Origin of the sequence: Streptomyces sp. HSW2009 (genome assembly GCF_040240285.1) — a bacterium.
Classification (GTDB): Bacteria; Actinomycetota; Actinomycetes; order Streptomycetales; family Streptomycetaceae; genus Streptomyces.
In genome coordinates this window covers 1-40,809 of record NZ_JBEHZD010000010.1, presented here as the reverse complement: position 1 = coordinate 40,809, position 40,809 = coordinate 1, and the positions used below count along the sequence as shown (strand labels likewise).

General features: G+C 70.0%; 33 protein-coding genes and 1 pseudogene. 13 read left to right on the top strand and 21 right to left on the bottom strand.

Annotation, left to right across the window (positions count from 1 at the left end; all coding sequences use genetic code 11):
- Positions 1–392: 392 nt before the first annotated feature.
- The gene (locus AAHZ94_RS01690; RefSeq protein ID WP_349990016.1) at positions 393–680 is read left to right on the top strand and encodes a hypothetical protein; all 288 of its coding nucleotides are present in this window, start codon (positions 393–395) and stop codon (positions 678–680) included.
- Positions 681–1,156: 476 nt separating this feature from the next.
- Here the strand turns inward: AAHZ94_RS01690 and AAHZ94_RS01685 are convergent, their stop codons facing one another.
- Both AAHZ94_RS01685 and AAHZ94_RS01680 read right to left on the bottom strand, forming a co-directional pair.
- Positions 1,157–1,750 carry an isochorismatase family protein gene (locus AAHZ94_RS01685; RefSeq protein ID WP_349990015.1) on the bottom strand — a complete coding sequence of 198 codons (594 nt, stop codon included), beginning with the start codon at positions 1,748–1,750 and terminating at the stop codon, positions 1,157–1,159.
- A gap of 521 nt (positions 1,751–2,271) precedes the next feature.
- Complete coding sequence (locus AAHZ94_RS01680) at positions 2,272–3,645, bottom strand: nicotinate phosphoribosyltransferase (RefSeq protein WP_349990020.1); 1,374 nt, start codon at positions 3,643–3,645, stop codon at positions 2,272–2,274.
- A 226-nt stretch (positions 3,646–3,871) separates the two neighbouring features.
- Between AAHZ94_RS01680 and clpS the strand changes: the two genes are divergently transcribed.
- The 5 genes from clpS to AAHZ94_RS01655 all read left to right on the top strand — a co-directional run bounded on the left by clpS (position 3,872) and on the right by AAHZ94_RS01655 (position 10,511).
- Positions 3,872–4,177, top strand: a complete 306-nt coding sequence (gene clpS, locus AAHZ94_RS01675) for an ATP-dependent Clp protease adapter ClpS (RefSeq protein WP_502964560.1) — start codon at positions 3,872–3,874, stop codon at positions 4,175–4,177.
- Entirely contained in the window at positions 4,177–4,767 is a 591-nt protein-coding gene (locus tag AAHZ94_RS01670) for a DUF2017 domain-containing protein (RefSeq protein ID WP_349990014.1), read from the top strand. The genes clpS and AAHZ94_RS01670 overlap by 1 nt, the downstream gene beginning before the upstream one ends.
- A gap of 929 nt (positions 4,768–5,696) precedes the next feature.
- Positions 5,697–7,355 (top strand): amino acid permease, encoded by a 1,659-nt coding sequence (locus AAHZ94_RS01665; RefSeq protein WP_349990013.1) that lies wholly within the window; start codon positions 5,697–5,699, stop codon positions 7,353–7,355.
- A gap of 652 nt (positions 7,356–8,007) precedes the next feature.
- Positions 8,008–8,799 carry an ABC transporter ATP-binding protein gene (locus tag AAHZ94_RS01660; RefSeq protein ID WP_349990018.1) on the top strand — a complete coding sequence of 264 codons (792 nt, stop codon included), beginning with the start codon at positions 8,008–8,010 and terminating at the stop codon, positions 8,797–8,799.
- Positions 8,796–10,511 carry a transporter gene (locus tag AAHZ94_RS01655; RefSeq protein WP_349990012.1) on the top strand — a complete coding sequence of 572 codons (1,716 nt, stop codon included), beginning with the start codon at positions 8,796–8,798 and terminating at the stop codon, positions 10,509–10,511. The genes AAHZ94_RS01660 and AAHZ94_RS01655 overlap by 4 nt, the downstream gene beginning before the upstream one ends.
- A 301-nt stretch (positions 10,512–10,812) precedes the next feature.
- Here AAHZ94_RS01655 and AAHZ94_RS01650 read toward each other — a convergent pair whose 3' ends face one another.
- From AAHZ94_RS01650 to AAHZ94_RS01580, 15 genes and pseudogenes are all read right to left on the bottom strand, one after another.
- Complete coding sequence (locus AAHZ94_RS01650) at positions 10,813–11,073, bottom strand: WXG100 family type VII secretion target (RefSeq protein WP_349990011.1); 261 nt, start codon at positions 11,071–11,073, stop codon at positions 10,813–10,815.
- A gap of 30 nt (positions 11,074–11,103) precedes the next feature.
- Positions 11,104–12,003 carry a hypothetical protein gene (locus AAHZ94_RS01645; protein WP_349990010.1) on the bottom strand — a complete coding sequence of 300 codons (900 nt, stop codon included), beginning with the start codon at positions 12,001–12,003 and terminating at the stop codon, positions 11,104–11,106.
- Between the two features lie 20 nt (positions 12,004–12,023).
- Positions 12,024–12,740 (bottom strand): hypothetical protein, encoded by a 717-nt coding sequence (locus AAHZ94_RS01640; RefSeq protein ID WP_349990009.1) that lies wholly within the window; start codon positions 12,738–12,740, stop codon positions 12,024–12,026.
- Between the two features lie 74 nt (positions 12,741–12,814).
- Entirely contained in the window at positions 12,815–13,810 is a 996-nt protein-coding gene (locus AAHZ94_RS01635) for a hypothetical protein (protein WP_349990008.1), read from the bottom strand.
- Positions 13,811–14,272: 462 nt separating this feature from the next.
- Positions 14,273–14,779, bottom strand: coding sequence for a DinB family protein (locus AAHZ94_RS01630; RefSeq protein WP_349990007.1), 507 nt, complete (start codon positions 14,777–14,779; stop codon positions 14,273–14,275).
- A gap of 356 nt (positions 14,780–15,135) precedes the next feature.
- Positions 15,136–18,195: a bacterial transcriptional activator domain-containing protein gene (locus AAHZ94_RS01625; RefSeq protein WP_349990006.1), complete on the bottom strand. Its 3,060-nt coding sequence runs from the start codon at positions 18,193–18,195 to the stop codon at positions 15,136–15,138.
- Positions 18,196–18,424: 229 nt separating this feature from the next.
- The gene (locus AAHZ94_RS01620; RefSeq protein WP_349990005.1) at positions 18,425–18,871 is read right to left on the bottom strand and encodes a pilus assembly protein TadG-related protein; all 447 of its coding nucleotides are present in this window, start codon (positions 18,869–18,871) and stop codon (positions 18,425–18,427) included.
- Between the two features lie 212 nt (positions 18,872–19,083).
- A complete protein-coding gene (locus AAHZ94_RS01615) occupies positions 19,084–19,452 on the bottom strand; it encodes a TadE/TadG family type IV pilus assembly protein (protein ID WP_349990017.1) in 369 nt (122 codons plus the stop codon).
- 146 nt (positions 19,453–19,598) lie between these two features.
- A complete protein-coding gene (locus tag AAHZ94_RS01610; protein WP_349990004.1) occupies positions 19,599–19,976 on the bottom strand; it encodes a TadE family protein in 378 nt (125 codons plus the stop codon).
- Positions 19,977–20,659: 683 nt separating this feature from the next.
- Positions 20,660–20,908, bottom strand: coding sequence for a hypothetical protein (locus AAHZ94_RS01605; RefSeq protein ID WP_349990003.1), 249 nt, complete (start codon positions 20,906–20,908; stop codon positions 20,660–20,662).
- 91 nt (positions 20,909–20,999) lie between these two features.
- Positions 21,000–21,947, bottom strand: a complete 948-nt coding sequence (locus AAHZ94_RS01600) for a type II secretion system F family protein (RefSeq protein ID WP_349990002.1) — start codon at positions 21,945–21,947, stop codon at positions 21,000–21,002.
- On the bottom strand, positions 21,944–22,936 hold the full coding sequence (locus AAHZ94_RS01595) for a type II secretion system F family protein (RefSeq protein ID WP_349990001.1): 993 nt from the start codon (positions 22,934–22,936) through the stop codon (positions 21,944–21,946). Before AAHZ94_RS01595 ends, AAHZ94_RS01600 begins: the two co-directional genes overlap by 4 nt.
- Before the next feature lie 6 nt (positions 22,937–22,942).
- Positions 22,943–24,250, bottom strand: a complete 1,308-nt coding sequence (locus AAHZ94_RS01590; protein ID WP_349990000.1) for a TadA family conjugal transfer-associated ATPase — start codon at positions 24,248–24,250, stop codon at positions 22,943–22,945.
- Positions 24,251–24,906: 656 nt separating this feature from the next.
- A pseudogene (locus AAHZ94_RS01585) lies at positions 24,907–25,785 on the bottom strand (hypothetical protein); the annotation flags it as partial.
- Between the two features lie 34 nt (positions 25,786–25,819).
- The gene (locus AAHZ94_RS01580; RefSeq protein ID WP_349989999.1) at positions 25,820–26,542 is read right to left on the bottom strand and encodes a hypothetical protein; all 723 of its coding nucleotides are present in this window, start codon (positions 26,540–26,542) and stop codon (positions 25,820–25,822) included.
- Between the two features lie 221 nt (positions 26,543–26,763).
- On the opposite strand from AAHZ94_RS01580, the gene AAHZ94_RS01575 reads away from it, so the two are divergent.
- Complete coding sequence (locus AAHZ94_RS01575) at positions 26,764–27,471, top strand: hypothetical protein (protein ID WP_349989998.1); 708 nt, start codon at positions 26,764–26,766, stop codon at positions 27,469–27,471.
- Between the two features lie 173 nt (positions 27,472–27,644).
- On the top strand, positions 27,645–28,511 hold the full coding sequence (locus AAHZ94_RS01570) for a hypothetical protein (protein WP_349989997.1): 867 nt from the start codon (positions 27,645–27,647) through the stop codon (positions 28,509–28,511).
- 91 nt (positions 28,512–28,602) lie between these two features.
- Here AAHZ94_RS01570 and AAHZ94_RS01565 read toward each other — a convergent pair whose 3' ends face one another.
- Entirely contained in the window at positions 28,603–29,427 is an 825-nt protein-coding gene (locus tag AAHZ94_RS01565) for a hypothetical protein (RefSeq protein ID WP_349989996.1), read from the bottom strand.
- 305 nt (positions 29,428–29,732) lie between these two features.
- Between AAHZ94_RS01565 and AAHZ94_RS01560 the strand changes: the two genes are divergently transcribed.
- The 4 genes from AAHZ94_RS01560 to AAHZ94_RS01545 all read left to right on the top strand — a co-directional run bounded on the left by AAHZ94_RS01560 (position 29,733) and on the right by AAHZ94_RS01545 (position 34,368).
- Complete coding sequence (locus AAHZ94_RS01560) at positions 29,733–31,193, top strand: PE-PGRS family protein (RefSeq protein WP_349989995.1); 1,461 nt, start codon at positions 29,733–29,735, stop codon at positions 31,191–31,193.
- Between the two features lie 48 nt (positions 31,194–31,241).
- Entirely contained in the window at positions 31,242–31,820 is a 579-nt protein-coding gene (locus tag AAHZ94_RS01555) for a hypothetical protein (RefSeq protein ID WP_349989994.1), read from the top strand.
- Between the two features lie 328 nt (positions 31,821–32,148).
- Positions 32,149–32,847, top strand: a complete 699-nt coding sequence (locus AAHZ94_RS01550; RefSeq protein WP_349989993.1) for a hypothetical protein — start codon at positions 32,149–32,151, stop codon at positions 32,845–32,847.
- Between the two features lie 102 nt (positions 32,848–32,949).
- Positions 32,950–34,368, top strand: a complete 1,419-nt coding sequence (locus AAHZ94_RS01545; RefSeq protein ID WP_349989992.1) for a PE-PGRS family protein — start codon at positions 32,950–32,952, stop codon at positions 34,366–34,368.
- Positions 34,369–34,702: 334 nt separating this feature from the next.
- Here AAHZ94_RS01545 and AAHZ94_RS01540 read toward each other — a convergent pair whose 3' ends face one another.
- Together AAHZ94_RS01540 and AAHZ94_RS01535 are read right to left on the bottom strand one after the other, a co-directional pair.
- Complete coding sequence (locus AAHZ94_RS01540) at positions 34,703–35,539, bottom strand: hypothetical protein (RefSeq protein WP_349989991.1); 837 nt, start codon at positions 35,537–35,539, stop codon at positions 34,703–34,705.
- Positions 35,540–35,579: 40 nt separating this feature from the next.
- Entirely contained in the window at positions 35,580–35,843 is a 264-nt protein-coding gene (locus AAHZ94_RS01535) for a WXG100 family type VII secretion target (protein ID WP_349989990.1), read from the bottom strand.
- A 200-nt stretch (positions 35,844–36,043) separates the two neighbouring features.
- On the opposite strand from AAHZ94_RS01535, the gene AAHZ94_RS01530 reads away from it, so the two are divergent.
- The gene (locus AAHZ94_RS01530) at positions 36,044–36,313 is read left to right on the top strand and encodes a WXG100 family type VII secretion target (protein ID WP_349989989.1); all 270 of its coding nucleotides are present in this window, start codon (positions 36,044–36,046) and stop codon (positions 36,311–36,313) included.
- Positions 36,314–36,503: 190 nt separating this feature from the next.
- Here the strand turns inward: AAHZ94_RS01530 and AAHZ94_RS01525 are convergent, their stop codons facing one another.
- The gene (locus tag AAHZ94_RS01525) at positions 36,504–40,808 is read right to left on the bottom strand and encodes a type VII secretion EssC family protein (RefSeq protein WP_502964559.1); all 4,305 of its coding nucleotides are present in this window, start codon (positions 40,806–40,808) and stop codon (positions 36,504–36,506) included.
- Position 40,809: the final 1 nt, after the last annotated feature.

The window sequence follows — 40,809 nt, the reverse complement described above, 5'->3', positions numbered from 1 at the left end:
CCCGCCGGCGGCGGGGGCGGGCGCTAGGTTCAGCCCCCCCGGCCCCCCCCCCGCAAACACGTCAAATCGGGGGGGGCCCGCGGGGCCCCGCCCCCCCCCCCTCGGGGGGGGCCCCCGATTCGCGTTTAGATGCCCCTACGAGATTTCTTGCTGACACGACGTCTCAGGGGGCGATCGAGAGCATGGCAGGCGGTGGATTCACCAAGCTTCCGGGCGGCGATGTGGTCGTGGCGGTCTCGCTGCCCAGCCCGTTCGGCCAGGCGCCGGGCGCGGGGCCGGGCGGCACGCTGCGTCACGGAGCCGGCACGCCGGGCGGTGGGGGAGGCGGCCGTCCCATCGGGGCCGGTGTGGCCTCTGGGGTACCTGTGGCGGCTGGGACAGAAAGCGCATTCATGCGCACCGGAGCGCTGAGCGGGGCCGCGGCGATGGGCCCGCGGGTGCGCATCCTGGTGCACGCGGCCAACCGGCAGCGCGCCCTGACCCGGCTCAGGAACCTGGGGCTGCGCGCCGTCTACCTGCGCGGCAACGCCGAACCGCCGACGCCGGACGAGGTCACGGCCGTCCTGCACCACCCCGACGGGCTGGTCTGGCGCGCCGCCCCGGACGACGACACCGAGTCCTGGCACCCCATCCGGGCCCTGCTCCGCACGGCCCTGCGCTCCCCGGCGGCGCCGGCCTGACCCGTAGGAAATCGGCGCCGCAGCGGGGCCGGTGTGGGAGCGATCCCATGACGCGCTGGCCCGGGTCGGGTACGGGCCGTGGTCGCCGGGGCTGCTGGGACACCTGTGGGTGCCGGGCGGGGAGCCGGCAGGGCCCGGCGGGCGAGTGGCCCCGGGGCCGGCCGTACGGCCCGTGTCCGTGGTGTGACGGCCGCGCGGCTCCCGGGGCACCCTCCGGCCCGGACGGCGGGGCTGGCGGGGCGTGGGAGCGGCGGGGCCGCGGGCCGGGGCTGACCGTCGGACCGTGCGGGCCGTCCCGGCGGCAGGCGGCGTGCATCACCGGGCCGTCAGGTGGCGCGGGCCGTCCCGGCGGTAGGCCGGGTGGATCGTCCGGGTGTCAGTCCCTGCGGGTCGCCTCGGGTGCCAAGCCGCCCGGGTCATCCGGGCGTCAGGCCGGGCCGAGCGCCGGGCCGTCAGGTCGAGCGGGCGACCCGGCCTCAGGCCGAGCGGAGGATCGGCGTGCCGGTCAGCCGGATCGAGGCCGCCCGCATCTCCTTCAGTGCCCGCTCGGTGGTGTGCTCGGCGACGCCGGCGGTCAGATCGAGCAGGACGTGCGTCTCCAGGCCGGCGCGCCGGGCGTCGATGGCCGTGGCCCGGACGCAGTGGTCGGTGGCGATGCCCACCAGGTCCACCTCGGTGACCTGGCGCTCGGCCAGCCAGCGGGCCAGCGGCGTGCCGTTCTCGTCGGCGCCCTCGAAGCCGCTGTACGCCGCCGAGTGCGCGCCCTTGTCGAAGACCGTGTCCAGCGAACCGGCCGCGACCGCCGGCGCGAAGTTCGGATGGAAGCCGCTGCCCTCGGTGCCGGCCAGGCAGTGCACCGGCCAGGAGTGCTCGAAGTCGGGCTGGTCGGAGAAGTGGTCGCCGGGGTCTATGTGGTAGTCGCGGGTGGCGATGATGTGTCGGTAGCCGGGACCCGCCTCGCCGATCAGGTCCGTGACGGCCGCGGCGACGTCGGCGCCGCCCTGGACGGCGAGGCTGCCGCCTTCGCAGAAGTCGTTCTGTACGTCGATGACGATCAGTGCCCGGTACATGGCGCGTGCCTTCCGGAGGGGGACGGGGAGGGAACAGTGTGCACGTCGGTCCGGTGTCGGCGAGGGAGGACGCCGGGCGCGTCGCACGGGAGTACGGATGCCGTGAGGCGGTCGGTGGGCGCGCCCCTGGTCTTCCCGGGTGCACCGCTCGTCACACGTGGGCGCGGCGCCCGTCCTCCGCACGAGCGGTTGTCCGCATAGCGGATACGGGGCCCGGCCAATGGTGCGGCACCTCCGGAGCCACCCGGCGCACAAGCCGGCGCTCGCGCCCCGTCCCGCCCCCTGGCCGCCCCGTACGCGTACCGCCCCACGCACACCCTGGGCCGCACCGCGCCAACGCCCCACGCGCGCGTCGCGCGCGCCTCGTGCGGGCGATGACGAGGGCCCCACGGGGCCTGGTGCGGGCCGTACGCGGGCTTCACGCGGGCCTCACGCGGGGTCCCATACGGCGGCCCCCGCACGCGGTCCCGTGCAGCCCCCCCGCGGCCACACCCGGACCTCGCACGCCTCGCGCGGCCTCCCTACACGTGCTCGGTCGGCAGCACCGGCTCGCCGCGCGAGAGCTGCGTCGCGGACAGCGGCAGCCCGGCCCGGGCCTCGATGTGCCGGTCGCGCACCGCGTCCAGCGGCTCGCGGGCGACGACCTCGCCGCCGCGGACCAGTTCCACCTGGAGCTGCCGGTCGGCGAGCTCGGGCGGCACCGGGCCCGAGCCGACCACCTCGGCCTCGGCCACACCGTCGGCGTCCAGCCGGCGCGCGGCCCACTTGCGCCCGCCGATGGACGTCTTGCCGCCCATGGACTTCTTCGCGACCGGCACCAGCGGCGCCGCCGGGTCGTCCGAGCCGGCCCGGGCGCCCAGCTTGTACACCATCGAACACGTCGGGTGGCCGCTGCCGGTGACCAACTGGGTGCCCACCCCGTACGCGTCCACGGGCGCCGCGGCCAGCGACGCGATCGCGTACTCGTCCAGGTCGCTGGTCACCACGATCTTGGTCGCCGTCGCGCCCAGGTCGTCGAGCTGCTGGCGCACCCGGTGCGCGAGCAGCAGCAGGTCCCCGGAGTCGATCCGGACGGCGCCGAGCTCCGGGCCGGCGATCTCCACCGCGGTCCGCACCGCCTCGGCCACGTCGAAGGTGTCCACCAGCAGCGTGGTGCCGCTGCCCAGCGCGGCGACCTGCGCCGTGAACGCGTCCCGCTCGGTGTCGTGCAGCAGCGTGAAGGCGTGCGCGCTGGTGCCCACCGTCGGGATGTTGTAGCGGAAGCCGGCGGCCAGGTCGGAGGTGGTCGCGAAGCCGCCGACGTACGCGGCGCGGGCCGCGGCGACCGCCGAGAGCTCGTGGGTGCGCCGGGCACCCATCTCGATCAGCGGCCGGCCGCCGGCGGCGACGGCCATCCGGGCGGCCGCGGCGGCCACCGCCGAGTCGTGGTTGAGGATCGACAGGATCACCGTCTCCAACAGCACCGCCTCGCCGAAGCTGCCCTCGACGCGCATCACCGGCGAGCCGGGGAAGTACACCTCGCCCTCGGGGTAGCCGTGGATGTCGCCGGAGAAGCGGTAGTCGGCCAGCCAGTCCAACGTGGTGTCGTCCACGATCCGCTGGTCGGCGAGGAAGCCGAGGACATCGCTGTCGAAGCGGAAGTTCTCCACGGCGTCCAGCACCCGCCCGGTGCCCGCGAGCACCCCGTACCTGCGGCCCTCGGGCAGCCGCCGGGTGAAGACCTCGAAGACCGAGCGGCGGCCCGCGGTACCGCCGCGCAGCGCCGCCTGCAACATGGTGAACTCGTACCGGTCGGTGAAGAGCGCGGTCGACGGCACGGCGACCGGCAGCCCGAGGTCCGCGGCGTTCGGGGCGGTCGTGGCACGCCCTGCCGCGGGGGCGTCGTCGGTGTTCACGTCTTGGCCGGTGTTCCCGGTGTTTCCGGCGGTCACGGCATTCCCAGCGTTCACGGGGGCGTACCTCGCATCTCGGTGGAGCGGTTGGCAGGGATGCTACCCCCGTTATTCGTCAGAGTGACGATTTCTAGGGCCGTTTGTGCGCCAGGCCACGCCGGGTGGCAGCATGGGGCAGGTGAGCGCCCAACCCCGTCCACCCGTCGCCGTACGCACCGTGCCGCATCCGGTGCTCAGCGTGGCCCCCACCGAGATCGAACGCCCCGAGCTGAGCGACGCGCCGGTCGAGGTGCCCGAGCCGGACGTGCCGTGGGTGACCGTGGTCCACAACGACCCGGTGAACCTCATGAGTTACGTGACGTACGTCTTCCAGAGCTACTTCGGCTATCCCAAGGACAAGGCGAACCGGTTGATGTTGGACGTGCACCACAAGGGGCGGGCGATCGTCTCCAGCGGCAGTCGCGAGGAGATGGAGCGCGACGTGCAGGCCATGCACGGGTACGGCCTGTGGGCGACCCTTCAGCAGGACCGCTGATGGCCGGGCACTTCGAGGCGCTGCCCGGCGGCGGCGCGGCCGTGGCGCTGGACGAGGTCGAGGTCTCCATCCTGCGCAGCCTCGCCGTCCAGTTGCTCGAACTGATCGGGCCCGGCGAGGCCGCGGCCGACGAGGACCCGTTGGCCGCGCTCTTCGCCGACGGCCCCAGCACCCCGCCCACCGATCCGGCGCTCGCCCGGCTCTTCCCCGACGCCTACGGCGGCCCCGGCACGGTCGCCGACGAGCCGACGCGGGCCGCCGCCGCCGAGTTCCGCCGCTTCACGGAGAACGACCTGCGGGCCCGCAAGCGCGAGGACGCGCTGGCGATGGTGCGGAGCCTGGACGCGCTCGGCGCCGACGGCGTGGAAGGCGCCGTCCTTGAGCTGAATCCGGCCACCTCCCGGCAGTGGCTCGGCGCCCTGAACGACCTGCGGCTCGCGATCGGGGCCCGGCTTGAGGTCTCCGACGACGATGACGGTACGGGCGAGCTCTACCATCTGCCGGACTCCGACCCGCGCAAGCCGATGGTGATGGCGTACCTGTGGCTGGGCGGCATGCAGGAGTCGCTCATCGACACGCTGATGGCCTAGCGCGGCACCGGGCGGCCCGCCGGGGCCGGGCCTGCCCCCCGCCCCCCCCCCCCCCCCCCCCCCCCCCCCCCCCCCCGCCCCCCCCCCCCCCTGCCGGGGGCCGCCGCCCCCCCCCGGGCGGCCCCCGCGCGCCCCGGGGGGCGGGGGGGGCCGGGCCCTCCCCCGCCCCCCCCCGCCGCGCACCGCGACCCCGCTCCCGTACGGCCCCCGGCCCGGCCCGGGGTCGCCCCGCCGCCGTGCCCACCCGCGGCCCCGTCCCGTACGCGCCCCGCACGTGCTCCGCATGGGGCCATTGCCGGGCTGCGGGGACGAATCCGCCCGCTCCCGCGTTGTGCGGTCGAGTGCGCCATTCGCCCGGTCGTCCCCGGGCACCCCGTGAATGAGGTCCACGGCTCCCGTGGAGCCGCTCCATTTGGCGGAATTATTGCCTCCAGCGCCGGATATGGAGTGGCCGAAAGCGGGGGCTGGACCAAAGGGGCCAGCACTCCGGCCGATTCCCGGCTTGACCTTCACTGTCGGAAGGGAAGATTCCGGCGGTACGGCGCCCCCGCCGTGACCGCTGTTCGAATCGGGGAGTTCGGCGAACGGAAGTCAACTCGGCGGGCTGGGCAGTGGGTATGTCGGGATACGGCGGGATTTGCTGTTCGCTCAACGAAGGCTCAAATCCGCATAACGATCCCATTACCGCGCCGGTGGGTATCGAACGCTGTCCCGCTTTTTGTCCTACTTTTTTCGTGACGCGAGTCGCACACGTATCTACTGATCAGGTCGTGGCTCATGGTAAATCTTCACGACCTGCCGTCCGCGACGCCACCCCTGTCGCGGCGGGAGCGCTGTGCCGGCCGACCGTCGGCGTGCAGGACTCCATCCGGGGGGATCGGGACCCGATCCGGACGATCCGGGTCGGTATGGAGAAAGGCGCACCACCTATGACCTCAGCGCAGGTCGACACGCGGAACGATGACGGTAGCGAGACCGCTGGGGTCACGACCGACGAGGGTTACCAACGCGGTCTAGGGACCCGACAGATCCAAATGATCGCCATTGGTGGCGCCATCGGCACGGGGCTCTTCCTCGGTGCCGGAAAGGCCATCACCAAGGCGGGCCCCAGCCTGATACTGGCCTATGCCATCGCCGGCATGGTCATCTTCTTCATCATGCGCGCACTGGGCGAACTCCTCATGTACCGCCCGGTGTCAGGAAGTTTCTCCGAGTACGCCCGAGAATTCCTCGGCCCGTATTTCGGATTCGTCACCGGCTGGACCTACTGGATCTTCTGGGTCGTCACCGGCATGACGGAAGTCACCGCCGCAGCCAAGTACATGCAGTACTGGTGGGAAGACATCCCACAATGGGTGTCCGCCCTGGTCTTCACCGTAGTGCTGTTCGGCGCCAACCTGATCTCCGTCAAGCTCTTCGGTGAGCTGGAGTTCTGGTTCTCCATGATCAAGGTCACCGCCATTCTCGGCATGATCCTGATCGGCTTCGGCGTCATCACCATAGGATTCTCCGACGCTGGTGACACCGCCTCGTTCAGCCATCTCTGGTCGGACGGCGGCTTCTTCCCCAAGGGCGTCGACGGCACGTTGATGACCCTTCAGATCGTGATGTTCGCCTTCATGGCCGTCGAACTCGTCGGCGTCACGGCGGGCGAATCGGTCAACCCGCGGAAGACCCTGCCGCGTGCGATCAACACGGTGCCGTGGCGCATCGCCGTCTTCTACCTCGGCGCCCTCATCATCATTCTCTCGGTGGTGAGCTGGACCGAATTCGTCCCGGACACCAGCCCGTTCGTGGCGGCCTTCGCCAAGATCGGACTGCCGGCCGGCGCGGGCATCGTGAACTTCGTGGTGCTCACCGCCGCGCTCTCCTCCTGCAACTCCGGCATGTACTCCACCGGCCGGATGCTGCGCGACCTGTCCCTGCACGGTCAGGGCCCGAAGTACTTCACCAAGCTCACCAAGAACGGCCTGCCGCTCTACGGCACCAGCGTCTCGGCCGCGCTGATGATGGTCGGCGTCTGGATCAACTACGAATGGCCGTCCAAGGCATTCGACTACGTGGTCTCCTTCGCCACCATCTCCGGCATCTGGGCCTGGATCATGATCTTGATGTCCCAGCTCAAGTACCGGGCCAAGGCCGACCGGGGCGAACTGCCGCAGTCCGAGTTCCGGGCCCCCGGCGCCCCGTACACCAGCGTCTTCGCGCTCTGCTTCCTCTTCATGGTCATCGTGCTGATGGGCTTCGACGAGGACTCCCGGGTCTCGCTGTACGCGGCGCCGATCTGGGTCGTCATCCTCACCGTCGGCTACTACGCGATCAAGCTGCGCAACCCGGAGGCGGTCGCGCGCAAGGACTACTCGATGGCCGCGGCCATGGCCGACTGGGGCGAGGACGAGCCGCCCGCGCAGGTCACCGCCGTGTCCACGACCAAGTCGACCGGGAAGGACGCGGGCAGGCCGGCCGACGGCGGGTCCGACGCCGCCGCAGACCCGGCAGCCACCGCGCCGACCGGCTCCACCGGCGACGGCCCCACGGCCGACGGCGGCTCCTCGGCCGACGGCTCCGCGTCGAGCAGCAGCGACTGACCGCACGCAGGAACACGCAGGCACCTTTGACCGGGCCCGGCCCGTACCCCACAGCGGGTACGGGCCGGGCCCGGCGGCGCGTCCGCCCCCCCCCCCCCCCCCCCCCCCCCCCCCCCCCCCCCCCCCCCCCCCCCCCCCCCCCCCCCCCCCCCCCCCCCCCCCCCCCCCCCCCCCCCCCCCCCCCCCCCCCCCCCCCCCCCCGCGGTCGTAGGGTGGGCGCTGGACGGGGACGGTACGGGCACTCCCCGCGGGAGACGGAGGGCGAGAGCCGGTGGCAGCGGAGGCAGCGCACGACAACGCGGGGGCGACACGACAGCCCGGCCCCGACCTTGCGGAGGGGGCTGGCGCCGACGCCGTGGCGGGGGCTGGCGCCGACGCCGTGGCGGGGGCGGGTGCCGCGGGCGGTTTCGGGGCGGATGCCGGGGCCGGTGGCGACGCCGGGACCGGGGCTGCTGTCGGGGCTGCCGGCGAGGCCGGGGCCGGTGGCGCGGCCAGTGCGGGTGTCGAAGCTGGTACCGGGGCTGGGGTCGAAACCGGCACCAATGCCGAAGCTGATGCCGAGGCCGGTGGCGGGGCCGCGCAGGGGCCCGACCCTGAACCCGTACACACACCCGTACACACACCCGCGCACGAACCCGTCGACGAACCCGCGATAGCCGGCGCCCCCGGCGGCGACGGGCCGGTCGCGGTGCGGATCTCCGGGCTGTGGAAACGGTTCGGCGAACAGATCGCCGTCGCCGGCATCGATCTGACCCTGCCGGCCGGCCAGTTCATCGGGCTCGTCGGCCCCAACGGCGCCGGCAAGACCACCACGCTGTCGATGATTACCGGCCTGCTCAGGCCCGACGTGGGCCGGGTGGAGATCGGCGGGCACGACGTCTGGCAGGACCCGGTGGCGGTCAAGGCCCGGATCGGGGTGCTTCCGGAGGGGCTGCGGATGTTCGAGCGGCTGTCGGGGCGCGAACTCCTCTCGTACACCGGGCGGCTGCGCGGTTTGGACGGCGACGAGGTGGACAAGCGCGCCACCCAACTCCTCGACGTACTCGACCTGGCCGGCGCGCAGCACAAGCTGGTGGTCGACTACTCGACCGGCATGCGGAAGAAGATCGGGCTCGCGGCGGCGCTGCTGCACAACCCCGAGGTGCTCTTCCTCGACGAGCCCTTCGAGGGCGTCGACCCGGTCTCCGCCCAGTCCATCCGCGGCGTCCTGGAGCGGTACACCGCGTCCGGCGCCACCGTGGTCATCTCCAGCCATGTGATGGCGCTGGTGGAGTCGCTGTGCGACTGGGTCGCGGTGCTGGCCGGCGGCACCATCCGGGCGCACGGCCCGGTGGCCGAGGTCCGGGGCGCCTCCCCCACCCTGCACGACGCGTTCCTGGAACTGGTCGGCGCCCAGGACCGCGACCGCGCGCACCACCTCGACTGGTTGGGCGGCACGCGATGAGCACCACGTCCCCGCCGCAGCGGCCGTCGCCGGGCGCCGCGGCCCCGGCGACCGGTGCGCCGACCCCGACCCCGACCACGGCCCCCGCCACTGCTCCGACCGCCGCCCCGCCCGCGGCCTCCGTCGCCACCCTGGTCGCGGGCTTCGCCGCCCTCAAGCTGTCGCTGCTGCGCAACGGGCTGCGGCAGTCCAGCGGCCGGCGCGCCGCGTACCTCGCCTCGGTGGTCGTCGTCGGGCTGGTCGCCGCGCTGCAACTGCTCGGCCTGGTCGCGCTGCGCGGGCACGAGCACGCGGCGGCCCTGGTCACCACGCTCACCGCGCTGCTCGCGCTCGGCTGGGCCGTGATGCCGCTGTTCTTCCCCGGCGGCGACGAGACCCTGGACGCCACCCGGCTGGTGATGCTGCCGCTGCGCCCGCAGTCACTGGTGGTGGCGCTGCTGGTGACCTCGCTGATCGGCATCGGCCCGCTGTTCACGCTGGCGCTCGCGGTCGGCTCGGTGGTGGCCGTCGCGCACGGCGCCGCGGCGGCGGTCGTCGCGGTGCTCGCCGTACTGCTGACGATGCTGGTGTGCGTGGCGCTGGCCCGTATGGTCGCGACCGCCAACATCCGGCTGCTGACCAGCCGCAAGGGCCGTGACCTGGCGCTGCTCAGCGGCCTGTTCATCGCGGTGGGCGCGCAGGCGGTCAACCTCGGTACGCAGAAGCTCTCCGACGCGGGCGGGCTCGGCGCGCTGGAGCCGGTGGCGGACGTGCTGCGCTGGGTGCCGCCGGCAGCCGCGGTCGATGCGGTGTGGTCGGCGGGCGAGGGCTCGTACGGGGTCGCCGCGGCGCAACTCGCGCTGACCCTGGCGTTCCTGGTGGCCGTCGGCTGGTCCTGGCAGCGCGGCCTGACCGCGCTGATGACCTCGCCCGACGCGTCCACGATCCAGGCCCCCGGCGAGCGCAGGGTACGCGCCGGGGCCGGCGGCATCGCCGGGCTGCTGCCCGCCGGCCGGTCGGGCACCGCGTTCCACCGGACGTTGCAGTACGCGTGGCGCGACCCGAAGACGAAGGCGAGCTGGGCCACGGCGCTCGGCATCGGCCTGCTGCTGCCGGTGGTCATGATGGTGCAGGGCAACGGCAGCGTGTACTCGGCGTGCTGGGCCTCCGGACTGCTCGGCATGCAGATGTACAACCAGTTCGGGCAGGACTCCTCCGCGTTCTGGATGGTCGCCCAGACCATCAGCACCCCCCGCGACGCCTATCTGGAACTCCGCGGCCGGGCCCAGGCGCTGGCCCTGGTGGCGATCCCGTACCTGACGCTGGTCGTCGTCGGCTCCGCCGCCCTGCTGGACGGTTGGGACGCGCTGGCCGAAACCCTCGGCCTGGCCCTGGCCCTCCTCGGCGCCCTGCTGGCGACCGGCTCCATCGCCTCCGCCCGCTACCCGTACTCCATCCCCCAGGACAGCGGCTACAAGAACGTCGTACCCGGGCAAGGCGCACTGGCCTGGATCTCCATCCTGGGCGGCAGCCTGGTCGGTGCCCTGCTGTGCGCCCCCCTGGTGGCCCTCACGATCTGGCTCCACCTGGCCGGCCACCACGGCTTCCTCTGGCTCGTCCTCCCCCTGGGCGCGGCGTACGGCTACGGCACCGCCCAGGCGGGCCTGCGACTGGCGGCGCCGCAGACGGCGGGGCGGTTGCCGGAGATCTTGGCGGCGGTCAGTCGGGGGTGAGGCCCGCCTCGGGGGCGAGGCCCGGCTCGGGGGGTGAAGCCCGCCTCGGGGATGAGGCCCGGCTCGGGGCGTGTTGCTGGCTTTCTTCCGGCGTTGGGGAGGGGTGAGGGGTGGGGCGGGTGGCAAACGCCCGGCCCGCTGGCTCTTCGGCTCCGCCGGTTTCGGGTGGCGCGTTGGCCCGGCTGGCGCGTTGGCTCGGGTAGCGGCCTGACCTGCGCGGCTGTCACCGGGCGTGAGCGGGCCCTGGGGCCGACGGCCGGGCCGGGTGGCCCGGCCAGAGGTGGCTCAGCGGGGAACGCGGTCAGTTGTCGCCCTTCTTCTTCTCCGCCTCCTCCGCTTCCAACTTCTTTTTGATGCGCTCCATCTCTTCCTTGGCGTACTGAAGGGCGTCTCGGACCTCCTTGGCCCGCTTGCCCCAGTCCGCCCGGAAACGGTCTCCAGCGGGGCCGCTCCACACGGTGACACCGGAATACCTCTGCACGGCGTCCAGCGCGCGCTCCAACTCATCCGCGTATCGCTTGAGGTCGCGAATGTCCTTCTCGCAGTCGGAAACCTTACTCATGACTCCCACCCCGTGAGTTCAGCAAGTGACTTACTGTTTGGGCAATTTCAGCAGCTTGGTGATCTTCCGGTGCAATGCCTTCGTGCTGAGGTTCTGGGCCACGATCCCCTTCGGCGAGTGCGGCTCGTCCACCGTGACCGTCATGACCTCTTTGCCCGTGGCATAGGTCGTCACCAAGGCACCCTCAGAGTCCGAGAGGACCATGAGTTGCCCCACCACCAATGCGGTGTCAATCACGCGGCGCACTGATCGGGGAACGCTGTCCCTGTCCAGTGCGTCGGGAGAAAGCTGCTGCGCCGGGCCTTCCGTGTCGGCAACACCAAAAGGATCTACGAGCGCCTGCACCAAATCCGCGGCCGACTGCGGGGTGTTGGTGAGCGTAAACAGGTGCATGCCCCCGCCGGTCACGCGTTCCACCAAGAACAGGTCGGCCGCATGAATGTAGACGAAGGCGTGGGAGGTGTCGTCGCTGGTCGTCAGGTCCGCTGCGAGCACCCGCTCCGCGCTGCCGCGCAGGCTGAGCACCAGGGCGGCTTCCTCCGCCACCCTGATATCGATGGGGGCCCGTTCGTTCAGCGTTTCACCGCGCGCCTCGGCGGCTTCCTGCTGCCGAATGAGCTCGTCGATCTGCTCGATGTTCGCGACCTCGATGAGTTCTCGCGAGACGAGTGAGCGCAGGGCGGTGGCGATCGCCGTGTCCCGCTGATCCTCGGGGAGCTTCGCCAGGTGCGGCGATGGAACCAGGCGCTCGTCCATCGGCTCGGAGTCGATCACCGCCAACTCTTCGTCCGTCAGCCGCAGGATGGCCCGATTGCCGCCCCCCGCCTCGGCGATGCCATCGGCCAATGTTGCGCGCGCTTGGTGGAGGAGCTCGACAGCTTTGCGCGCTTCCTCCTCCTGCTCCCGCGTCTGCTTCTGTGAGTCAGCCATGAAAACTCGTTGTTCCCTTCTTATGGCGTCGGCCTGGGTCCCACGACGACCGGCAAGCCGTCAGGGTTGGCCCCGACCTTCTCTGCCATCGTCTCAAGCCGTGCGTGAATACCGCTCGGCTTGTCCGTCACTTCCAACACGATCCACGAGCCGTCGGAAAATCGAATACGGAACTTGTCGGTTTCCAGTCGGCCGTTCAACGGGTCCTCGATGACGGCCTGGTCACCCGGAATCGTGTACAAGATGTCCGACTCATCGAGCGCCCCAAGCGTCACCCGCTTGGGCGGGCCCGCCAGCACGATGCGTCCCGGCGCAATCAGCACCAGGCGCTTCGGGTGTGAGGACTGGCCGTACCAGCGCAGCAGCAACTGGCCCGCCGCGGCGTTCCAGTCGCCGTCGAACACCTCGTTCAGCCCGTGCGCCGCGATCTCGGCCTTGCGCTGCTCGGCCTCCCTGTTCGTCCTTCTGTTCTTTTTGATGGTGAAGACCCCGAAGACCATCTCAAACAGCGCCTCTACAAGACCGGCGACTGCGCCGAGGAGCAAGACCGGGGCTGCCAGCACATATCCCGCAAGACCGAGGGGTCGCACAAAGGCCGGCCGCAGTGGCCCGTTTCCGGCCGCTGCGTGGACATCTGGCGGCGGCTTCGGGAGCGAGCCGAGCTTGCACCACTCGGCAGCCGCCAGCCCACCGCCGATGAGCCCGGACAGATGCTGTTCGTCCTCGAACTTCAACATGCGATACCCCTTGCTCCGTCCATGGCGACGCGCTGCTCAAGTGGCGCCCGAGGCGGCGGGGCGCGCATGGCGCGCTACCAGAATTTAAGTTTCTTCAGCTTCTTCACCGGGCCGGGGGCTACTACTCGCTCGGCGAAATCCGCCACACCCTTGACGGTCTCGTTAAGTTTCTTCTTGGCGTACGCCTTGACGTCGCCGCCCCACTTGTCCCAGGCCCAACTGCCCAGGAAGTAGGCACCCGCCACACCAAGCCCCACCCAACCGACGACGGGAATGGCCGAACCCGCGATCGCGGCACTGGTCCAGCCGGCCATGACAGCACCGGCACTGAGCACCTGCACACCGCCCATCACGCGGTCGGTCGTGCCGTAGGCACCCTCATGGCTCGGGAAGAAGACCTCCTTGGCCCCCGTCACGAAGGAGACCGGCACCAGCGCCCTGTCGAGGAAAGTCGTTCCCGGTGCCTTGTTGAGCCAGCCCAGGCCCTTTAGCTTCGAAAGGATCTCCATCGGCTTCCATGCAGCCGTATAGCCCTTCTTGGCCTTGTCGAAGATCTTGAGCGCGTCGTCGTAGTTCCCGCGGAACCCCTCGCTGATCTCCAGCAGCGCCTTGGCGTTCTTGACGCGGTCCTTGGCGTCCCACACGCTCTTCAAGCGACGGTAGGCCGCCACGCCCTTGACGACCGCGAGCCCCTTGGCACCTGCGCCGGTGTCCGCCGCGTACTGGTCGGCCAGCTTCTTGCCCTCGTCGCCGAGCTTTCGGGCGCTCTCGATGACCTCCTTTTCGAACTTCTCCCTGTTCTCCTCGGCCCACTCCCACGTCTTGATGAGGCCCAGGTGGGCGGCCATCATCAACTGGTACTCCGGGTCGCCGTTGAGAAGTCCGAGGCGGTGGCGCACGTCCTTCGCCTGGTCCTGGCCCCAAGTGGCCTGAAGGGGGAATTTCGCCACAGCCCCGGCCTGTCCTCCCCATTTGGTGAGGATTCCCCGGACGAGGCCGCCTTGGATGGCTAGCGCTCCGCCACCGATGTCGAGCGCGGAGGCGAGACTCCGCGCCATATCGTCTTTCATGCCCCGAAAACTCATATTGCTCCCCCTGAAATCTGCGGCCGTGAGCGGGCGCGGAAAACCGCATCGTCCTGCCCGTCGACCACATTCCCCGTACCGTGGCGTCGCTTTGACATGACATCAAACCGGCTACCGACGGCCTACGCCTACCATAATCTCCGCCCCACGCCGCACAGCTCCCGCAGGAGATGTGCGCCTGGACACGTTCCTGGTCCGCCGTAGCCCGCGCGTCACCCGCCGTGTCGACAAAAGCTCGGCCAACAGAGCCCTGGTACGGGGCGAGAGACCGGGGCACCGATACTGGGGGCGTTGCGGTCCAGGAGGGCGGTCGCCGTCGTGACGAGGAGGGCCGCATCGGTACCGAAAGCGGTGGTTGGGCCGCAGTGGCCTCGGGGGATGGCCAGCCCTAGCGGCCCCGCGGGCCTGCCGTCAGGAGCGACCCATGCCTCGCGCTTCTCAATCCCGCTACTCCCCCACTTCCCCGTCGATCGCCTCGCGCAGCAGATCCGCGTGGCCATTGTGGCGGGCGTATTCCTCGATCATGTGGGTGAGGACATACCGCACCGAGTACGTCTCGCCACGGAATTCCGCACTGTCCTGGAGCGAGGAAAAGGAAGCCGCGACTTCGCGCGCCTTTTCGCACTCTTCGTGCCAGATCCGGAACGCCTCGTCGACATCCGCGTCCGCCACATGGAACTCCGCAAACGTGCCGTTCACCTTGCCCGGCCAAGGCTTCGTCACGTCCTCGCCCTTCAGCACGGCCCGGAACCACCCCCGCTCCACCGCAGCAGCATGCCGCACCAGCCCAAGCAACGTGAGCCCCGAGGTCGGCACGGCCTGCCGCTTGAGCTGCTCCGCGGTGAGGCCCGCGCACTTCATGGCCAGGGTGGCGCGCTGGTAGTCAAGGAAGGAGGTGAGCGAGGTGCGGTCGTCGGCCACGGTGGAGGGGTGCGGGCGCTGGTCTTCGGTCATGTGGTGATCATGGCAAGGGGGGATGGTGGGGGCCAGGGCCCTGATTCAGAAGTGACCTTCTGGGGCTTTAGTGAGCATTGCGTTCTGCGGTGGCGTGCCGCGAGCCTGGTGGAGAACCGTCCGTTCCTGTGCTTGTCGGGGCCGATGCCACATGCCGGGCCCCCACTGGACTCAGCGGGATTGAAGGGCATGCGGTCGATGCTGCGGTCGCGCAGTCAAGCGCGGGCGGCTGTTCTGTTGTCATCGCCATTCGTCTTGACGCATCCACCACTAACCGGCGTCAACGGGATGCCCCATTCGGTTTCCGTGGTTACGCACTATCTCCGTCCGAGCCGTGCCCTGTCCTGCCGAAGACCTCAGTTCGCCGCCGCCCCCGTATCATCCCGCCACGTCGGCAGGAGTTCGTCCAACAGGGCCTCCGTGCGGGGTGGGAGGCCGCGGGTGCCGTTGCTGAGGGTGGCGTTGCGGTCCAGGAGGGCGGTGGCCGTCGTGGTGAGGAGGGTCGTGTCGGTGGTGGCGTGGGCGGCGCGGAGGAGTTCGTTCCATAGGCGCTCGTCCGCGGGAGCCGAGTTCAGGGCCGTCTCCAGCGCCTCCATGGCCTTGCGCGGCTGGTCCGCCTCCCGGTGGTGGGCGGCGAGAGCGAGCGCCACATCGGCGACCAGCAGCGGGAGTTGGGCGTCGATGATCTCGTGGGAAAGCCAGCCGTAGCGGCCCTGTGGGCGGCCGGCCAGCAGGGGGCCGCGGGCCAGCGCCAGCGCGTCCGTCAGCAGCCGCTCGCGGACCCGGGCGCTGTTCGCGCCGCGGCCCTGGATCGCCTCGTGGTGCAGGGTGCGCAGCACATCGAGGTCGGAGACGACGGAGGTGGCGAGGGTGAGGCGGCCCGTTGCGTCGGTGCGCAGCCGGGGCGCGGAGGCCGCTGCGCTCCCGGGTTGCGCGCCCGGCTGCCCAGCCGGTTGCACGCCCTGCTGCGCGCCCGGTTGACCGTCGCTTCCCAGCCAGGTGCCGAGGCGCTCGATCAGGGCGTCGCGTACGTCCTCGGTGGCGCCGCGGGGCCACAGGGCCGAGGCCAGTACGCGCGGGTGCACGCCCTCCCGGTGCAGCAGGAGCAGGGCGAGCGCCTCGTGCAGGAGGGCACCGCGCTGGTCGTCCGGGGATTCCAGGCCGATGATCTCGTAGTTGCCGAGCAGCCGCGCGTACACCGCGGGCCGGCCCGTCTCGGAGATGTCCACCAGGAACGGGGCGCGGTGCGCGGCGGCCGGGCCCGCGCCGCCCCCGTCGTCGCCGCCGTCGGGGTCGGCCGCGGCGAACAGGTCGACCACCGCACGGTGCTGCTCCTCGGGCAGTTGCTGGGCTGTGAGTTCGAGGCCGAGCAGCGGGGCGCGGAGGCGGCCCTCGCCGGTGATCTCCAACTCCCAACTCGCGCCGGGGAACTGCTGCTGGCTGGTGCCGATGAGGTAGCCGATGCCGAGCCGGCCGGAGTCGGCGGCGAGTTCGGCCAGCCGCGCCGCCTGCGCCTCGGTGGGTTCGGTCGCGAGGAGCACCAGGTGGGGGGCGCGCTGGGTGTGCTGGGCCTGACCGGTGCGGCCGGTGAGGACCGAGTCGTGGCCGGCGGCACTGAGCGCGGCCCTGCGCTGCTCGGTCTCCGCCGTCATCGTCTCCACCAGCGCGGCCACCCCGTCCAGGTGCCGGATGCGGGTGGGGGCGAGCGCGCCGAGTTCGGCGCCGAAGCCGACCAGGGTGAGGGTGAGCCGGTCGGACCAGCCGCTGGTGGCCAGTTCGGCGGCGACCGAGGCGAAGACGGCGGTGCGGTCGGCCGCCGCGCCGGTCAGCGACACGATCCCGGGCACGGCCTCCAGGTTGAGCAGCAGCCGCGCGTCGTCGTCCAGCGTGCCGAGGCTGACCAGACCCGGGTACGGGGCGGCGGTGCCGTCGTCCGCGTGGGCCACGATCGCCGAGCGGCGCAGCCGCCAGAACGTGGCGTCCTGCCCGAGCTGCCAGGGCTGGGGCGGTTCGCCAGCCGTAGCGGCAAGTTGCAGGTGCAGTTCGGTGCCGGTCAGCCAGGCCGCGTACACGACGGGCAGGCTACGGCCCTCGGCGGCGAGGGCTGCCGAGAGTCCGCGCAGCGCGCTGTCCAGGTCGCGTACGGCCGCCGGGTCGGCGCCGACCAGCAGCGCCTCCTCGATCCGGGCGGCCGGGCCGGTCGCGGTCAGGTCGATGCCGCTGCCGAGGCCGAGCGCCGACATGGCCGACTGCCACAGCGCGGCCCGCCGGCGTCGGCCGAGGGCCGCGAGCAGCCCGGCGGCCAGCAGCGGGGCCCCGATCAGCGCCTCGGACAGGCCGAACCCGGAGTCGTCGGCGGGCGCGGCGGCCGTGGCCGGCGTCTGGTCGGCCGGCAGCGGCGGCAGCGGCCGGTCGACGGTGACGTCGTGCGCCGGATCAGCGTGGCCGGGCCCGGTGTGCGCCGGGTCGGTGTCGGGGGCCGGGGTGCGGCGCGACTTGTCGTACTCGTGGATCTGTTCCCGCAGGTCCTTGGTGATCTCCGGCGAGTCCTCGGGCATTTCGACCAGTTCGCCGCCGTGCGCATCGGCCGGCATCTCCATGATCCAGCCGGGCCGGATCAGGCTGGCCTGCGAGAGCTTGGAGCCGTCGGGCTGCACCCGGTCCGTGTTGAGCTGGTAGATCTCCTTGTAGCGGCGGCCGTCGTCGAGGTGCCGTTCGGCTATCTCCCACAGCGAGTCGTGGTGCCGGCCCTCGGGTGGCTGGATTCGGTAGAACTTCGTCTGCCGGTGTTCGTCGCCCGCCCGCGCGGTGCCCGCGCCGGGGTGCGCCGGGTCCACCATGCGCCGCTCGTGCGCCTCCAACTGCCGCTGCCCGCCGGGCGCGTCCGCCTGGTCGCCCGTTTGGCCTGGCGTCTGGTGGGCGGAGGCCACGGTGGAGCGCGCGTTGTCGTCGTACGCGTTGCCGATCTGCGCCAGGCCCGGGGTCAGGCTCGCCGCGGACGCGCCGACCAGCAGCAGCGCCGCCACCAGTTGCCGGGCCAACAACTGGCTCGGCCCGGCGCCCGGCACCCGGGACGGCATGCCGACGCCCGAGATCTCGGCCTTGCCCTCGACGAGCACACAGGCGGCGAACTGCGCCCAGGCCAGCCACACCACCACGGTCAGCACGTCGATGAAGACGCTCGCGGTGATCGGCTGCCGCACCGTCTCCAGCGTGGGCGCCTCGTCGGGGAGCGGCCAGCCGACGAAGTACGCGAGCGCCCCTGGCACGCCGATGAGCAGCGCGGACAGTGCGATGAACGCGAAGAACGCCTTGACGAAGTCGCCGACCGTACGGGTCCGCACGGGCAGCGGCTGCGGCTGCCGTCGCGGCTGCGAGCCGGACGGGCCTGGGGTGGGGCGGGCGGTGCGCGCCATGGGCGGGTTTCCTCAGCCTCGGGTGGATCGTCGGATGGGCGACGGGCGGGGTACGGGTCGGATGGGCCCGGCCGTTAAGGCCCCGTACGGGTCGGGCCTGGCCCGCGGGTGGGGCGCGAGCCGGAGCGGGACGGCCCCCGGCCGGCCCGCACGCCCGCGCCGCACCGTGGCTCCGTACCGTGCCGTGACTCCGTACCACGGCGTCGCCCCGTACCGCGCGCCCGTGTCCTCAGCCCACATGGGACTCCGCCTTCGACGAGCCCCGCACGGTGAAGGAGCCGTTGTAGAACAGCCCGGTCAGTACGGGTTCGTAGGTGAGCTGGATCTCGACCTCGACCTGTTCGGCGTTGGCCGACACACAGCGGGAGGCGGCGATGTCCCGGGTCGAGAGTCCGGCCTCGCGGGCGAACTTCCGCACCCGCGAGGCGCAGTTCTCGTAGTTGATGGGCGCCCGCTCGCCGCCGCTCTCGCGCAGCGCCGTCTCGTCGATGTCCTGCGCGGCGTACCGCGCGGCCTGCTCGGCGATGTCCGCGGCCCGCTCGCGCTGCGAGATCGACATGCCGCCGTCGACCACGAACGCGGCGAGCGCGAGGAAGAGGAAGGCGAAGAGGATGACGGCCGCCGCCCCCGCCCCCCGGTCCGCCGTCCGCCCGGCGTACCGGCGCCGGGCCAGCACGCCGAACGCGTCGATGCGCCGGGCGACCGCGCGTACGGCGGTGGTCCGCTGTGGGGCGGGGCGCTGTGGGACAGGGCGCTGCGGGGCGGATGGTGGTGTGGCGGACCGCTGTGGTCCTGATCGCCGTGGGACAGGGCGCTGCGGGGAGGTTTGCCGTGGCCAGTGGGCGCGTACGCGCGCGGGCCTGGGCGTGGTGGTCGGCGGGTGCGGGCTCATGAGGCCCGCCGGTACGGGTCGATGGGGGAGCTCGCGGTGGCCTTGACCGTGGAGCCGATGTCCAGGCCGATCATGCGCAGGCCGCGCACCTCGCAGCTCACCTCGACCTTGAAGAAGCCGCCGGGCTCGAAGCGGGAACCGGTCATCCGGACGTTCACCGAGCCCGTGCACACGTCCTCCAGGTCGGCGGCGGCGGCCTTGCGGGCCTCGCGCATGGCGATGTCGTAGTCGTGCTGGATGGAACCGGCCCGGGCGGCGTCACGCGCCGCGCCGTCCACCGCGCCGCGGCCGTCCACGAGTTGCCCGAAACCGACCAGTACCAGGATGAAGAGGATCATCACAGGCGCGAGGATGACCACTTCGATGGTCGAGAGTCCGGCGTCGGACGCGCGCCCGGCGGCGCCAGCGCGCGAGCCGCTGCCGGCCGCGCCGGCGGCGCTCCCGCTCGGGTCGGGCGTACGCGGGGCGCAGGGCCGGGCCACCGTTCGTCGCTCAGCACGCCACACCGCGCTCAGCCCCTGTCCACGACGAAGCGCTCGATCGGCCCCTGCGACCGGGCGTGCACGGTGAACTTCATGCCGGGGAAGACCGTCGGCACCTCGGCCTCGACCTGGACGCCGACCGTGTCCGCCCGCGGCGTCAGCACCGTCACCTCGGGGCTGATCAGCAGTTTCGGGCCCAGTTGCTGGATGTAGCTGTCGGCCGTGCTGCGCGCCTTGCCGCCCCAGCCGCCGGGGTTCTCGTCCGCCTCGGCACGCGCCTTGCGCGCGCCCGCCTGCGCCGCCGCCTGTGCGACGTGGTCGGCGAAGAAGTAGAGCGCGAACTGCACGGTCGCGAAGATCAGGAAGAACAGGACCGGTGTGAGCAGGACGAATTCGATGGCGGTCATGCCGCTGTCGCTCGTACGGCTACCACTGCCCTGGCCATTGGCCCGGCCACTACACCGGCACCGGCCCTCGCCGCTTCCGCCGCGCCCGCTCCGGCTGCCGTCGTGCTCGCTCTTGCCGCGTCCGGCTCGGCTGCACCCGTTCCCGCCGTGCCCGTTCCCGCCGTGCCCGGCTCTCCCGCTCCCGCTGCCGAGGCGTCCGCTGCCGCCGCGGTCGCTCGTACCCTCGGCGTTGCCGCCGCGCCCGCGCGTACGACCGCCGCTGCCGCCGCAAGAGCCCGCACCATCGCCGCTGCCGCAGCAACCGCCCGTGCCGCCGCTCTCACCGCAACAGCCCGCCCCACCGCGGCCATCGCCGCGCATGGCGTCCAGCCTGCGGCGCACCGCGCGGTGCAGGGTGCCGCCCCCGGTTCGTCTCATGCCGTCATCCCCGTTGTGTTCTCGATACCGCCCCGTCGCGGCCCGCGGGGGCCGGCCGGCGGGCCGGTGGTGCGGCGCGGCGCGCTGGCCGCTCCCGCATGGTGCGCTGCCGTGCCGTGCGCTGCCGTGCACTGTCCCAACGCCAAGTGCTGCCAAGCCCTGCCGAGTACCGCCGGGCGGCGCCCCGTACGCACACTGCGCGCCGTGGGCCCCGGCGTGGGCGCGCGGTCCGCGCCCGGTCGTGCGCCGGCAGGTGTCGTGCCGGGTCAGCAGGTCTTGCTGGCGTCCGCGCCCTTGATGCAGTCGCCGACCTTGTCCGCGCCGTCGCTGAGCGCCGCGTTGATGATCGCGGCGACCACGCCGACGATCGCGACGACGACGGCGGAGATGATGACCCACTCCACGGCGGACGCGCCGCGGTCGAGCTCACCGGAGCGGGCGCGCTCGACCCTGCCGCGTACGAAGGCGAGGAGGAAGTCCAGTGCCGGGTGGCTGAAACGAGGTCCTGTGTTCATGGTGGAAAGTGTCCTCTCAGAGGGTGGAGGGAACGGCGAAGGAACGGTGACCGTTGGAGGAAGGCAGGGCCGGCGTCAGCATCGGGGCCACTCAGACCTCGAAGACCCGCATGGCGGCCGGGAAGATGAGGAAGACCAGGAACCCCGCGCACAGCAGGAGCTGTGCCACCAGCATCGACTGCGACTTCTCCCCTGCGCTCCCTTCGATCTCCGCGAGCTCCCGGTGCCGCATCGTTTCCGCCCGCGACCCGAGGGATTCACGTACCTTCGCCCCGTCGTCGGCGACCAGCGCGAGTGACGACGAGAGGTCTTTGAGTTCATCGACGCCGAGTTCCTCGCCGAGGTTCCCGAGCGCCTGCCACTGACTGGTCCCGGTGATCCGGGCGTCCGCGAGCGCGTTCCTGATCCGCCGCAGCGCCCAGCCGTCGCTGACCTCGGCGGCGGCCATCAGCGCCTCGGGCAGACCGCGGCCACCGGCCAGGTTCATCGCCACCAGGTCCAGGTACGCGCCGATCACCCGCCGCAGGTCGCGCCGCTTGTCCGCGGCGTCCCTGCGCACCTCCAGGTCCGGCAGCAGGAAGAAGACCACGGCGAACAGCAGCGCCATCCACACCGGGATGATCGGGCTGCTGCCGAAGCCCAGTTGCCAGACGATGACGAAGACGAACGGGCCGAAGACCAGGCCGGCCGCGCCCAGCAGCACCTTCGTCGCCAGGAACGACTCCCAGCTCCGGCCGAGCACGGCGAGGTCGGCCCGCAGCGAGCGCTGTTCCCAGCCCTGTTGCAGATAGAGGTCGGCCACGCGCTGCCCGACCCGGCTCCGTACGGCGTCCAGCCGGCCCTCGCCGGCCTCCGCCCCGCCGGCGCCGAAGCCACGGTCCGCGCCGGCGTGCGCCGAGCCGCGCGCTCGCAGCGCGTCGATCTGCGCGACCCGCGCCACCGCCCCGCGCTTGCCCGGCATCAGGGCCCTGACCAGGACGTAGACGCCCAGCCCGAAGACGGCGCCGACCAGCACCGGCATGGTGATGCTGCTGTTCATCGGGGGCTCACCTCATCGCCGTAGACGGGGGTCTGTACGGTGCCGGCGCCGGGCTGTTGCGCCCCTGGCGCGCCGGCGCGCGTTGCCGCGAAACGCTCCGGCGCCGCATCGCGGGTCAGGAACCGGTCCGGCGTGTCGATGCTGGAGAGCTTGCGCAGCCACCAGAAGCCCATCGCGAACAGGGCGCACACACAGGCCAGCACGAGCTGCCCGACCGCCGTGCCGTACGGCTCGACGAAGTCCCGGTTGAAGATCGACAGGCCGAGGACGAACGCGATGGAGACACCCACCACGATCTGCACGCTGCGCCGGGTGCTGGCGCGCTGGGCCATCACCCGCTGCCGCATGTCCACTTCCTCGCGCGCCGACTTGGCGAGCGCGCCCAGCACCTCGCGCAGGCCGGGGCCGCGCAGCCGGGAGTTGAGGATGAGGGCGGCGATGATGATGTCGGCCGACGCATCGTCAATCTCGTCGGCAAGTTGCTGAAGTGCGTCCGGCAGCGGCGTACGGGCCCGCAGCCGGTCGACCATCGCGTCCAGGTGCGGGCGCAGCGCCGGTGCGGCGGCGCGCGCGGAGGAGGGGATGGCCTGTTCCAGGCCGACCGCGCCGGCGATGGTGTCGCGCAGCGACTCGGTCCAGGCGGCCAGCGCCTCGACGCGGCGCATCGCCGAGCGTTCCTCGGCCGCGCCGCCGAACAGCCGGTCCCAGACGAAGACCAGCACGCCGGCGGCGAGACCGGCCACCACCCAGCGGGTGAGCAGCAGCACGGCGAGCCCGACGCCGACCGCGAGCGAGCCGCGGCGGCTGACGAATCTGGCCAGCTCGGCGGCGCGTTCGCCCGATTTGAGCTTCTCGTGCTCGGGCTTGGCCGGCAGCCCCCGTACGGCGACGATCAAGAGCGCGATCCCGCCGCCGAAGGCCACTCCGGCCAGCAGCGCGTACAGCGTGGGCAGCGAGTAGAACCCGCCCATCGAGGTGACTCCCTTCATGCGGCCCTACCCCCAGGCCCCGGTCGGGCGGTAGCCGAACGCGGACAGCTCGTCGAGGCAGGTGACCGGCGCGTGCGGCACGACGCGGCCGTCGGCCGTCTCGATGAACACCTCGCTGGAGAGCACCCGGCCGTCCACGCCGTTGACCTCGCGTACGGAAGTGACGCGGCGGCTGAGCGAGCCGCCGCTGTGATAGTCGTTGCGGCGCTCGACGAAGACGACGAAGTTGACCGCGCCGGCGACCAGCATGTGGCTGGCCTCGATGGGCAGTCGCTCGTTCGCCTGAAGCGCGTACGTGGAGATGCGGTTGAACACTTCGCTGGAGCTGTTGGCGTGGATGGTGGAGAGCGAACCGTCGTTGCCCTGCGACATCGCGTTGAGCATGGTGACGATCTCGTCGCCGAGCACCTCGCCGACGATGACCCGGGAGGGGTTCATGCGCAGCGAGCGGCGCACGAGTTCGGCCATGCTGATGGTGCCCTGCCCCTCGGAGTTGGGCAGCCGTTCTTCAAACGCCACCACGTTCGGGTGCAAGTCGGGGAATTGGTCGAGCCCGAGTTCCAGCGCCCGCTCCACGGTGATCAGCCGCTCGCTGGGCGGGATCTCGTTGGCCAGCGCCCGCAGCAGCGTCGTCTTCCCTGCGTTGGTGGCCCCGGCGATCATGATGTTCTTACGGGCCCGTACGGCGCAGGCGAGGAAGTTGCCGAGTTCCGGGGTGAGGGTGCCATTGCGGACCAGGTCGGCCATGAAGACCTTGCCGAGCCTGGCCCGTCGGATGGAGAGCGCGGGCCGCCGGGTGACGTCCATGACGGCCGAGAGCCGGGAGCCGTCCGGCAGCCGCAGGTCGAGCTGCGGGTTGGCGGTGTCGAACGGTCGCGAAGAGAGACCGGAGTACGCGCCGAGCACCTGGATGAGCTCGATCAGCTCCTCGTCGGTCTCGGCGACCGGCTCGCCCTGCTCCTCGCGGCCGTCCGCGTACCCGATGAAGACCCGGTCGCAGCCGTTGATGTCGATGTTCTCGACGTCGGGGTCGTCCAGCAGCGGTTGCAGCCGACCGACGCCGAACAGCGCGGCGTGCACGGCCGCCGCGTAGCCCTCCTCGCTCTCGGCGTCCAGCGGCGTACGCCCGAAGGTGATCTCGGACCGCGCGTAGTCCTCCAGGATCTGCGCGATGACGGCGCGCGCGTACTGCCGCTCGTCCTCCGGGGTCATCGGGGCGGCGCCGGAGACCTGGTCGATCCGGCGCTGCTCGGCTATGCGGTCGCCGGCGTCCTGCCGGAACCGCTTGACGAGCTGGTGATCGACGGAGCTCACCAGCCCGCTCCCCCATCCGGCCCGCCGACCCCGCCGTCACCAGGGCCGATGCCCGAGCCGGTGCCGGTGCCGTACTCGGGCAGGGGTTGGGGCTGGGCCTGCGGCAGCGGCTGGGCCGGTGCGCGGGGGCCGGTCGGGCGGCGCGGTTGGTGGATCTGTTGGGTGCGTTCGTTCTCGGGAGTGTGAGTCGGGGTGTGGGGCTGGGGGTGTGCGTCGCGCTGGGCGTGTCGGCCGCCGGTCGACGGTTCGCCGTGCTCGCCCTGCCGGGGCTGGGTGCTGGGGGTGGGTTGGCCCTGGGTGGGTTGGCCGGACGCCGCCTCCGGGGCGGGCCTGCGGTGGGTGCCGGCGCCGGGGGGCGGCACGGGGCCACCGTGCGACGGGGTGGTGTGCGATGGGGTGGTGTGGCCGGGTTGGCCTCCGTGGCCCGGCTGGCCTCCGTGGCCGGGGTGGTTCCCGTGAGTGGAGTGGTTCCCGTGGGTGGGCTGGGCGGCTTGACCGGGCTGGGTGGCTTGGCCGGGCTGCTGGCCCGTCGGGGTGGCCTGGCCCGGCAGTTGCTGGCCGGCCGCGTGCTGGCCGCCCTGCTGCGCCCCCGTTACGCGCCCCGCGCCGCCGATCCCACCGCCGCGCGGGCCGCCCGCAGCCGAACCCGGCACACCACCGGGCGTACCGGAGCCACCGGCCCCGCGGGGCGCGCCGGCCCCGCCCGCGCTGCCACCGCCACCGCCACCGCCACCGGCGAAGGCCGCGCCGAACTGCTGGTGCAGATCGCCCACGACCTTCCGCGCGGAGCGGATGAGCAGCGACTTCTCCAGCCGACCACGCTTGCGCCCGGCCAACTGGGCGGCGCCCGAGGCGTCCTCGGCGACGACCCCGACCACCCGGGCGCCGGCCTGGGCTGCCATCAGCATCTCGTTCACCTGCCCGACGATCCGGTTGGCGCGGCCGACCGCGGCCACCAGGCGCACGCCGATCAGCGGCGTACCGAGTGGCGCGGCGCCGCGCTGCGGCCCGTGCAGCCGGCTGGAGAGCGCGGCGGCCCGGTCCCGTACGCGGGCCAACTGCTCGGGCTCGGTGCCGGCGACCAGCAACACGATCGAGGCGTACGGGAACATCTCCACGGCCACCGAGTCCGCACCGATCCGGCCGCAGTCGGCGATCACGTCGGCCGAGCTGTTCGGCGAGTCGCCGAGGCCGGCGAAGGCCCGCCCCAGCATTGGCCAGAGCCCGGCGAGCCCGGCCGACTGCTCCGAACTCCCGAGCCCCACCAGTACGTCGAGCCCGCCGAGCATCGGCTGCGCGTGGTCCCACAACTGCTCGGAGACCAGACCGCGACGGGCGGTGGCACCGATCGAGAGCATGCCGGTGTTCGGGTCGAGCGGCCCGCCGTGCGCGGCCGAACTGCGGTAGACCAGGTCACCGCCGGCCGGGTCCACCTCGGCCAGCAGCACCCGGCGCGGCCACACGGCCGACAGCGCGACGGCGGCCGTGGTGACCCCGGGCGAGCCCTTGTCCGCGGCGAGAGCGATGAGCGCCATGTCTGCTACGTCCCCTGTCCCCTGGCGCCGCGGCTCAGTCGCCGCTGCGGGCGGAGACCTTGACCACGGAGACGGCACCGTTCGCCGCGGCCTGCGTCAGCGCGGGTGCCTCGTCCTGGTTCACCACGACGGAAACCGGTAGGTCCCCGCCTCCGATGCCGTCGTTGGCGCTGGTCACGCTCTCCACGGTGGCAGTACGCACCAGCAGGGTGTCGCCGGCGCCGGAGGAACCGCCGTCGCCCGCGGAACCGCCGGAACCGCCCTTGACGTCGCCCACCCGGTACGCCGCGACGACGTCCCCGGTCTTCAAACTCCGCGGGTACTGCCCGTCCTTGAGCGAAAGGCCCACCACGACCTTCCCCTCGGGAAGCCCCTTCCGATCAGTGAGCATGGAGCCCACGAGGAGCGAGCCCTTCGTAATGTCAGTGGCAGCCCGGTATTTGGACAGCACATTACGCTGGTCCCACTTCACGTAATCGATTGCAGAATCCTCAGCAACCATCACGGATTCGATGGCGGAGTTCGGGATCGACTTGCCCGCACTGACCTCATCCGTAATCTTCACCACTTCAATACGATCACCGGCGCGCAACACCAGAACAGTGGCCCCGAGTGCGCCCACCAGGATGAGGAGTACGGCGAGCGCAGCCAGTGCGGGTTTCCGTTCACGAGGCGCCGAGGGAAGCCGCTCCCCTACCGGTTGACCAGGCGCGTTGGCCCTGCCACTCCCGATACCCGCGCGCTCTTGGATCTTCACGCCACTGCCCCCGAAGTTATGTCCGTATTCGGGCATTTGCCCGCTACAGCCACTGTCGCACGCTTAAACCGCAGACTAAGAGGCTGTCAAGTCATCGCACCGTATCAGCAGCCTATAGCGGCCTCAAGGCGCGTCCACAACACCCCGTCACCGTCCGGACCCACCGTTATCCACATGCAAGGGAACCGTCGCCAATGCCTTCAGCATCCATGTCATCATCGGTGGCGTTTCTCATCGAACACCCACGGGAGATACGTACGTTGAAGACTCACACACGCTTCGGTGCAGGTCTCGCACTGTTCGTAGCCGCATCGATGTCGCTGACGGCATGCGGAGGTGACTCGGACTCAGGCTCCGACAGCAAGGACAAGATCAAGGGCGCGGAGACTTCCACCCAGCCCACCTCCCCCAAGCCCTCCGCAAGCTCAACCCCCATGGACGACGGAATCGATCGGCCGGAGATCACGTTGCCGGGGGATGTGCACAACGTCTTCGAGGAGACGACGACGGGTGACCCGAAGAAGGATGCGGTGTTGGCGGACAATGCGCACAGCATCAACGCCATCGACGAGGCCATCACCAGTGGCGACATCAAGCGTCCCGCGCTCAAGTTCTATTTGAAGGATGCCGGGCTGCTGTCAGCGCTGGAGTACATCAAGTCCTACTACGACGCTGACGTCACCTTCACAGGCACGACGCGGTACTACAACCGAAAGGTCACGATCCTCAAGAACGGATCGGCGGTTGTCAACTACTGCTCAGATGAGACCAAGTCGAACAGCAAAAATCGGAAGACAGGGAAGGTGAAGAAGAATTCTCCCGGGCCTGGCAACTTCCTCTACTCAACCAGCCGTCTCGACAAGAACAGTCAGGGCGTTTGGCAGGTAGCAAAAGTCACTTCGGATGAGGGGGCAGCCAAGTGCCAGTAATGAAACGGATAGCAGTCCGCGGAGCAGTCGTCTGCTTCACAACAGTCCTCGTAGCGTCGACAGCATCACAAGCCTTCGCTACTGACGAGGGAAGGCGTCCCGGAGGCGGCCTGGGTCAGGCACACGGATCGGGTACGAATCAAAAGATCGCCGCAGGAGTCGAATCCTCCGGTGTGCAAGTCACCAAGAAGGGCGGCACCGGGAACGCCCGGACGGGGACGCTGGCCCCGAAGAACACCAATTGGAAGCCACCCGCCTGCTGGTACGAGCCCCGGTACAGCCCCAAAGAGCTCAAGACCATGATCGAGGGCTGGGAAGACTTCAAGTTCATGGGAATCGGCACCATGATCTCCACGGCGTACAAGACCATCTTCCAGACCGACAAGTACGACGACTACAACATGAAGAAGGAAGGCAAAGGCCAGTTCTGGGTAGCCGTCGTCAACGAGAACCGCAAGGACGACCCCGAGGCTTCCTCGTGCAACCGGCCGCCCTTCTGGGTGGATGAGGGACAGACGCCGTCCGTACCGCTGGCCGTCTCCGCGAAAATCCTCGCCGAGTACGCGTACGACGAACTCCCCGTCCCAGACACCGACATCACCATGAATCCCTCCGGCAAACAGACCGTAAACCTGGACACCTGGGTCTGGCTCGACAAGTCGCGGTTCAAGCCCATTTCCGTGACCGCCAGCCTGCCCGGCACCGGCCTCTCCGCCACGACCACGGCCAAGCCGGTCGCGCTCACGATCGAACCCGGCACCGCGGACGCCAAACTCCACCCCGCGTCCGGTGAATGCCGCATCGCCGGCGACGGCAGCATCGGTGCCGCGTACAGCGACGACAGGAAGAACCAGTCGCCACCGTGCGGCGTCACCTATCTGCGGTCCACCAACCAGACCGGACCGCACCCGCTCAAGGCCACTCTCACCTGGGAAATCTCCTGGACCAGCAGCAGCGGTGAAGGCGGCACGCTACCGACCGGCACCTTCGGCAGCACCACGAACGTCACCGTCGGCGAAGTCCAGTCCATCAATCGATGACCACGGGCCGCAGGCCACTCACATTCGGCCGTACGACGAAAGCGTCAGCGGGCGCATTCCAGACGCCCGCTGACGCTGCGGAATTACGGCATTACGAGCCGGCCGGCAGACTCGCAGGGCCCGCCCCGGCGGGCCCATCCGCCCCGTCTGAAGTCGCGTCATCGGCTTCCTGCGCCCGAAGCTCCACCACCATCGCATCGGTCCGCTCACGCAATGCCCGGACCCGCTCGGCGGATTTCGCATCCATCGCCGAGGGGTCGGCCGGCAGTACCGGAATCCCGGCCGCCTGGGCCGTGACCACCAGGCTGTGGGCAACGTCGAGTTGCTGGGCGAGAAGCGCGGTGGTGAACAAATTGGCACGCAACGTCTTGGTACGGCCGAGCGCGCCCTTGTACATCACCTCGCAGCCGACATTGACGCTGTCGAGCCGCTGCTCACTGGCCTGTTCCAGAGCGGCCAGCATCACCGAAGCCAGCCCTTCCACCACCTTGGTCACCGCCCACTTGCGGCCCGGAACGGGCGGCAAGACCTCCCGAATGCGATCTACCTCCGCGTCGAGTGCCTCCGTCGTCATGGCGCCGAACGCATTGTGGAGTTGGAGCCCCGTGACCTTCTTCCACGGAATGTCCTCGCCCTCGAAGCCCACGGATTCGGGCCCGAAACGCAGCGCGCCGAGGCTGTCGAAGGGCCGCAGCGCCCGCGCCGTCACCGCCGGTACGCGCGGGTGCTTGCACACCAGGGCGCCGAGTGAGAACTCCCATTCCTCGGTGGCCGGCGATGCGGGCGCGGGCAATGCGCCCAGCACTCCGATCACCCACTCCCCCGAGGCATTCGCCCCGGTCCGCCGCGCGTCACCGCCCCGACTGACGACCTCCCGCCCCACGTTCGCCGCGGCGGCCGTCACCGCTTCCCCCATACCGCGTATCCGACCCCGAACCCCCACCGGTCCCCCTCCGTCTTCGCTCCGCATTGCGGAGCACAATCCCCATCCGTACGCCATAAATCTATAGACCACGGCCAGCGGACGTCCAGGGCGAGGTGGGCACCACCTACCCATCCGCGCCAAAACAAGCGGAATATCGATCGACGGAGCCACTACACCTGGTATCCAACCGAGGAAATCCCGCCGTTCTGAAAGGGAAGTTGACTCAATTACAAAGAGACCTCCACTCGGCATGCTACTAAGCTATACGAGGCGTTCAACTAGGTATTGGGGGCTAGATGCGAAATGTAAATCCTTTAGACCTGGAAAATTTAGCCAAACTTATTGATGGCAAGGACGGCGTATCAAACAAACTCAGCGAAGCGTTCACCCGCGCGTCTCACCTAGGCGTCACTGGCGAGCTGGCGACACTTCGACCACTCGCCACCTGGGCAACCGAAACCGCCCCAGACCTCCGAAAGCGTGCCGCAACAGCCCGACTGGAGGATGGCGACCCATCGGCCGGCCTATTAGCGGCCGGCTTCACCCCAGATGAATTGAAGAATTACAACGGCACCATTGCACCAGGCACCCTTCTGCTCGCCAACTCAGTAGCCGATAGCGATGACCCCCACGCATACGATTTCCATAGAAAGGACGACGAATCCCTCGCAGACTACATAGTCCGACTTGAGGCACATGCTCTGGCTAAAATCCCCGGACTGCAACCGCACGAAGAATCGCTTGCTAAATTTCTTGAAGTCAGCGGCGATGTCATAACTTTCACTACGGTGGCAGGTGTCTTGGCATTTCAAGGCAGCTCTTTCGTGAAGACAATAGGCGGAAATTCCTTCAAACAAGGCTGGGGTGCCAGCCTCAGCGCTCAACTGGCCAGTCGACTCCGCCGCAGCGGAGTCAGGAGGGTCGTGCGCTACGGCCGCAGAATCGACAGATCGTCGCCCATTATTCGATCCCTTTCAGCACCCGGCAGTTGGCTACCCGGGCAGTTAGGATCGTGGACCGCCACTAGAAGCAGCGCCTACCAGCAGATCACTCGCATCCCCATGAGCGGTGGCTCACTCGCAGACCGCTGGAGTGGTATGTACGACGGTATCCGCTCACGAGGCTTCATGGATGTCCGGGTTGGCACTATGAGCCCGAACCGCGCCATCAACATGATGGTAGGGAATGACGAATTAGCACAAATATACGGCGGCGCAACACACTCTGGCCAACCCGTTACACGCGCAGGCCAGGCAAATCTCATCAGGGTCTATCGCAAGGCGAAGAACTCCGAACACTTCGTCCAAAGTCTCGGCCACTCGCCCCGCGCCACCAGCGCGCGACGGTTCGGCCTGAACATAACAAAGCGAACCGCTGGCGGCCTCCGTATCTTCGGGGTCGGCGCACAGGCTGGGATGACCGTCTACAGCGTACTTAATGTAGCCTCACAAAACCCAGCAGAAAAATTTGATAGCCGAGAGGAAGGAGCTGGCTACGTAGCCGATGTCGCCGAAATGACTTTCAATGCTTCGCTCACTTCGGCCATGATCGCACCCACCCCGTTCACCATCGGGGCGACTGTAGCAACGGGCGCCGTATACGCCGGCGCTAAAGTCGTCCAACACTGGGATGACATTAAGGGCGGAGCAACGAAGGCGGCAAACTGGGCAGGAGATAAAGCAAAAGATATAGGATCAAGCACCGTCAATAAAGCTAAAGACATCGGGAAGAAGCTAAACCCCAAGAAATGGTTTTAGGCAGGAGTGCGCAACGCATGGCCTGCGGCGAGTGAGAGGCGACCCCAAGTGTCCGGCTACTCCTTCGAGCTCAAACCGTTCTCGAACCCGTCACGGGACGGATGGGTGGGCAGTGTTGGCGAATTTGGCGAGGTGACGATTCACTATGAGCGCGCCTTTTCACGAAAGGAGACGATTGGCCAGGCACGACTATACGGGCCAGGATTCCCCGATGGCTTGTTCCGGGGGAAAGGCTCAGGAATGCCATCTCTACGTGATCCATACATGTTCGTGGACGGCGAACGCGTCGAAGTAAGCTACAACACACTCGGTTTGCGACGCTCCGCCCGGGCTCTCCGCATGGAATTCCGCGACTGCTCGTACACCTACACATCGCTGGGGATTAACAAGAAATCGGAACTCATTCGACCGGGGGTTAAAATCACAGTAGGCCCAGGTCAACGCCTCTCCAAGTCTCACAACGAACTCGCTGTGACCGGACGGGTGCAGGGCGAAGCGAGCCCGGTCGATCTTGCCTTCGCCCTCATCTTCGAAGCTGTGGACACGTCGTCCCTCACCCTCGGCGGCGTCGCGATGATGGCCCCGTTGAACTTCCTCCAAATGAAGTCAGACGGCGGCGAGGCGTAGCGCCAACGAACCCACAAGCCCCGAACGGCACGCACCCATTACTGCGGTTACACACAGCGACCTCCCGTATCGGAATTGTTGCAACTCGTGACCGCAATGTCGGATGTGCAGCGTCCCGTCACACCGCGCCCATACTTACTCAGCATCACTAGTCCGTATGCCATTGGTAGTTATTAAAGAATCGTGCCAAAGCTGTTTCGCTTCCGTGGTCCCACCGGGAATGACCTGTGACAGCATGCTGTCCAGAAGCCCGCCCGGTCCGCCCACCAACGGGGCCACGCAGCTTCGTTCGCAGGATCGCCGGTGAAGGAAACGGGAGGGGATCGCAGTGGCGTTCGGCAAGGGCGCGGACGGGAAGGAAACTCCGGTCCCGGCCGTCGACTGGAAGAACGTCGGGGAATTCACGATCGGCGGCGTGGAGCGCCCCGTGACCCCGCACCGGAAGCGCTCCGTGCGCGGCCCGCGGGCCATCCGCGTCCCGTCCGGCGGGAAGAACTACCGGGTGTACGCGCCGTGCGCGTACTGCGCACCCGCCGCGGCCTCCACCCCACCCGGCGTCACGGGACCGTGCCTGTACGAGGACGAGGCGGGCGAACGGCTGCTCTGCGCCCTGGACAGCGCAGCGGAAACCGACGGCGAGCGCCAGCACCGCGTCATCGACGCACAGGGCGAACTCATCGGCACCATCACCCGCATTCCACCCACCAAGCGGATGTTCAAACACACCTGGCGGATGGAACAGGTCGGCCACCCCGAAATCATCGGCCGCAACCAGTGGGCCAGCGGAGACACCAAAGACATCGTGGAGAACGGCGTCAGCAAGGTCGTCTTCGGCGCACTCAAATCGGCGGTGACCTCCCTGGGCGCGGAGGAGAGCGACCATTCCGAGTCACGCGAGCGAACACTCGAATGGCGATCGGACGGCAAGGTGGTCATGGTCTCGCAGGGCAGCAAGTCAGTGACGGTCCGAGTCGGCTGGATCGACCGCCGACTGGCCTTCGCCTTCGCCCTGCTGGGCGACCGCTAAGACGAATCACCAAGAGCGAGCGCACCCTGCGGACGGCGAACCATTCGCTCCGCGGCGCAGACCTCTCGGGCACGTGCACGTACGAATACGGGGGAGCGCATCATGCGCAATGTCAATCCGGGAGACCTAGAGCAACTGGCCAAGCTCATCGACGGCAAGGGCGGCGTCGACGACAATCTCCGCGAGGCCTTCACCCGAGCGTCCACGCTGGGTGTGACCGACAGGTTGGCCGCGCTCAAGCCCATGTCGTCCTGGGTCCGGGACTCGGGGGCCGACCTGCGCAAGCGCGCTGCCATTGCGCGTTTGGAGGACGGTGACCCCGAAGCCGGCCTGCGATGGGCGGGATTCACCGACGAGGACCTGAAGAAGTACAAGGGCGAGGGCCTCACTCCCGATGCCCTGCTGCTCGCCAATTCCGTTGCGGCGAGCGATGATCCGAAGGCCAAGGTATTCGAGCGGCAGTCCAATGAGTCGCTGGCCGACTGGCTGGACCGGATCAAGGCGCACGCCGTGGGAAAGATCCCGGGCCTCGCGCCGCACGAGTCCACGATTCAAACCATGATCGGCCTCTACGGCGACTGGAAGTCGGTCAACGGGACCGCCGCCGTGATCACCATCCAGTCCGCTGCCCTCACCAAGGTGCTGGTGGGCAATTCCATGGCCCGTGGCCCGCTGCGGGCCTGGAAGACCCGTATCGGCGTGGCCATGCGGGGCAGCAGCAACGGGCGCGTGCAGCAGTGGGGCGGAAAGCTCATTCGCATGAAGCTCCCGATACGTTCGCTGAGCGCTCCGGGTAGCTGGCTGCCGAGCAAGCTGTCCCAGTGGGCGAACAGGGTTCCCGGGACCTCCGGCATGATCGCCGACCGCACCGGTCAGCTCTTCGACGCAGCCCGCCGGCTGCCGTTCATGAATTCGCCGATATGGCGCGGGCTGACTGCCAACAAGGCCATCAATGCGATCGTCGGCTCCGACTCGCTCGCCGCGCGCTTCGCCGGGCTCACCCATTCGGGTCAGCCCGTCTCCCGGGCCGCCAATGCCAGCCTCTACAAGGTCACCAGGAACATCGCGACCCGGGGCCGGGCAGTCGGCTGGTCTCGGAGCACCGCGCTGCTCAAGGGGCTGGCCGGAGCCGGGAAGGTGTCGGGTGCGCTGCGCGGGCTCGGCCTGGTCGGCGGTGTGGCCTCCACCGGGTTCAGCGCAGCCAACGTCATATCTCAGGGCAATCCAGTCAAGGCGTTCCAGCGCAATGGCGCGGGATATGTCGCGGACGTCGCGGAAGTGGGCTTCAACGCCTCGCTGACCGCTTCCATGGTGGCGCCCAACCCGTACACGATCGGTGCCGCCGTCGTCTTCGGCGGGATCTATGTCGGCGCCAAGGTCGTGGAGCACTGGGACGATGTGAAGAAGGGCGCTGCGAACGCCGCGAATTGGACGGGGCGGAAGGCCAAGGAATGGGGCTCGGCCGCCGTCAACAAGGGAAAGAGCGTCGCCAAGAAACTCAATCCGAAGAACTGGTTTTGACGCGCCGACCATCCCGACCATCCGCGGGAGCGCCGGGCTGGTGACTCGCCGCGGTGCGCCCGCGGGACCGCCACCCGCCGGGGCTGCCGGCGCCGTCACCTGGCCGTGGCGGCGCCCTCGCGGCCCAGGCCGTACCGGCACCGGCGCCGCCCTGTCATGCCAGCGCCGCAAGTCTGGGCACGGCTCCCCATGCCTGGCCCTCCGTTGCCTCGTGTGCCGCGACACAAAGGGCCGGGCCGGCATTCGGTCAGGCCGCCGCCCCCGCGCACGGCAATCCGTACACGGGGCGGGCGGAGCGTCTCGGGGCCGCCCCCTGGCGCGGGAGCAGCGCGCGCTACGGGGCGGGGACCGGCTCGGCGAGTTCGTTCTTGTCGGGCAGCAGGTCGGTAATGCGCTCCCATACCCGGCCCGGTGAGACACGGACAAGCTTCAAGGCGCTGTCAGGGCCCACCTGGCCCTCCAGAATGGGCTCCTCGGGCTTTTCCCGCACCCAGTAGCCGCGTGGCCCGCAATCCCAGACGGCGAGGGCCCGCACCATGGCCGAGCGCTCGCCCTCGTGGTTTCCGTCCCAGACGGAGGTGATGCGCCACATCGAATTCATGCTCAGTACGAGGTCGCTCAGCGCAATGGCTTCGCTCTCCTTGAGGCCACCCGTTTCGATCAGCGCTTTGCGCGTCAATTCGATGGCCTTCTCCTCGTCGTTCTCCGCCTCGTCGAGTGCGCTGAATGCGGCATCGAGGACGCCCATCGTCGTTTCGACGCTGGCGACTTCGAAGTCCTCGGCGTCGCCGCGCATCAGATGGACCATGCGGGCGAGTTCCCAGATGATGGTCGTCGCGTCGATGGGGACGTACTCGGATTCCTCTTCGCCGGGCCAGCCCTCATGCGCAATGACGTCGTCCTGACCGACCATGATGCCGTGGTTCAACGTGCCGTGTGCGCCGGTCACCTCGACGGTGAGGAGCAGCATGGGATTGGCCATGGTGGTCAGCAGCGGGGCGAGCACGGGGGCTAGTTCGCCTTCTTCGCCAACCAGGCCAATGGCCTGCAACTCCGTTAGCGATTCCCATAGTTCATCGACCGGGGTTTCGCCGTCCACCAGGTGGGCGAAGACCGCCATATGCCGGTCAGCCAGCCGGAAGCGCGCCCTTGAGCTGTCGTAAGAAGGCATGTTCCTCAGTTCTCCCCGTGAACTCAGCGGCCCGGCCGGCTCACTTGTCTTTTGGCTTTCTTGCATTTTCAGCGCTCTTGTCACACTGAGTTGCCATTTCGCGCAGTTTGGTGGCAACTGTCGTGCACTTCGTATGCCATGAGCTCAGGTCACCGCGCACCTTGTCGGCGTTGGGACCTGCCCACTTCTTCATCTGTGTGGTGCTGTGCGCCTTGGGCTTCGTGACCAGTGAATCAATGTGGTCGGCCAGCGACCTGAGCTGGGTCGCCCGCTTGGTGAGATTCTCGATTTCCGGGTCAGCCATGCCACTCTTCCCCCTATCACACGACGACTTCAGCATAGCCGTACACGCCCTGCCTTCGACGGACTCGTATAGCCCCGTCTGGCATTGCATCAGGTCCGTTACAAGGGCCGATGGCGGTTACACGATGGACGGGGGGTGCGGTAGCGTCCAAGCGTGCGGACGGAGTGTCCGTCTGCTTCTGCCACACGGGGAGGATCGCCATGTCCGATATGGACCGCGGTGCAAGTCTTGAGAAGCTCAAGTCGCTGTACGAGGACTTCGACAAGAAGGCCGGTGAGCTCGCCGCCCTCGTCAAGGCGTTGAACACCAAGACGACTGGCAGCGAAAGCTACTGGAAGGGCCCGAAGGCCAACAGCTTCCGCGACGAGTGGTCCAACGTGAAGCCGACGTTCGACAAGTTCGTGGAAACGCTGCACAGCGCCAGCAAGTCGGCCAAGACGAGCCACGACAACATCGAGCGCGCGACCTGATCGACGCACTGCCTGGCAGTGCGTGCGTTGCTGCGCAATGGGGCGTCCACCGTATCGGTGGGCGCCCCATAGTCATGTAATTCTCTTGCTCGTGAGGCGCGCAGAGGGAATCACCGCAGACGGCGCCCATTGTGTGACGCTGCGTCGTCCGCCGCACGACCCCGTGGTACGGCGGACGGCGTGCGTGTGATCATTCGTCGATGACGCCCTGAATGGGCATCATTCCGCCACCTCGTATCAACAATCCGCTACCGGGGGCACCGGTGTTGCTATTCGCCGGCAGCCGTATGTTGAACAATTCGCCGTCGGACGAACTCTGCGGCGTCAGGAGCACGCCGTTGCGCGTCTTCCTGGCCTCGGTCACGAATCCCCGGTACTGCGACGAGAGGGTGTCGGTCGTACCCGCCGCCACCACTCCGTGGTCCCCGTCCATGCCACTGCGCAGGACCGACTCCAACGCGTCGTCGAGCGGCTCGTCGTACAGCAACTCCGCATCGTCGACGAGGACGACGTACGGGCCGGCGGCCTGCTCGGTCAGCTCTTCCAGGTCCTCCGCCTTGGCGTCCCCGCCGAGCACGCCGAGGACGCCCTCGGTGCCGGCTAGGTCGCGCAGTGGCGACCGGCGGGGCGTGATGAGGATGAGGGGGGTGCGCTGCCGCAGCAGCGCGCGGGCGGCGCCGAGCAGCATGGTCGAGCGGCCCGACTTCGGGGGCCCGGCGATGACGATGCCGGGGCCGGTCTCGCGGAGGTCGACGCCGACGGGCTGGAGTTCGTCCCCGCCGACGCCGAGCAGCGTCCACAGCGGGGAAGGCGCGACGAACTCGGGATCGAGGGCGAGGGCGTCGTTCGTACTGATGCGGGTGGGCAACGCGTCGACCCGCATGGGTCGCAGGGCCCTGGGCAGGCGCGGCTGCCGCTCGCTGGCCGCGGTTCCGATCCGGCGCAACGCGGCGACCTGCGCCTGGCCCGAGGGGTCCGGGTCGAGCAGGCCGAGTTGGGTCTCTTCAACGCCGTGGTCGGCCAGCCGCAGCGCCCGGCCTGGCGGCATGTGCTTGGGGACGTCCTTGGCGCGGAAGCCCGCCGTGGTGTAGTCGCTGGGGTCGGCCAGCCGCAGCACCAGCCGCTCGCCGAAGACGGAGGCCACCTGGCCGGTGAGGCCGCTGCGGTCGGCGGACATGACCACGCGCAGGCCGACCGCGGCGCCTTCCCGGAAGATGCGTTGCATGGCCTCGATGAGCTGGCCGTAGTTGTAGCTCTCGAAGGTCGATATGAAGCCCTCCCACGCGTCCACGAGGAGGACCATCCACGGCAGCCGCTCTTCGGGCGCCGCGGCGGCGCGCTGCTCGGCCGCGCTGGACGCGCCCTGGAGGGCCAGCATCTGTTGGCGGCGGGAGATCTCCGCGAGCAGCCGGTCGATGAGGCGGCGCACCCGGTCGGGCTGGTCGCGGGTGACGACCGCGCCCACGTGCGGCAGGGTGACCAGCGGAAGCAGGGCGTTGGAGCCGCAGTCGACGGCGTAGACGTGCACGTCGGCCGGCGAGGTGCCGTGCACCAGCGAGCCGGCGAGGGTGCGCAGCGCGGTGGAGCGGCCCGAGCGCGGGCCGCCGATCAGCAGGGTGTGCTCGCCGTCGACGAGGTCCAGCGCGTACGCCGCCCGGGACTGTGCTGCGGGCAGGTCGGTGAGGCCGAACGGGGCGGGGGCCACCTCGCCACCGGCCTGCCCGGAGCCGGTCGCGGGCAGTTCGGCGAGGCTGACCTGGTCCGGCAGCGGCGGCAGCCAGGGGCTGCGCGGCGGCGGGAAGGCCATGGCCGCGGCGCCGCCGCGGACGGCGTCGACGAGCACCGCGAGGTCGGTGACCATGGTGCCGTCGTCGTCGGGTTCGACGGGCCGGGGCATCGGGCGGCCGTACGCGGACCGGGTGAGGGGCAGCACCGTGGCCTTGGGGCCGACCTGCCCGGTGCTGGGGCGGCGCCCTCCGATGCGCGCGGACTGCACGCCGACCAGCGACTGGGCGCCGGAGCGCACGTAGGCGCGGCCGGGCGTCGCCTTGGAGATGGCGCCGGCGTCGGGGGCGTCGATGACGTCGGACGATTCGGAGCCGTCCGTGACGCGCAGGGCTATCCGCAGGTTGGTGTTGGCCCGGATGTCGGCGCTGACCACACCGGCCGGGCGCTGGGTGGCGAGGACCAGGTGCACGCCGAGTGAGCGGCCCCGGCGGGCGATGTCCACCAGGCCGGCGATGAAGTCGGGGAGTTCGGCGACGAGGGAGGCGAACTCGTCGATGATCAGCACGAGCCGCGGCATCGGCTCCAGTTCGGGCTGGAGCCTTCGGGTGTCGTTGTAGTCCTCGATGTCCTTGGTGCCGGTGTTGAACAGGATCTCCTCGCGGCGGTGCAGTTCGGCGGCGAGGGAGGCGAGCGCCCGCTCAGTGAGGTGCGCGTCCAGGTCGCTGACCATGCCGACGGTGTGCGGCAGCCGGGCGCAGTCCATGAAGGCGCTGCCGCCCTTGTAGTCGATGAGGACGAAGTTGAGGGCGTCCGGGCGGTTGGCGACGGCGAGCGAGGCGATGATCGTCTGGAGCAGTTCGGACTTGCCCGCGCCGGTGGTGCCGGCGACCAGGGCGTGCGGGCCGTCGCGCCGGATGTCGAGGACGAACGGGCCGTCGGCGGCGATGCCGATGGGGGCGGCCGTGGTGGCCCCGCCGGCCCGCCACCCGCGCTCGATGTCGGCGCCTGTGGGGTCGGGCATGCCGAGCAGGGTGAGCAGTCTGGCCGCGGTGGGCAGGGCGCTGTCGGCGTCGTCGCGGCTGACGTCGCGCACCGGCGCGAGCGAGCGGGCGACCAGTTCGCACCAGCCCTCGGTCACCTGGTCGACGAGGACCGGGCCCATCGACTCCAGCCCGGAGCCGCGCAGGTGGGCGCGGGTGGCCGAGTCGGGCGTCCAGCACAGGGCGGTACGGCACTCCTCGGGCAGCAGTCTCTCGTCCGCGTCCAGGCAGAGCGCGAAGATGCCGTACCGCGGGCCCTCCTGGAGGAGTTGTGGGACGCCGGGCATGCGGCGCAGCAGCCGGGCACCGTCCAGCAGGACGAGGACGTACGGGTCGGGGCGCAGCGCGCCCAGGGCGTTGTGGTGTTGGGCCGCCGCCTTGCGCCGGTCGAGTTCGACGAGGAGTTCGTTGACGCGGCGGGCCACGGTCTCGGAGTCCGAGCCGAGCAGGGCCCCGCAGTCCTGGCCCTGCTGGGGCGCGGTGTGCGGCAGCCAGTGCGCCCAGCCCCAGTCGGCGCCGGTGGTGGCGCTGTCGCAGAGCACGACCAGCGACAGGTCGCGCGGGCTGTGCAGGGCCGTGGCCTGGACGGCGAGCCAGCGGGCCGTGCCGAGCGCCCGCTCGCGGTCGCCGGCGATGCCGACCACGCCGAGCTCGCTGTAGGTCAGCGGTACGGGCACGTCGTTGATGACGGGCGGCTCGGGCCGCTCCTCGTCGTAACCGCCGCCGCGGGCCATGACCAGCTCGATGTCGGCGGGCAGGTCGGCCACGCCCAGGCGCAGTTGCATGGCGTCCGGGTCGGTGATCCGGCGCTCCCACAGCCGGCGCCGCGGGCCGGTGGCGAAGAGCAGCACCTCGGCGGGGTCGGGGTGGGCGGTGCGGCGGTTGCGCTGGTCGTCCTTGCCCACCTCGCGCAGGGCCACGGCGTGTTCGGCCATCTCGGCCTTGTACTGCTTGACGGACTTGCGGTGCTGCTTGCGCCCGTACCGGGTGTCGCTGACCCACTGGCCCACCATCATCAGCGGGCTCATCAGGCAGAACAGCAGCATGTAGATCTGCTTGGTGACGAAGTACATGATCAGGCCGAAGAGCAGCGGCACCAGTGAGGACAGGATCTGGAACCGGGAGGACTCGGCCTTGCCCGGCAGCGCCGGCACCACCAGGCGGGCGCGCGGGCGCAGGGGCGAGAGCCTGGGCGGGCGGTTGTACGCCAGGCCGCCTTCGCCGGTGGCTGCCAGGTGCGCATCGGGTTCGGCCGGTTCGTCCAGGACGAACAGGGAGTCGCCGGCCCGCAACACGCCTCCGCGCGGCCAGTCCTGCTCATCCGTCAGGGGCTCGTCGTCGAGCAGCAGGGTGGCCTCGGGGTGCGGGGTGACCCGCACCGTGCCGTCGGCGTGCACCGTGATCCTGGCTGCGGCCGGCGGCAGGCCGGGGTCCGGGGCGGCCAGCGTGCAGGTGCCGTGGCTGCCGATGGTGGCCACGCCGGCGGCCAGCCGCACCACGCGGCCCGCGCCGGGCCCGGCGGCCACCCGCAGTTCGAACCGGCCGGTGGGCTCGCCAGCGCGCAGCAGTGGGCCGATCTCGTCGTCGACCGAGATCCGCATGCCGTCGCGGAGGACGGCGCTCGCGCGGTCGGCCGGGTGGCACCGGCGGCCGTCCGCCCACAGCGTCGGCGCCCCGCTGGCCCCCGGGGCCTGGGGCGCGCCGGCCACCGCCGGCTTCCCGGTCAAG

Excerpts from the sequence above, each read along its gene's own strand:
- AAHZ94_RS01685 (WP_349990015.1), bottom strand. The coding sequence starts at position 1,750 with ATGTACCGGGCACTGATCGTCATCGACGTACAGAACGACTTCTGCGAA.
- AAHZ94_RS01530 (WP_349989989.1), top strand. The coding sequence starts at position 36,044 with ATGTCCGATATGGACCGCGGTGCAAGTCTTGAGAAGCTCAAGTCGCTG.
- AAHZ94_RS01690 (WP_349990016.1), top strand. The coding sequence starts at position 393 with ATGCGCACCGGAGCGCTGAGCGGGGCCGCGGCGATGGGCCCGCGGGTG.
- AAHZ94_RS01650 (WP_349990011.1), bottom strand. The coding sequence starts at position 11,073 with ATGAGTAAGGTTTCCGACTGCGAGAAGGACATTCGCGACCTCAAGCGA.
- AAHZ94_RS01630 (WP_349990007.1), bottom strand. The coding sequence starts at position 14,779 with ATGACCGAAGACCAGCGCCCGCACCCCTCCACCGTGGCCGACGACCGC.
- AAHZ94_RS01605 (WP_349990003.1), bottom strand. The coding sequence starts at position 20,908 with ATGAACACAGGACCTCGTTTCAGCCACCCGGCACTGGACTTCCTCCTC.
- AAHZ94_RS01600 (WP_349990002.1), bottom strand. The coding sequence starts at position 21,947 with ATGAACAGCAGCATCACCATGCCGGTGCTGGTCGGCGCCGTCTTCGGG.
- AAHZ94_RS01595 (WP_349990001.1), bottom strand. The coding sequence starts at position 22,936 with ATGAAGGGAGTCACCTCGATGGGCGGGTTCTACTCGCTGCCCACGCTG.
- AAHZ94_RS01545 (WP_349989992.1), top strand. The coding sequence starts at position 32,950 with ATGCGCAATGTCAATCCGGGAGACCTAGAGCAACTGGCCAAGCTCATC.
- AAHZ94_RS01655 (WP_349990012.1), top strand. The coding sequence starts at position 8,796 with ATGAGCACCACGTCCCCGCCGCAGCGGCCGTCGCCGGGCGCCGCGGCC.
- AAHZ94_RS01560 (WP_349989995.1), top strand. The coding sequence starts at position 29,733 with ATGCGAAATGTAAATCCTTTAGACCTGGAAAATTTAGCCAAACTTATT.
- AAHZ94_RS01535 (WP_349989990.1), bottom strand. The coding sequence starts at position 35,843 with ATGGCTGACCCGGAAATCGAGAATCTCACCAAGCGGGCGACCCAGCTC.
- AAHZ94_RS01665 (WP_349990013.1), top strand. The coding sequence starts at position 5,697 with ATGACCTCAGCGCAGGTCGACACGCGGAACGATGACGGTAGCGAGACC.
- AAHZ94_RS01640 (WP_349990009.1), bottom strand. The coding sequence starts at position 12,740 with ATGTTGAAGTTCGAGGACGAACAGCATCTGTCCGGGCTCATCGGCGGT.
- AAHZ94_RS01565 (WP_349989996.1), bottom strand. The coding sequence starts at position 29,427 with ATGGGGGAAGCGGTGACGGCCGCCGCGGCGAACGTGGGGCGGGAGGTC.
- AAHZ94_RS01625 (WP_349990006.1), bottom strand. The coding sequence starts at position 18,195 with ATGGCGCGCACCGCCCGCCCCACCCCAGGCCCGTCCGGCTCGCAGCCG.
- AAHZ94_RS01635 (WP_349990008.1), bottom strand. The coding sequence starts at position 13,810 with ATGAAAGACGATATGGCGCGGAGTCTCGCCTCCGCGCTCGACATCGGT.
- AAHZ94_RS01610 (WP_349990004.1), bottom strand. The coding sequence starts at position 19,976 with ATGACCGCCATCGAATTCGTCCTGCTCACACCGGTCCTGTTCTTCCTG.
- AAHZ94_RS01670 (WP_349990014.1), top strand. The coding sequence starts at position 4,177 with ATGGCCGGGCACTTCGAGGCGCTGCCCGGCGGCGGCGCGGCCGTGGCG.
- AAHZ94_RS01645 (WP_349990010.1), bottom strand. The coding sequence starts at position 12,003 with ATGGCTGACTCACAGAAGCAGACGCGGGAGCAGGAGGAGGAAGCGCGC.
- AAHZ94_RS01540 (WP_349989991.1), bottom strand. The coding sequence starts at position 35,539 with ATGCCTTCTTACGACAGCTCAAGGGCGCGCTTCCGGCTGGCTGACCGG.